Here is a 57671-nt window from a genome sequence, read left to right on the forward strand (position 1 = left end):
TTTTCGATCTAAGATCTCTTCAAAAGTTGATAAAAAACTCACTTGATTAGGGTTTTTATTGTGTGCTAACATTGTAAATAATTTGCAAGGTTTAGACTCTAAAGATACTAAATCTTGCAATATTTTTAAACAAAAAACACACAAAAATAAGTGTAATATATTGATTTATATTTAAATAAGTTGTTTTTAAGGGGCGACTAAATAGATTAGGTGGGAGAAAAGAAAAGCCCACTTCGTAGAAGTGAGCTTTATTAATTATTTGTTGATTGCTTCAAACTCCATTGTTAGTTTTTTTAGTTCTAATTCATGGGTTTTGATATTTGTTTGTAAGTCAAGTAATTCTTTTTTGAACTTTAGATCTTCAATAGGAGTAAGTTTACCAGAAGCCTTTTTTTGTACATATTTGCTATTTTTTGCATTGTATTTATCTTCAGCTTTTTGAAGTTTTAAGGTTTGTTTGCTAACTCTTTTTTGGCTTTTTATTATTTCTTTTTGTTTTTTTAATTCAGCTTTATGTTCCTTTTCTAGTTGTTTCTGTGCTCTTAATTCCTCTTTTTGTTGCTCTTTAGCTATTTTTCTTTCTTGTTCTAATCTTTTAGCAGCATCTTTCTCGTTTTGAAGTTTAATTTCTTCAAGTCTTAAGTTTTCTTCTACTACTTTTTGTTGGTCAATTAGAGACTCTAGTGTAGCTTGTTCTGTAGTGACTTCTTTTACATCAGTTGTTTTAATTTCTTGAGCATTAACCACAGATGTTGTTGCTACAAATAATGCAGCAGCACATAGCATTTTGTTCTTCATTGTTTTGTTTGTGTGAATTGTATTAAAAATTTGTTTCGTGAGTATATTTTACCATTCATTAATTCTGTTAGCATCAAGCTTAAGAAAGATAAATAATAGAACGGTAAATGCCATTAAACTAGAACCTCCATACGAAAAGAATGGTAGGGGTACACCTATGGTAGGAAATAGTCCAATAAGCATTGTAATATTAAAGGCAAAGTGGATGAATAGAAAGCAGATAACACAATAACCATAAACACGGTTAAATATTTTCTTCTGTCTTTCTGCTAAATGAATTAATCTGAAAAATAGGCAGACAAATAGAATGATTACAAAAGAGGCACCAGCAAACCCCCATTCTTCTCCTACAGTAGTGAAGATGTAGTCTGTATGTTGTTCTGGTACGAAACCTCCTTTAGTTTGTGTCCCTTCTAAGAACCCAGTTCCTGTCCAACCTCCTGATCCAATGGCTATTTTGGATTGATTTAAGTTATATCCTTCAGCTTGTAAGTTAACGTCTTCTCCTATTAATACATTGATTCTATCTTTTTGGTGCGGTTCTAATACTTCGTCATAAACATAATCTACAGAGAATACAAAGGTAGACATGATCACGACTAATATTATATATATAAGAGGGTTACGAGTTATCTTCTTATTTAAATAGAAGTGTAACGCTGTTATAGCAACAATAGTGGCTATGATAATACCTGGCTTTACTACTAAGGCAGATACGAATAGAACAATAGTAATAAACCCAGTCCATAAGTACCAACTAGGTAATCCTTCTCTATATAGAACGAATACAAGAGAAACGAATAGCATGGCACTACCCGTATCATGCTTCAAAATAAACAAAGTAGGTACGCCAATAATAACTAAAGCAATAATTTGTTCTTTAAATGAACTAAGGTGTGATTGACTATCTGATAAGAATTTAGCAAGTAGCAATGCTGTAGTTGTCTTTACAAATTCAGAAGGCTGTATACCAAAACCGGCTATTTGGTACCAGTTTGTTTGTCCTTTTACAGATTTACCAAATACAAATAAACCCAGTATGGATAGTAGTCCGATGATATAAAATACCATAGCGTACTTCTCATAAAATTTAGTATCTATAGATACAATCAATATAATAAGTGGAATACAAAAAATAATAAACATTAGTTGTCTACCATAGATTTGGCTTAAATCAAAAATAGATGTGGTTTCTGCAGGTAGAGAAGCCGAATAGATATTAATCCATCCTGCTATGACTAGAAGCATGTACAGAAGTATCGATATCCAATCTATATTTTTTTGAACACTAACGTTTTTCATTTTTGTTGTAGTCTAAAGCTATATATTAATTCTGTGTTTTTTTTTAGGTTTATCTGACTTGTCATAAAGATGAAGTACCTTGTCGTATTCACTTTTTAGGCTTCCTTCAAGCATTCTTTTTTCTAAGTCTGTTCTTACTATTTCAGGCAGAAGATACTTCTGTATCATTAAGCTGGTAATAGGTGCAGCCCATCTAGTCCCCCAATATCCATTTTCTATAAATACAGCAATAGCTATTTTGGGATCATCTTTTGGAGCGAAAGCAACAAAGACAGAGTGATCTGTTAGTTGGTAACGCTTGCCATTTATTCTTGTGAAATTTTCTACTGTTCCTGTTTTTCCTGCCATCTCTAAGCCTTCCACGCGAACAGAACGTCCTGTACCAATATTGAAAACATCATTCATTCCTTTTATCACTTGATCAAAGTGATGTGAATCTATCGTGGTAACGTGTTTAGTTGTAAACTTTTTATCGATATCGTGGTGTTCTATATTTTTAATGATATGAGGAGTATAGTAGTATCCTTTATTTGCTACAGCTGCCATTACGTTAGCTAGTTGCATAGGAGTCATAATAACTTCCCCTTGACCAATAGAGTTAGAAATAGTGGTTGTGCTTTTCCAGCCTCCGTTTGGATACCATCTGTTGTAATAGTCTGCATCAGGAATATGCCCTTTTCTTCCTTCAGGAAGATCGTATCCTAAGAATTGACCTAATCCAAAAGAATGTAAGTGTTCACTCCATTTATTGATTCCTTCAGCAGGAGTCTTATATTTCTCAATTACTCTTTTATAGGTATTAGCAAAGTAAGTATTACACGATTTTGCAATAGCAATGTTTAAGTTCCAATGACCAGAATCGTGACATCCCATCCATGCACCCTTACCATAATAGAATCCTCTGTTACAAGCAAAAGTAGTATGTTCATTAATTACTCCTTCTTGTAAACCTATTAATCCAGTAAGTATTTTGAATGGTGATCCTGGAGAGTATTCCCCGGATAGTACACGATTATACAATGGTTTGGCAAGTGAATCATTGTATAGTGAAGTGTAGTTCTTAGATCGCTCTCTTCCAACTAATAAAGCTGGATCATAACTAGGAGCATTAACTAATGCTAATATTTCACCTGTTTTAGGTTCGATCGCAACGATGCCCCCTCTTTTATTCTGCATTAATAGCTCTCCATAGGCTTGTAGCTCACTGTCTATTGTAAGTATGATATCATCACCTTTTACAGCTAAAGTGTCGTATATACCATTTTTAAATGAACCAATTTCTCTATTAAAACGGTCTCTTTGGATATATTTAACTCCTTTAGTCCCTCTAAGTGTTTCTTCATATTCTTGTTCAATACCTTGTATACCGATTAAATCTCCAGATTTATAATAAGAATTAGCCTTTATATTTTGCTCATTTACTTGACGTATATATCCAAAAATGTTTGCTCCTGCCGAAACTTGATAATCTCTTAGGGATCTTTTTTGAATATAAAATCCATTGAAATGTCTAATTTTTTCTTGAAAAGCAGCATATTCTGCTTTGCTTAATTGAGGTAAGAAAATAGAAGGTAGTCTAGGACTATATACTTTTGCTTTTTCTAATTTAGAAACGAATTGGTCATAGGTAACATCCAATAAACTACATAGAGCTAATGTGTCAATATTTTTGACTTCTCTAGGAACAACCATTATATCATAAGAAGGTTGATTCGCTATAAGTAATTTATTATTTCTGTCAAAGACATATCCTCTCTCAGGATATTCATAGACAATTTTTAACGCATTATTCTCTGACTTCTTAATATAAGTGTCATCTACTATTTGTAAAAAAAATAATCTAGCTAGTACAACAATAGTAACTACTATAATAATTAAAGGTAATAAAAGCTTTCTCATTTTTTCGACGGTTTAATCAGAAATAATATCAAAATACACGCTAGTAGCGTTGTTATAGTTGTCAGTACAGTCCTTAGAAGTATCTCCCAAATAAAATTAAATCTAAAGAATTCTAATCCAAAGAGAATAATGTGATGTATAACAACAGATATAGAAATATAACCAAAAACTTCTAGAGATTTAAAAATATCTTTAGTGATTTTTTTGATGATATTTAAATTGTGATATTGATAGCTGATCCCGAAGGAGAACTTTAGTACGGATGGTCTAGCAAAAGCTAGAATTAGACTAGCAGCTGCGTGCATTCCACCAGAGTTTTCAAACATATCTACGATAAGACCAAGAAAAAAGCTTGTTAAGTAAAAAACAGCTTTATTGTTGTCTGTAGGGTATAGAATGATAAAAAGGATATATGGAAATGGGTTTATAAAACCAAAAAGATCTATATTATTGAAAATAAGAATCTGTGCGATTAATAACGCAATAAAACGAGCAATATTTGAAAATGCAACACTATTCATTTTTTGTTTCAGCTTCTAGTTGGTTAATTTCTTCAATATCTTTATTCTTAATTACATATATATATCCAAGGTTTGTCATGTCATTAAACAAACGAACAGAAATAGTAAAATAATTTGAAGTTTCATTAGTATATGCTTTCTCGATTACACCAATAGGAATATTCTCAGGAAAGATCGTAGATATACCTCCTGTGACAATAGTATCTCCTTTGTAAATCTCAGCTAGCCTTGGTATATCAGATAAGTTAACATATCCAGTGTTTTTACCATCCCATTCTAGAGGGCCGAAGTGATTAGTACCCTTAATCTTAGCATTGATCTTAGACTTAACGTTTAAGATGCTTTGTACAGTAGAGTAGTTTTTAGATGTTTTTTCTATTACTCCAATCACTCCATTACTATTAATCACTCCCATATCTTTTTCGATACCTTGTTTAGAACCGCCTTTTATGGTAAGGTAGTTTTCTTTAGTATTGAAGGTGTTACGGATTACTTTAGCGACTATAATAGAATACTCTTGTCTTTCTTCAGGCATTAAATTTCTAATTTCTATAGAATCTTGTGCCGTAGTATTGTTAAAAGCGATGGACTTTAGGTGTGCATTTTCTAAAACTAGAGCGTCATTCTCTGTTTTTAGATGCATATACTCCTTAAAATTGTTTACATTTTCATAGACATAACCAGTCACACCATTCGCAGAGCTAATAAACGAACTTTGGTGAAAAGTATGCGTTTGTATTATTAGCCCGAATGATATGACTAAAAGCAGCAAAAACAGTAGCTTAGTACTGTTTTTTATAAAGAAATTGATTATCTGCTGCATAAGTTATTTTTATTTGATCAATACACTTTTGTATTTGTCAATGTTCTTGATTGCTAGGCCAGTACCTCTTACAACTGCTCTTAAAGGATCTTCTGCAATATAAACAGGAAGGTCAGTTTTTTGAGAGATACGCTTGTCTAAACCTCTAAGCATAGAACCTCCACCTGCTAAATAAATACCAGTGTTATAGATATCAGCAGCAAGTTCTGGTGGAGTTTGAGATAATGTTTCCATTACAGCATCCTCTACGCGTTGGATAGATTTGTCTAGTGCTTTAGCAATCTCTCTGTAAGATACAGTTACTTGTTTTGGTTTTCCAGTTAATAGGTCACGTCCTTGAACTAGCATATCTTCTGGAGGAGTCTCTAAATCTTCTGTAGCTGCTCCAATTTGAATTTTAATTTTTTCTGCAGTACTTTCTCCAACGAATAAGTTGTGTTGAGTACGCATGTAATAGATAATATCATTAGTGAATACATCACCTGCAATTTTTACAGATTTATCGCATACAATACCACCTAATGCAATTACAGCAATCTCAGTAGTACCACCTCCGATATCTACAATCATATTACCTTTAGGTTGCATAATATCTACTCCAATACCGATTGCAGCAGACATAGGCTCATGTATAAGGTAAACCTCTTTACCATTCACACGCTCACAAGATTCTTTTACAGCACGCATTTCTACTTCTGTGATTCCAGAAGGGATACATACAATCATGCGTAATGCAGGTGTAAACATTTTTTTTCTTAAAGCTGGAATGCTCTTGATAAAGAGGCTTATCATTTTTTCTGAAGCATCGAAATCAGCAATAACTCCGTCTTTTAATGGGCGAATTGTTTTGATATTACCATGCGTTTTTCCCTGCATCAAGCTTGCTTCTTTTCCAACAGCAATAATTTTACCCGTGGTCCTATCTCGGGCAACAATAGAAGGGTTGTCTACCACAACTTTTCCTCCATGGATGATTAGGGTATTCGCTGTTCCAAGGTCGATAGCGATATCCTCAGTCATAAAATCAAAAAATCCCATATAATTAAAAGGCTTTTATAGTTAATATTTTAATGCTTTACAAAAGTAGTAAATTAATGTTTAAAATGACGAATTCCTGTACAAACCATCGCGATATTATTTTCATCACAATAATTGATACTCAAATCGTCTTTTATAGACCCTCCTGGTTGGATTACAGCTGTAATTCCAGCGTTGTGAGCTATTTCTACACAGTCTGGGAATGGGAAGAATGCATCGCTTGCCATAACAGCACCTTTTAGCTCTATATTAAATGAATTAGCTTTTTCGATTGCTTGACGTAAAGCATCTACACGAGAGGTTTGTCCTGTACCAGAAGAGCACAGCTGACCATCTTTTACTAATACAATTGTATTTGACTTGGTGTGTTTACAGATTTTAGAAGCAAATAACAAATCTTCTATTTCCTTGTCAGAAGGAGATAATTTTGTAACGTTAGTTAATAGTTCTTTATTGTCTGTAATATTGTCTTTATCTTGAACTAAAATTCCGTTTAAACATGTACGTACTTGTTTTTTAGGTAATTCAGTTTCTTTTATTACTAAAATAATTCTGTTTTTCTTTTCTTTTAAAATCTCAATAGCAGCTTCGTCGTATGCAGGTGCGATTACAACCTCACAGAATAATTTGTTGATTTCTTCAGCAGTCGCTACATCAATAGTGTTATTTGCAATAAGAACCCCACCAAATGCAGAAGTAGGATCGCCAGCTAGCGCATCTAAGTAAGCAGCTTTCATTGTGCTTCTTTGTGCTACACCACATGCATTATTGTGTTTTAAAATTGCAAATGTAGGAGCTTCGTTTTTAAACTCATTGATCAAGTTTACAGCAGCATCTATATCCAGTAAGTTGTTGTAAGATAATTCTTTACCATTTAATTTGTCAAAAAGGGCATCAAAGTTTCCAAAGAAGTGACCTTTTTGATGAGGGTTTTCACCATATCTAAGTTCGTTGCCATCAGCTTGGCTAATTTTAAGAACTGTTTCGTCTGTATTGAAATAGTTAAAAATAGCTCCATCATAATGAGAAGAAACATGGAATGCTTTAGTAGCTAATAGTCTTCTGTTTTCTAAAGTAGTTGATCCATTATTTTCTTGAATCATCTTTAAGAATAACTCATATTCATTTACAGAAGGAACGATTACTGTGTCTTTAAAGTTTTTTGCAGCAGCTCTGATCAATGAAATACCACCGATGTCTATCTTTTCAATAATATCAGCTTCAGGAGCTCCAGAAGCTACTGTGTTTTCAAAAGGGTATAAATCCACAATCACTAGGTCGATTTGTGGGATTTCGTATTCTTTCATTTGAGCAATATCTCCTTCGTGATCTTGTCTATTAAGAATTCCTCCGAAAATCTTAGGGTGTAATGTTTTTACTCTTCCACCTAGAATAGATGGGTAAGAAGTAACGTCTTCTACCGGTACTACAGGTATATTTAACTCTTTGATGAAAGTTTCTGTACCACCAGTTGAATAGATAGTTACATTGTGCTTGTGTAACTCTTTTACGATTGGCTCTAATCCATTTTTATCAAAAACAGAAATCAGTGCTGATTGAATTTTTTTAGTTGTGCTCATGTTGTGTTTTTTGTCAATGCGCAAAAGTAACTATTGTCAATGTATTAATAAAGTTTAATGTAGAAGTTTTTTAGCTTTCTTTTTATTTTATTTCTAATAATGATTAATTTAGAAAAATATATCTCTGTTTTTTGTGTTGTTGACAAGATTCGGTGAAGGATGTTTTATCTATAAAGAAAAGTGATTAGCCTTATGAGAGTGTATTTAAGACTTTTGTCCACGAGTTTTGGTTTTGCGATTAATGCGTTGCGTATTAATAAGCTTCGTACTGCGCTTTCTTTTTTAGGTGTTACTATTGGTATTTTTTCTATTATAGCTGTTTTAGCAGCGGTAGATTCGATGGATAGAAATATTAAAAGTGAGTTGAGTGGTTTTGATCGAAATATGATTTATGTTTTTGATCGTGCTTTCGGACCAACAGATGTTCCTAAATGGAAGTATGAGCAATTTCCAAAGATGAAGTATGATGAATATGACTACCTTAAACGAAATCTAACTAATGTTGAGTATGCATCTTTTAACTATTTTACTAAATCTGAGCAAATGAAGTTCGGTGCGAATTATGCAGAAGTCATTATGAGACCTAGTTCATCTGATATGCAGTTTCTTGATAATGTTAAAGTGGTTAATGGACGTTTTTTTAATGAATCAGAAGCGACCAATGGTGTGCCGGTGGTGGTGATAGGGCATGAAGTAGCTAATACATTATTCCAAGACTTTGATCCTATAGGGCAAGAAGTACGTTTGTATGGAAAGCGTTTTGTAGTTATTGGAGTTATTGAAAAACAAGGATCTATTAGCGTAGGAGGAAGTCAAGATGAGAGCGTATATATGCCAGTGAATATAATGAGGCAGATGTTTGGTGATAATAGTCTAGCTTCTACAACCGTAATTATTCTCAAACCAAGTAAAGATATTAGCATTAATCAATTTGAAGATGAAATAGTGGCTAAGTTAAGACTATATAGGGGGCTAAAAGAAAGTGATGATAATAATTTCTTTGTTAATGTATTTGGGGGGATGCTAGACATGATAGAAAAAATTATAGGACAAATGAATGTTGTTGGGTGGATAATTAGTGGATTTTCTTTATTGGTAGGGGGTTTTGGTATAGCTAATATTATGTTCGTGTCTGTTAAAGAACGTACGCATCTTATTGGTATTCAAAAAGCTATTGGTGCGAAGAAAAATTTCATCTTATTTCAATTTTTATTTGAAGCAGTTATATTATCACTTATTGGAGGGCTAGTAGGTATTGTTATGGTGTGGGGTATTGGTTTATTAGTCACTGTCTTATTAGATTTTACTTTTGTATTGAGTTTATCTAATATCTTTATCGGGTTAGTTCTATCTGGTTTTATTGGAGTATTGTCAGGATATTTACCTGCAAGGTCAGCCGCTAAGTTAGACCCTGTAGAAGCTATTAGGATGGGAGGGTAGCAGTTAATAAAAGTAAAAAAAAAGGATACTAGTTATAATAAACACTAGTATCCTTTTTTATATAAGACCTGAGGTATTATTATCTCATAGGTCTATTTAAGATCAAATCTAAGTATTGATTTACATTCTTTTTCAGATCTTTTCTGTGTGTAATGAAATCAAGGAATCCATGTTCTAGTAAGAACTCAGAAGTTTGGAAACCTTCAGGTAAGTCTTTACCTGTTGTATCTTTTACAATACGTGGACCTGCGAAACCAATTAATGCACCTGGTTCAGCTATATTGATATCACCTAACATAGCGAAAGAAGCTGATATACCACCTGTTGTAGGATCTGTACATAGTGAAATGTATGGAATTTTAGCATCACTTAATTGAGCTAATTTAGCAGATGTTTTTGCCATTTGCATTAATGAAAAACCTGCCTCCATCATACGAGCTCCACCTGATTTTGAAATCATTAAGAACGGTATGTTGTTTTTTAATGAATAGTCTATTCCACGAGCGATTTTTTCTCCTACTACCGATCCCATAGAACCTCCAATAAAAGCAAAATCCATCGCAGCAACTACTAATTTTTCTCCTTTTGATTGACCAACAGCGACTTTAACAGCATCTTTTAATTGTGTTTTAGTCATTGCTTCTTTTAAACGATCTACATACTTTTTAGTATCTTCAAATTTCAAAATATCTTTTGAAGAAAGGCTTTTGGCTATTTCTTTGTAGTCGTTGTTGTCAAAAAGAATTTCAAAATATTCTTTACTACCAATACGAACGTGATATCCATCTTCTGGACTCACCCATAAATTTTGTTCTAACTGATCTTGATCAATTATCTTTCCAGTAGGAGATTTATACCACAATCCTTTTGGAATATCTTTTTTGTCTTCTGTTGGCGTCTGAATACCTTTTTCTTTCCTTTTAAACCAAGCCATAAAATGTTTCTTTTGTTTATACTAATTTGAAAGCAAGGGGGGAATTATAACGTATTTACGTTATTTAAATCTTCAAAAGCTTGTTCTAGTCTAGCGATTAAAGTTAATTCTCCTTGTCTAACCCATGCTCTTGGATCATAATACTTCTTATTAGGAATATCTGAACCTTCTGGGTTACCTATTTGAGTTTTTAAATAGTCTATTTTTGAAGACATATAGTCTCTAATTCCTTCTGTGTAGGCAAACTGAGTATCTGTATCGATATTCATTTTGATTACACCGTAGCTAATAGCTTCTCTGATTTCTTCTACAGAAGAACCTGATCCACCATGGAAAACGAAGTCTACAGGATTGTGTCCTAAGTTATGTTTCTTAGCCACATATTCTTGAGAATTTTTAAGAATGATAGGAGTAAGCTTTACGTTACCTGGTTTGTAAACACCGTGTACGTTTCCAAAAGAAGCAGCGATAGTAAATCTAGGACTTACTTTAGATAATTCTTCATAAGCGTAATCTACTTCATCAGGTTGAGTGTATAATCTAGACGAATCTACATCTGTATTATCTACCCCATCTTCTTCTCCACCAGTTATTCCTAATTCTATTTCTAATGTCATACCTAGTTTGTCCATGCGTTCTAAGTATTTTTTAGAAATCTCGATATTTTCTTTAATTGGTTCCTCTGATAAGTCAATCATATGTGAACTAAATAGAGGTTTACCATATTGTTTCATATGTTCTTCACCAGCTTCTAATAAACCATCTATCCAAGGTAATAGTTTTTTTGCACAGTGGTCTGTATGTAGAATAACAGCTACTCCATAAGCTTCTGCTAATGCATGTACGTGTTTTGCTCCTGCAACAGCTCCTATGATAGCTGATTTTTGATTATCATTTGACAACCCTTTACCTGCCATAAAAGATGCTCCTCCATTTGAAAACTGAATAATCACTGGAGAGTTTAATTTAGCAGCCGTCTCTAATACAGCATTGATAGTACTTGAACTAGTTACATTTACTGCTGGTAGTGCAAAACCTTTCTCTTTTGCATATCTAAAAATCTCTTGAACTTGGTCGCCAAAAGCAACTCCTGGTTTAATATTATGAGCCATAGTTGTGTGTTTAAATTTTGTACAAAAATACTAATTATTATTTGAATTAGAATGGATAATTAATTCCAACGTTTAAGACTGATTCTTTTAAGCTAAACTCCTTGAACCATTTTCGACCTTTATCTTGTGCAGGATTATATGTTTTGAATCCCATATCTAATCTGAATACAAAGAAACTAAAATCATACCTTAATCCTAGTCCCGATGCTACTGCCATATCTTTTAATGAAGAAATGCCGTTAAAGGTATAGGTATTATCTTTAATATCATCAAATACATTCCAAATATTTGAAGCATCTACGAAAAGGGCTCCATACCATTTTCCTCCAATATTAAAACGATATTCAGTACTGAAGAACAATTTCATATTTGCTTCGTTAAAATCATTGATTCCACCACTTCGTCCAGGACCTAAACGATATGACTGCCATCCTCTATTGTCATTTGATCCTCCTGAATAGTAACTTCTTGTGAATGGAATAGAGTTAGAGTTGCCATAAGGGATTGCTAGACCAGCAAAAGCTCGCATTGCGACAACACGTTTTTTACCTAAATCAAAGTACTTAACGAAGTCTACCTCGGTTTTTACATATTGAGAGAACTCCACATCCATTATTGTCTTTTTTCCTGTCGGACCAACTTTAGAACTAGTGTTCTGCATTAAAAGATTCATAAGGCCACCTGCAGACTCTACTTTTGCTTTTAGTGTATAAAAACTATTGTCTAACAGGTTAGTTCTAGTTGTATTTGTAAAGGTAAGATTGCTCGCTATAATTAAGTTGTTTTCAGATAAGCGTACTCGTCTTTCTTCTATACTTCTAATCTCTTGATGATCTTGAGCAGAGATACCTAGAGGATTATTTGTATCTAAAGCATCTTTTATAAATAGGTTACTCCCTCCCTCAGCTATTGTTAGATTACCATTTTGATCATAATAGTCTGGGTTGATGTTACTATAGTTTTTAGATAAATCATTTAATCTGGTATAAGACGATTTATAGACACTAAAGTAGTTACTAGGGTTTGTGTTTCTAATGTATTGAATGTTAGCTAAGTCTACACTGAAGCTATTTCTTCTAGACGGTAACCACGTATAGTTTATAATGGCTGTTAAACTGTTTTTATCTAGTCCAATATTTTTTTGTTTAGTATGGCCAAAACTCATAGAAGTAGTTGGTAGCATACTTTTAGGAATAAACCTTTCTGTTTTTATAGGAAATAATAATCGAGGAAAAGTTAATTTAATATCCCCTCCATATTCTGTTACATTGAAGAACACATCATTTGGATTACTCATTTGGCGAGAAGATCCTAATGATCCTTTTAAATTTATTTCTAATATTTCAGCTCCTTTAAAAACATTTCTAAATAATAAACCCATACTACCACCGATTCCGAAATCTTGAATATTAGAGTGAGTAACATCAAAGGAAGGGTTAAAAGTCATTTTTTTACGAGATGTCAAGTAGATATTACTGATCAATGATTGACCAGTAGTATCTCTTTTATCTTCTACATACTCAATAACTGGGTAGTTAAAAGTACGCAGATTACTAATAGAGCGAGATGTCAATACCCTTCTGAAATCACTAAAAGTACTACCTTTCGTAATAAAAATAGCATCTGTAAGTGCCTTCGGCTTATACTGAAGTTTTGTAGAGCTATAAATATTAAAATTGTTATAGTGGATACTATCTAAGACGTATTCTTTGTTTTTAGAACTATTATCTGTGAAGATATTTACATCACTAATAGTATATATTTTAAAAGGAACTTCTTTTAATGTATCACCAGATTTTATTGTTCTTGGGTCAATGATTAGCTCTATATTAGCTCTGTTTTTTTTATTGATGATAGTATCTACTTCATAGCGAATATTTAATTCTTGAAAGTAATATGCTCCATTATCTCTAAACTCTGTCGCTAATCTTTTTCGTTCTTCTTCGAAATTTTTAACGTCAAATACTGTATTGTTCTTGATTTTAGATTTTGAAAGAGACTTCAGATATAAATCTTCTAAGGCTTTCGTACTAATATTAGAGTTAATACTATCTATAATATAAGGTTCACCTGTAGTAATACTATAGGTGTTTTTTACTTTTTTTACTCCAGTAGTATCTAACTGAGTTGTGATTTTTGTGTCAAAAAAACCTTTGTTGAAGTAATAGTTTTTTAAACGAACTTTAGATTTATTTGTTCTCAGACTATCATATAAAGCAGGCGCTTCTCCTGTTTTTAATAGGAAGTTATTGATTCCAGATATAACAAAAGATTCTCCTAAACGGTCAACTTGTTTTTTAGAAAGAATCCCCTCCATTAGCTTTTCTTTACCAGGATGTTCTTTTAGCCATACTTGGTATAATGAATCAGCATTTGGTTTTGCAAGATTGTATAAGTACAGTCTTAACCTCATATTAGTCATAGGAAAAGTACTGTTCGGATGTTGGTATAGCTGAGCTATAACCTCTTCTTTAGATATTTTTTTACCATTTTCAAGAATGGTGTTCTCCATTAATAGAGCTCGATCATTTGGAACCTGCTCAGTGATAGAGCATGCAAAAAAACTTATGCTCATTAATAGAAATAGTAGTATTTTTGGTAAAAATCTGCTCAAAGTAGTATAGTCAATTTTCAGTCAAAAATACAGTTTTTTATGGTTACGAAAAACCAAATCAAATTAATTAAGAGTTTACATCAGAAAAAATATAGAAAAGAACACCAACTTTTTATTGCAGAAGGTGTTAAGGTGATTGGAGAATTAGTTAAATCTTCTCTGGTTTTAGAACATATATATTGCACAGAGGAGCTTCACTTTAATGTTCCACAGTCTAAGGTTTCTATTATTAGCAAAGAGGATTTAAAAAAAATGTCTGCTCTGAGTACTACTTCTAATTGTTTGGCTGTATTTCATTGTACGGAACAAGAACCTGTAGATTATAGTGATCTCATCGTTGCTTTAGATGATATTAGAGATCCCGGAAACTTAGGTACTATTATACGATTATGTGATTGGTTTGGTATTAAACATATTGTTTGTACTAACGAAACAGTAGATGTATATAACCCTAAGGTTGTACAAGCTACTATGGGGTCTATTGCACGTGTTAATCTTGTTTATGGAGATTTAGCTGAATTAATTCGAGAGGGAGGAGAGCTTCCGATTTATGGAACGTTTATGGATGGTGATAATATCTATCAGAAAACAGTAGAGAATAAAGGAATTATCATCATGGGAAATGAAGCTAATGGCATTAGCGCTACTATAGAAAGTTTAGTGACAGAGAGAATAGCTATTCCGCGTTATGGAAATCTACAACAGACAGAAAGTTTAAATGTTGCCATGGCAGCCTCTATTGTATTAAGTGAATTTAGAAGACATAATTTTTAATAGCATAAAAAAAGGGAACTTATTTAAGTTCCCTTTTTTATATCTGTTTTTAATGAAAGGTAAAGTTGACAAATATTCCTCTAGATTTCATAGATTCGATATTTCCAGTCCACGGACTTTGTGCATTTTTATCTCTGATTAATTCATCATTAATTCCGAATACCCCTCTAATAGAAGGCGAGAATTTAAAATATTCAAAATAAATATCTACTCCAACTCCGATTTCATAGTTAGCTGTAAGTTTCTCTACTCTCCAGACTCCTTCATAGTTATCACTATCTACTTTATTATTACTTCCTAAGTTTAAGTCTAAAGAAAAACCTCCTAAGACATAAGGACGTATATTTCCAGTTCTCAAAGCAGAGAATTTTAATAATAAAGGGAAGTGTAGGTATGTAGCACTAGTTGATTTTACAGAGGAGTTGTTTAGTTCATATTCTGAAGGCTCTAGATTATTGTGCTGTGTGGCATAATAATCATAGATAAGTGCTCTAGGAAATGATAGTTCTCTTTTAGCATACGTTAACCCTGGTTCAAAACGCAAGTCTAAATGTTCCATGATACGCAAATTCCCTACAAGACCTACATTGAAGCCCATAGATGACTTAACTTGAATTTCAGTATAGTCATTAGGATATTTTTCTTTTAGTGCTTGTAGTTTGTGATAATAGTCTGCGTTATAATCAAACTTGTAATTGTATGAATTAACTCCTAAGTAATAACCCCAATGTACACGTTGTTTGTCCCACTCTCTTTTGTTAAGCATGGGGTTTCTACCGAATATCCATTGCCCATAAGATTGTGAGCTAACGAATAGGATTAAAAAAAATACAATTAGTCTTTTCATATTATTTAGAAGATGAATATATCGTAGCAATTCCCATTGTTTGTGGAAGATGCTTTACATCTTTAAACCCAACTTTTCTTAAAATATTGTTTAAAGCTTCTCCAAAAGGGAAATTTTTTGCAGAGTCCGATAAATACTTATAGGCTTTTTGGTCTTTAGAGAACAATTTACCCATGAATGGCATCACATTCTGTGTATAGAAGAAATATCCTTGCTTAAACGGAAATTTAGTAGGAACAGAAGTTTCTAGAATAACGAAGATTCCTCCTGGTTTTAATACGCGAAGTATTTCTGATAATCCCTTTTCTAAGTCCTCGAAGTTTCGAATACCAAAACCTACTGTGATAGCATCAAAAGTGTTATCTTCAAATGGTAAATTTTCAGAGTCTCCCTGTACCATTTCTATTCTGTTATCTAGGTTTAGTGCTTTGATCTTTTGTTTACCTACTTCTAGCATTCCAGCTGATAAATCTAATCCAGTGATTTTAGCTGCCTCTGTTTTTGAAAGTAAAATAGCTAAATCTCCCGTACCAGTAGCAATGTCTAATATTGTATTTGGTTTTTGTTCAGATACTAATTTTAATACTTTGCGTCTCCATCCTTGATCAGTACCAAGAGAAATCATTCTATTTAAGTTATCATAATTGCCAGAAATAGTGTCAAACATTTGTTCGACTTGTTGTTTCTTGCCTAATTCAGATCCTTCGTATGGAGTAATATTTTTTGACATTGTATTTTATTTTTGACAAATATAATTATTAAAAGCTAAATGAGAAGTTTCGTTTTGTGTCAAAATGAAGAATAAATATTTTTTAAATAAGGAAGTAGATAAAGTCACGTTCAATTGTTTAAAAAAAGAAAACCTGAGCGTATGCTCAGGTTTGTCTGTATGAGATTAAATATACATGTGGTAGTATTCTCCACCTGCAAACTCTAATTGGTTTCCTTGTTTAAATCCTAGTCGAGAATAAAGTTTCATCGCATTAGGGTTTTCTAAATCTACAATTAGTCCTACTTGTTTATGACCTTGTGACTTAGCATAGTCTACAGCATGTTTCAGTAAGTGACTTCCTACTCCTTTACCTTGTACTTTTGGAGATACAGCTACAGTATCTAAGTAGTATTCTCCACCAGCAGTTTCTGGTTCAGGTATCATGTCATTATTATATTGTTGCTTCATTAGCTCTAGTACAGGCTCTCTTAACGTGATGAAATCATCTCCGTTATATCCAGTAATAGAACCTACGATATCCCCCTCTTCATCTATCGCTACGAAAGTGTTTTCATAACTATATAAGTTACCTGGTTTACGGAACATAATAGTTAGAAAGTTAATAGCTTCTTCTATGTCTTCTTTTTGAATAAATGTGAAGACAATATCTTCCATTGCTTGTAGCATTAATTCTGGAACTACGTCGTAATCTTCTCTTTTTGCAGGTCTAATTGTATAATGCATTTTTCTTAATTTGAATTAGTACAAAGGTAAGAAAGTTTAAGAGAACTCTAGATTATTACTGATGTGCTCTTCGTTCATTTATTTTATCCCATTCTTCAGATGCATTCTCTATACCTATTTTATTAGGTTCGAATATAGGATCTTTTCCCTCTTTGCGTTGTGTTACATAATCTTTTAATGCTTTTAGAGCAGGCTTTCTTAAAATAAATATAGCAATGATATTAATCCACGCCATAGCTCCCACACCGATGTCACCGATTCCCCATGCTATGCTTGGTTCACTAGTAGAGGCAAAGAATACAATGCTTAATATGATGATACGCATTCCCCATCTAAGAACTATGTTTTTCTTTTTACTTAAGTACTCAAAGTTGGATTCAGCGATGAATACGTAAGACATAGCAGTGGTAATAGCAAAGAATGTTAGTGCTATAGCGATGAATTGAGAAGCGAATACAGGAAAATGTGTAGCTACAGCTTTTACCGTATAAGCAGCTCCTGCTTCTACACCTGGCATATTTTCTACTATATAAGTTCCTGACTCATCTATCACATTATACGAATTCGTAAATAAGATCATTAAAGCCGTAGCTGTACATACGAATAGTGTATCTACATAAACAGAGAAAGCTTGTACTAATCCTTGTTTTACAGGGTGAGATGTCTCTGACGCAGCAGCAGCATGTGGTGCTGTACCTTGCCCTGCTTCATTAGAGTATATCCCTCTTTTTACTCCCCATGCGATAGCAGCACCGAAGACTCCACTAAATGCTGATTCTAGATTGAAGGCCGATTTGAATATTAAAGCAAAGATGTGTGGCACTTCTTGTATATTTAATCCTATAATAAATATAGCCATTATGATATATGCACTTGCCATAAAGGGTACAATAACCTGAGCTATTAATCCCATTTTTTTTGCTCCACCAAATACTGCAAATCCTAAGAATAAACAAATACCAATCCCACTAACCCAAGTAGGGATAGAGAATGCAGAATGCATACTTACAGCGATACTATTACTTTGGATACTCGGTAAGAATAGACCACAGCTGATTAAGGTTACGATAGAAAAGAAGAGAGCAAAAGCTTTGCTTTTCATTCCTTTTTCTATGTAGAAAGCCGGTCCTCCTACATATTGACCATTTTTATCTACTTTGTAAATCTGTGCTAATGTAGATTCTATAAAAGCAGATGCACTTCCTAAAAAAGCAATAGCCCACATCCAGAAGATAGCTCCAGGACCTCCTGCCGCGATAGCTGTAGCTACTCCTACAATATTTCCTACTCCTACACGCCCCGCGATAGCCATACTAAATGCTTGGAAGGGACTCACGCCTTTGTCAGAGGAACTTTCTGTAAAAAGTAATTTCACCATATGGCGAAAATATCTAATTTGTACAAAGCCTGTTGTAATTGTAAAATAAAGTCCTGCTAACAGACAGAGCGCGATAAAAATGTTAGACCAAATTAAGTCATTTAGTAATTTAATAGTTTCTTCCATTGTGTTGTGTGTGCTTATTGTTGTGTGTGTTTGTAGTACATCTTTTATTGTTAAGTAGAAATGTACTTGTTTTATATTTGTGAAAATTAAGAAAATTTTAAGTATTGAGTAGTGTTAAAATTGTCTTTTTTTAAATTTAAAATCATTCTTTGTAAAACTTACTATATTTATCAGCTTGTTTTGATGAAGTATTACTTTTTTGTATGTAAAAAATAGCGATAATTAAAGGAGGCATTTTTTAACTTTGAACAGACAAATAATTAGACGTAACATTAACTACAAATTGTATGGCACACACAGATTATATTCGTCGTTCAGATGGATTACCTTTAGAAGAGATTTTGTTGGCTCGTATCTCTATTGTCTTAGAGGTAATGGATAAAGTAACCTTACAGCATAAATGGGATTATGCTTATGCAGAAGGGAAGTGGACAGTAAAAGAATTGGTACAACACCTAATAGATTGTGAGCGTATATTTAGTTATCGTGCTTTACATATTGCTCGTCAAGATACTACTACTTTAAGTGGATTTGATGAGAACCTCTATGTAGATAATGCAAAAGGAGAGAATAAAGAGCCTCAAGACTTAATAGAAGAGTATGTAACACTGATGAAAAGTGTGTACTACCAGTTCAAAGGTTTTACAACAGAAGCGTTAGCTTTTAAAAATCAGATGGCTAATTATGTGCTCTCTGTAGAAGAGATAGGAAGGCTTAACTATGGACATACCTTACATCATCTAGAGATTTTATCAGATAGATATTTAGATAAAGAGTAGTTAAGGAGAGAGTAGATATAAAAGAAAATAGCCACTCTTATGAGTGGCTATTTTATATATGTTATTAGTAACGGATGCTGAATAAACCTTCAGCTTTGTTTTCTAATTTTTCAAAACGCTCAGTACATTCTTTGATTAATTGAACAGCAGCTGCTTTATCTCCAAAACCATCAGTAGTAACTGTTTTGTTTTCTAAGTCTTTATATACTTTGAAGAAGTGTTCTACTTCTTTTTTGAAGTGTTCGTTTACATCTTGAATATCGTTTAATTTATTCATGATTGGGTCAGATACAGGTACACATAAGATTTTTTCATCTTGTCCTTTATCATCAGCCATATAGAAAACACCTACAGGTTTTACCTCTACTACCATTCCTGGAAGAGATGGCTCAGTGAACATTACAAGTACGTCTAGAGGGTCTCCATCTAAAGCTAATGTTTCAGGAATAAATCCGTAATCAGCTGGATATCTCATGTTAGAATATAAAAGACGGTCAAAACGCAATCTTTTTAAATCAAAATCATACTCATATTTGTTTCTGCTGCCTGCTGGAATCTCAACAAATGCATCAAAAGTTTCGAATGTATTCATATTTTTTTATTTAAATCTTATTTCTAAAAATCGTGTGCAAAAGTACTCTAATTACTTGTTTATAACAAGTTTTAGATTAATTATTAGAAATAAATTCCGAAAGATCCTCTAATGGCAAACTTTCTAGCATCTGGCATATCTAGGTAATTCCCTCTCCAACTTAGATCCAGTCTAAAGATTTTAAATATATTACCTACACCGATATAATATTCATAATACACATCACTAGGAGCCTTGTATTGAAGTCCTGATGCATTTAAGTCTATATTCTCTTGTGACACCTTTCCGTATATTCCTCTAACTCCTACGATTTCACGTAAATTGAAATCTCTTAACCATGGAATACGTGAGAATAGACGACCACCAAAATTGTGCTCTAAATGCAATGATGCATATTGATCTGTAACAAATTCATAATAGTTTAAGTTAGCAAACGTATTTTCTATATTAAACCACGATTGGTTACCTGGTACAACACTTAATAGTCCTAAAGGTACTTCTCCGAATGTCTTTCCTGCTTCGAATGTAGGTGTCAGTGTACCAAAGCCTCCTAATAATAGAGGTTTTCTAGCATAGAATTGAACTTTTTTATACTCGAAGTCACTATCTATTACACCTTTGAACCCTTGTGTATATTTTAAGAACATACGTAGATATTTTTTATCTACATCCGTTCTATCTACACCGTATCCTATTGTTTTTCGTTTAGGTGTATACTCAGCAGTTAGGTTAAATTCAGACTGTTTTGTTTCGTTGGCGATGATATTATTCTCTTTATCCTCATAGTAGTCTAGGTTAAATAAGTCTGATGCCGCTCTTAGTGTTCTATAATTAAATGAAGTACTAAACTTTAAGTTCTTGACAGGTTCTATCTCTAGACCTACTGTAGAAAGATTAATTTTAGTCAACTTAGTATTATCTCCACTCGCAAATAAGGAGTTTGAAGCAAAGCTTCTTCCTAACACATCATTGGTCTCTGTAAGACTTACACCTATCTGTTCTATATCTCTACGGTTTCCTCCGAATAAGATTAATCTACTATCGTTGTGCAATAGTACTTTAGCACTTATACCGTATTTAAATTGGTTGTCTTTAAATCCGTATGCTCCATATCCTTCTAATCTCCATTTGTCATTTGGACCAAAGTAAGTTCTCCCTCCAGCGCGCAAACGAAGCCCTTCTATGTCGTTATAACCAAATGTAGAGAAGATAGGCCCGTAGTCAAATTTGTACTTATCGATATTGTAATAGTTACTCGCTATAGTAGACGATAGGTCAAATAGGAATTTAAACTTAGGAACTGTTTTTAACGTATCTAGCATCTTATAGATTCCTAGTTCGTCTTTACTTAATGATTCAAAGCGATAGCTTTTCCAGAAGTCTTCATCTCTTTTATAGATTCCTTCATCATATACATTCACATTCTTTTGATAGAATTCATCAGGATGCTCTATGTCAAATTTGTGATGTTTATAGATAGAAGTACGTTTACCATATACTCCTTTTGACTTTTCTCTTTTAGAAAGGGCAAAGTCAGACATAAAGTGATCTTTGGTCAATAAGAATACAGAGTCGTTTAGTACATCGAACTCTTGCTCTATATAGATTTCTTTTACCCAGTTAATATTCGCATCTCTACTCGCTTCCATATTGATCTTCTTGATCGCGAATGTAGAGTCGTTTACCCAGAAGTCTCCTTTGAATGTTAGTTCTCCTTTACGTCTAGGGTAGTACACGATATTAAAGCACCACTTATCATCTATATAAGCACTATCGGCTAGTACATAGTTATATACATTAATACCTGTACGAGATAATGGACTGACGAAGTCTTTATCGAATATCTTGATATAGTTGTTATAGATATTATACTCAGCGTATAAGTCTTTAACAAACTCGATGATATGTTGATTCGTATCAAAACCTGAGTTTTTGTTCCCTAAGGTTTTTTCTATTTTCTTACCATTTCTATTATCACCATATACCTGACCTATATTTTCATTGATAAAAATAGGTAGGTAAGTCTTACCAGTAATGCGGTTAGTATCTATCTGTTCGAAGATAAACTCCATACCTCTGAATAATTTTTTCTTTTGGTATGCGCTATCTATACTGTTCAAATCAAATTCTACTTTTTCGTATTTATCATACTCATACTGAGAGAACATGTATAAACCATTTTTGCGTTTACGCTCCCATATTTTACGTAGAATATCTAAGGCAGGGTTATTCTTCTTAGAAGTTTTACCAGCATAGATTTTAACTTCATCTAAGGTGTTGTCATCTTGTAGAATGACTTTTAGATCTAGATTCGTTTTTCCCTCTAGTGGAATTTCAAGTGTTTTATAACCAACGAAAGATACGACTAGGGTAGTATAGGTCTTAGCCGACTCTAAATAGAACTTACCAGATTCATTAGCAATAACCCCATCAGTAGAGTTTTTAAAGTAAACGCTAGCAAATGGTACCTCTAAGTTGTTTTCGTCAATTATTTTTCCACTTACTTTGGTTTGTCCCCAACTAAATACCGAAACGAGTAGAAATAGTAATAAAAACTTAACTTTATTTTTCATAGCAGAGTAGTATTCATAAAAAAAGACTCCATCTTAGCATAAGATGGAGCCTTTCAAATATACGTTAATTTTTTATTTATAAAGTACTTTTTTTACAGCTTTCACTACATCGTTAGCGTTAGGCAACCACTCTTGTAGTAATACTGGAGAATATGGAGCTGGTGTATCAGCAGTCGTGATTCTTTGGATAGGAGCATCTAAATGATCAAATGCTTGCTCTTGTACCATATAAGTAATTTCTGAAGAAATACTTCCGAATGGCCAAGCCTCCTCTAGAATTACTAGACGGTTTGTTTTCTTAACAGACTTAAGAATAGCCTCTTGATCTAATGGACGTACAGTACGTAAGTCAATAATCTCACAAGAGATACCTTCTTGAGCTAATTCGTCAGCAGCTTTGTAAGCTTCTTTGATGATTTTACCAAAAGAAACGATAGTTACATCAGTACCTTCTCTCTTAATATCAGCTACTCCTAATGGGATAGTGTATTCTCCTTCTGGCACTTCACCTTTATCACCATACATTTGCTCAGACTCCATGAAGATAACAGGGTCATTATCACGGATAGCCGCTTTTAATAATCCTTTACAGTCATATACGTTAGATGGTACTACTACTTTTAATCCAGGTACGTTAGCATACCAGTTTTCAAAAGCTTGTGAGTGAGTTGCACCTAATTGTCCTGCAGATGCAGTAGGTCCACGGAATACGATAGGAATATTAAATTGACCACCAGACATCTGACGCATCTTAGCAGCGTTATTTATAATTTGGTCGATTCCTACTAAAGAGAAGTTGAAAGTCATAAACTCAACGATAGGACGGTTACCATTCATTGCAGATCCAACTGCAATACCAGCAAATCCTAACTCAGCAATCGGAGCATCGATAACACGTTTTGGACCGAATTCGTCCAACATACCTTTAGAAGCTTTATAAGCACCGTTATATTCAGCTACTTCTTCACCTATTAAATATATTGATTCGTCGCGACGCATTTCTTCGCTCATCGCTTCACACACGGCCTCTCTAAATTGAATCGTTCTCATAATTTTCTATTTTGTGTAATTAATTTACGAAAGCAAAAATAGGAAAAAATATCTTTATCTTGAGTATCTGTTTTATTGTTTTATAGGTTTTAATCTTATGTAACCTCTTTTATTATATTTTTTATACCCTACTTTATTTCTGATTTACAATTCTTTAATATTATAGACCTTTAGCTGAAGGTGTTGTAGTATTTTAGCTTTTATAGTCTATAGCCGTATCGTAGAGATATTCTAATAATGATACTAATCGATTTAATAACAATTAGCTCTCTTATATAAGAGAGCTAATTGTTATTTTTGAGTCTGTAACCAGTCTTCGTATTTTAACCTAGTGATTATCTCGATGCGATCGTCTTTAAAGTATTTGTCGTATCTGTTTTCTGATTTATAAGCAAAGGTAAATCCACACTTAGATTGTGCACGTAGTGATTTTGTGTTTTCTTCATAGAATCCACACCACAGGTCTATCATTTTGAGGTCTACGAATGCGTGTTTGATTAATCTATTAAGCGCTTCTGGGATATAGCCTTTGCCCCAATGTGGTACACCTACCCAATAGGCTACTTCTGCTTCGTTTTCTGAAATATCGAAGTTGCTATTCTCACCGATTAATAAACCGATACACCCTATCGCTTCGTTGGTGTCTTTTAGAGCTACGGCGTATATCTCAGGGTGTGCAAATTCGTTGTTGATTACTGCTTTACTTTCTTCTACACTTTTGTGCGCAGGCCAACCTGCTGGAGGACCGACCTGTTCGTCTTTTGCATATAAATATAAACTCTCTGCGTCTGACTCTTCCCAAGGGCGTAAAATCAATCTTTCTGTTTCTAGTCTCATCTTCTTTTCATTTTGTGTACTCCTGTTTTTTGTTTGTAAGAGTACTTGTTATTATTCTGATGCAAAAGTAGGTGGATGACTAGAATCTGAGTGTATGATTATTTTAGAAGAAAATGTATTTTTAGAAACTAAATTTGTTTATTTGTATTGTATTATAGTTTTAATGTGTGTTTATGGAAAGTGTTTTGATGGATTTAAAAGACCGTATTACTTTTAGCTTTGGGGTTGATTATGGTATTAGTGATCAGGATACGTTGAATCCTTATCCTGTGACTATACCTTATTTGACTTTCTTTTTTGTAGAAATAGGTAATGCAGCGGTAAGTGTAGATTTTAAAGATTATGTACTGAGTCGAGGGAGCCTTATCATCGTAGGGGAAGATAATATAATTACTTTCAGAGAGGTGTCAGTAGATTTTAGAATGCACTGTTTTTTGATTCAACGTGATTTTGCTAGTGAGATCGCTTATGTACTACCAAACGAATTGTTTAGTTATTTACATTATTTTCCAGTACAGTACTTTACAGAAGAGTACGTAGTGATCTATAATCACTGGCATTCATCATCTCTTTATATTATGGAGTGTACCTCTCTTCATACCAGAAGAATGTTGTGTAATCAATTCCAGACCTTGTTTTTGAGCTTATCAGAACAGGTTAACTATGATGAATTAATTATTGAGAAACACTACAGTAGACAAGAAGAACTGTGTTGGAAGTTTTGGGATTTGATCACTCATCATGCTAAGGTACATAGAGATGTGGCGTTCTATGCAAACGAGCTGTTTATCACTCCTTATTACTTATCACAAATTACGCAGCAGTTTTTAAATTATAGTCCTAAAGAGCTTATTAATAGACAAGTAGTCTTAGAGATTAAACATTACCTCCGCAATACGGATTTGAACATTAGCCAAATAGCCGAGCAATTAAACTTTCAAGACCCTTCTTATATGGGGCGTTTCTTTAAGCGTGAGACAGGGATGAATCCTTTAGAGTTTAGGAGATAGACTTACTGTTTTCTAGTTTATATCTATATTATAGGATTGTAGTTAGATTATATAAAGCTGTCTTAGCCAAATACTGTAATTAGAATGTCTATGTTCTCTCTGCTTATTATTAGATTTTTCAAGAGGGATAGTTGCTAGTCTTTATATTATTAATTTTTTTTGTCTACATTTTTTTCTCTTAATCTTATCCTTTTAGAGCTTGTAGTGAAGCTGTTTTGTACTGTAGTAGTTGATTTTTTTATTTTTGATAGCCTTATACCCTCTTTTAAACTTATTTATAGTAAAAAAGAGAGGATATTTTTTTTCTTTATTTTTACTATATTTAATACCTAATTTGTTGATATTTAATTGTTTTTGGTTGTAAAGATTTTTAATGAGGTAGATATGCATTAGTTTTAAAGCTAATATACATAAGGCTTTGTGCCATCTTCTTCAACAGTTCGTCAAGACTTCTCCATGATTGCTCTAGTTTGAAGGTTGTTTGTTGAAGGAATCTTGAAGAAGTGTTGTAGCGGTGTTGAAGAAGTGGATTGAGCTATTAAATTGTTTAAAAGGGAGAATGTTCTTCTTAGATAACTATTATAAGGAAAACGATAATAGTATTATAAGCGTAGAATTAAATTTGAATATGCCTGTATTAATGGTAGAATTCTGTTTGAGGGTCAAGAGAGGAAGCTAAGGGATAAAATTATTATTTAACCAAATTCGTGTTAATTCTTTTGCTAAAAGAGTTGTTGTTTAAAGAGAAATAATAGGATAAGTACAGGGGTATATCTACCATAAATAAGAAAGAAAAAGTTTGTAATTCAATAGAATTAGAGGTTCTGAGGTATTAAAAATGGGTTGGTGTAGAAGTTTGTTAATTAGAATCTATTTAAATAAGGTTGATAATTTTATATGCATGCATAGTAAAATATCAAAAATAAATTCTTATTTTCGTTCGGTAAGTAAATGTGAAACACAAAAAACGATATAAAAATGAAAATATTAGTTTGCATCAGTCATGTGCCTGATACTACTTCAAAAATCAACTTCACGAATGGAGATACAGCATTTGATACAAACGGAGTACAGTTTGTAATCAATCCTAATGATGAGTATTCTTTAACTAGAGCTATTTGGTTCAAAGAGAAACAAGGAGCTACAGTTACTGTAGTGAATGTAGGAGGACCTGATACTGAGGCTACACTGCGCAAAGCATTAGCTATCGGAGCAGATGAGGCTATCCGTGTGAATGCTAATCCTACTGACGGAATGTTCGTAGCAAAACAATTAGCAGAAGTAGTAAAAAATGGAGGTTTTGACTTAGTATTAGCAGGTAAAGAATCTTTAGATTATAATGGTGGAATGGTACCAGGAATGCTAGCAGCATTCTTAGGATATGATTTCGTAAACTCATGTGAAGGGTTAGAGGTAGAAGGTACTTCTGTGAAAGCGATTCGTCAGATAGACGGTGGTAAAGAAACTATCTCTGGAAAATTACCACTTGTAATCGGTGGACAAAAAGGAATAGTAGATGAAAAAGACTTGCGCATACCTAATATGCGTGGTATTATGTCAGCTAGAACAAAAGCATTAGCTGTAGTAGAACCAGTAGGAGCAGAAGCAACTACTAAAGATGTGAAATTCGAAAAACCAGCTCCAAAATCAGCTTGTAAAATGATTTCACCTGATAACATTGATGAGTTAATCAACTTGTTACACAACGAGGCAAAAGTTATCTAATTTCATTTATTTGTAAACCTTTAAAAAGAAGAATTATGTCAGTTTTAATATATGCTGAATCAGCAGAAGGAAAATTTAAAAAAGTAGCATTAGAGTTAGCTTCTTATGCTAAGAAAGTAGCAGAGTCATTAGGAACAACTGTGACGGCTGTAACGATCAATGCTTCAGACGTAAGCGAATTAGGAAAATACGGTGTAGATAAAGTATTAAAAGTATCTAACGATAAGTTAGCTAACTTTAATGCTAAAGCTTATGCAGATGTAATCAAACAAGCAGCTGCTAAAGAAGGAGCTAAAGTAGTAGTGTTATCTTCTACAACAGATAGCTTATACGCTGCTCCATATGTAGCAGTAGCTCTAAACGCTGGATATGCTTCTAACGTGGTAGCTTTGCCAGAGAGTACTTCTCCTTTTGTAGTAAAAAGAAACTCTTTCTCTACTAAAGCATTTACGCATACAGAATTAACTACAGATGTAAAAGTATTAGCATTAGCTAAGAATTCTTACGGATTAGTAGAGGCTTCTGGAGCTGCAGCAGCTGAGGATTTTGCACCATCGTTAAACGATGCTGACTTCAGCCTAAAAGTAGAAGGAGTAGAAAAAGTATCAGGAAAAGTAACTATCGCTGATGCTGATGTAGTAGTATCAGGAGGTCGTGGATTAAAAGGACCAGAGAACTGGAAGATGATCGAAGACTTAGCAGACGTATTAGGTGGAGCATTAGCTTGTTCTAAGCCTGTATCTGACTTAGGGTGGAGATCGCATGAAGAGCACGTAGGACAAACAGGTAAGCCTGTAGCTGCGAACTTATATATCGCTGTAGGTATCTCTGGAGCTATCCAACATATCGCAGGGGTGAACTCTTCTAAAGTAAAAGTAGCTATTAATACAGATGCAGAAGCGCCTTTCTTTAAAGTAGCTGACTATGGTATCGTAGGGGATGCATTCCAAGTAGTACCTCAATTAGTAGAGAAATTAAAAGAATTTAAAGCAAAGAATGCATAAGCATTTTATAAGCTTTTAAATATATAAGGCAACTAAGACGAAGAATATTTATATCTTTGTTTTAGTTGCTTTTTTTGTATAAAAATAATTATGAGTTTAATAAAATTAACGGTAAGCGGAATCTCTTATAGTCATACACAGAATGGTGCGTATGCACTTATATTAGAAGAAGAGGTAGGAAGTAGAAAATTGCCTATCGTAATAGGAGCTTTTGAGGCTCAGTCTATTGCGATAGCGATAGAGGATGATATTAAACCACCTAGACCTCTGACTCATGATCTGTTTAAGACTCTAGCAGATCGATACAGTATCATAGTCAAAGAAGTTATTATTAACAGACTATTAGATGGAGTTTTTTACTCTAGCTTAGTTTGTGTAAGAGATGGTGTAGAGGAGACGATAGATGCGCGTACTTCGGATGCGATAGCATTAGCGATACGCTTTTATGCACCTATTTATACTTATAAAGATATCTTAGATAGAGCAGGTATTATTCTTAATGCTGAGGAGATAGAAGAGGAAGAGGAGACAGAAGACCAGAAAGTTCCTTATTCTGGAGAAGATATTGCTTCTCAGGTAGAACAGTTTTTAGAAGAGGAAGCGAAGGCTAATGATTACTCTAGCTATACTAAATCTGATTTAGAGAAAATGCTAGATGATGCTCTATCAAGTGAGGACTATGAAAGAGCTGCCTTGCTAAGAGATGAATTAAATAAAAGATAATAAACCTATATATAGACAACACAACAATGAAACAATACTTAGACTTAGTACAGCAAGTACTAGATAACGGAACACAAAAAGGAGATCGTACGGGGACAGGAACGAAGAGTATATTCGGTCATCAGATGCGATTTGATTTATCAGAAGGATTTCCTTTGGTTACAACTAAGAAAGTACACTTAAAGTCTATTGTATATGAGTTGTTATGGTTTTTAAACGGAGATACGAATATTAAGTATCTCAGCGAGAATGGCGTGCGTATATGGGATGAGTGGGCTGATGAGAACGGTGATCTAGGTCCTGTGTATGGATATCAATGGAGAAACTGGAATGGAGAAGGTATAGACCAGATAAAAGAGGTGATAGATACACTGAAGAATAATCCTAATAGTAGACGTATAATGGTGTCTGCATGGAATCCTAGTGTGATGCCTGATACTTCTGTCTCTTTTGCAGAGAACGTTGCTAATGGTAAGGCGGCATTACCTCCATGTCATTCATTCTTTCAGTTCTATGTAGCAGATGGTAAACTGTCTTGTCAGTTATATCAGCGCAGTGCAGATGTATTCTTAGGGGTGCCTTTTAATATTGCTTCTTATGCATTATTAACGATGATGGTGGCTCAGGTATGTGATCTAGAAGTGGGTGATTTTATCCATACATTCGGAGATGTACATATCTATAACAACCATATAGAGCAGGTAACACTACAGTTGAGTAGAGAGCCAAAACCATTGCCTCGCATGATAATAAATAAAGAAGTAAAAGATATATTTAATTTTAAATACGAAGATTTTACACTTGAAGGATATGATCCTCATCCTGCTATAAAAGGAAAAGTGTCTGTATAAACAGAATAATAAAAATATTGCTTATGAAAAGAGATGAATCTTACGAAATGTATGAATATGCACGCAAGCGATTAAAACAAAGAAAGATGTTATTCTTTCACTTTGTAGTATTTGTTTTAGGAAGTATTGCCATGTTTTGTTTTAACGGCTTAGTTCAAGACCAGACTACAGTTACGATTTGGTGGCCGTATGCTATCGGGATATGGGCATTGTTAGTATTCTTACACGCTGTGAATGTGTTAATCGTAGATCGCTTTATGGGGAAGCGATGGGAGGATAAGCAAGTAAGACGTTTAGTAGAGCTACAAGAACAACGTATCAAAGAATTAAGAGCAAAAGTAGAGAAGGATTTTCCATTAGTGGATACACAGAGAGATTTAGCACAAATCCAACAACCTACTCCTACTAGCTCACCAGAATTAGATAAAAAATAAATATATGCTGACACTGATCGCTGCAGCTGCAGAGAATAATGCTTTAGGTAAAGACAATGATTTGTTATGGCATTTGCCAGATGACTTTAAACACTTTAAGGATTTAACGTCTCACCATTTTATTATTATGGGAAGAAAGACGTTTGAATCTTTTCCAAAACCTTTGCCTAACCGTACGCATATTATCATTACCCGTCAAGAAGATTATGATGCGCCTGCGGCATGTATCGTAGTGAATAGTTTAGAAAAGGCTTTAGATTTAGTTACAGAGCAAGAGGAGACTTTTGTTATAGGAGGAGGAGAAATTTATAATTTAGCACTTCCTTTTGCAGATAAGATAGAGTTAACTCGTGTACATACAGTATTAGAGGCAGATGCTTTTTTTCCTGTTCTAGATCCTAAAGAGTGGAAATTAGTCAGAGAGGAATTTCATGATAAAGATGCGAAACATCAGTATCCTTTTACCTTTTTGACATATATCAAAAGTTAAAAAAGTAAGTTATGAAAAAGATGTTTTCTTGTTTAATTATCGCTTTAGTAGGAGTTTTGGGCTATGCTCAGGAGCCTTCTAAAACAATATCTCAAAAAAAAGAGAGTGTTGTGAATGATGAGCCAATCGCCATTATGGATACTTTACGTCTAAAGTTTCAGAATAATGAAAATGTAGGTAAGGATATGCAGTTTTTAGGTAAAGATATCTATGACAGTACTTATCTAAAAGATGGAGATGTTTTTCGAAAAAACACTAAATATAGCGGTACTTCTTATAAGAGTAAAAACTTCGATTCTCTTACGCTAATCGATATTACTAACCCACTAGAGTTGATGCTTTTTTATAAAGAAAAGAAAGCCTTTGTATTAGTCAATAGAGAATTAGCAGAACGCAATGTTATCGATTTAGGGGTTAAGTTTCCGACTATGGAGACAAGCTTTGCAGGGGTGAGTACTAAGCGTAATTATTGGTTAGTGAATGAGCGCAACAGATCAGTGAATTTGTACAACAGTGTTACTTATGAGCTACACCGCGTGTTTACTTTTCCAGAAGAAGCTAAGATTAAACAATATTTGACTCTGCCTCATCTGTTCTTTTGGGTAGATGAAGAGAACGTATTACATGGGAATGACCTAGTCGGTAAAGAGGTTGTTACGTATAATCTAGAGGATGGATATGATTTAATACAAATATTAGAGATAGATAAATTACTTTATTCTTATAAAGATAAATTATACTTTGTTGATTTAAAAGCAAATAAGACTTCTGTTCTAGATACAAAAGAAAAAAGCATTTCAGGCTTCTTTTATGGCAATCAAAAATTGAGTATTTTTGACGGACAGAAATTAAATAATTACTTTATAAAATTACCGTAATGCATATAGCTATTGCTGGAAATATAGGCGCAGGAAAGACTACGCTTACGAATTTATTAGCCAAACACTATGGGTGGGAACCTCATTATGAGGATGTAGTAGATAATCCTTATCTAGATGACTTCTACCACCAGATGGACAGATGGTCTTTTAACTTACAAGTGTATTTTTTAAATAGCCGTTTTCGTCAAGTTTTACAAATTAGACAAAGTGGTAAGACGATTATCCAGGATCGTACAATCTATGAAGACGCACATATCTTCGCGCCAAACTTACACGCAATGGGCTTAATGTCTAATCGTGATTTTCAGAACTACTCTTCTTTATTCGAATTGATGCAAGAGTTGGTAGGGGCTCCAGATTTGTTAATCTATTTGAGAAGCTCTGTACCTAACCTAGTAGGACAAATCCAAAAGAGAGGAAGAGATTATGAAAACTCTATTTCTATCGAGTATTTAAATAAATTAAATGAACGATATGAAGAGTGGATTAGAGGGTATGACAAAGGGAAGTTATTGATTATCGATGTAGATAATTTGGATTTCGTGGAAAACCCAGAAGATTTAGGAAACGTAATTAATAAAATAGATGCTGAGATAAACGGTCTGTTTTAGAGTTAATATAAAATAAAGGAAAGCCCTGATATCATTTGATATCAGGGCTTTTTTATAAAGGAATATTAGAGGTCTTTTTGATCGTCTGAATTACAAAAGAGCTTTTGATATTAGATATAATCTCCAGTTTAGAGATCTTGTGTACTACGAATTGTTGATAGGCTTGTACGTCGTCAACTAATAACTTTAAAAAGAAGTCATAGTCCCCTGCTATATAAGAAGCTTCTAATACTTCGTCTAAGCCCTTTACATATTTCTCAAATTCTTCGAATAGACTTTCTTGATGTCTGATCAGTATGACTTGACAGTATACGATTAGTTTTTTTCCTAATAGATCTGGGTTAAGTTGAGCAGTGTACCCTTGAATAATACCTGTTGCTTCAAGCTTTTTTATTCGTTCGTGTACTGGTGTGAGTGATAAGTTTACTTTCTCTGCTAGCTGTTTTGTCGATTGTTTTCCGTCTAATTGAAGTTCGATTAGTAATCTTTTATCAATTTCGTCTATATGTTGCATAGTTAATTTTTCTGTTTAATGAAGTTTAGGTTATATAAAAGTAATGCTTTTTTCTTTTAAGTGTGCCCATTGTAGATGTTTTTTCCTTAATTATAGATCTATTGTAGAAAAAATATTTATGTGTATATCTTTGCACTGTTATATCAGATAAAAAATAAGTAAATGAAGATTATACAAAAGATAGTAAAACCTATTTCTAAATCATGTTGTACGCCTGTTCTTGCTAAAAACTTCTCTATGTGTATGGGGGAGATGTGTGTGCTCTTATGTGAAGAAAAGCTTTATTAATTTTTTGTTTTAATAACAGAAAAGGAGGCTTTGGTAGAGCCTCCTTTTTTTGTATCGTTTTTTTAAGCAGCAAAAAAACGATAGGTAATGTGTGTGCTGCTAAAAATAATAAAATTTTTAGTATAAATGAAAAGTATTAAACTTCGGCTACTAATAAGTAGCTTGCTACTGCTGTGTAATCTGGCTTTAGCACAACAAGTAACTGTGACAGGTGTGGTAAGTGAGCAGGGGGGATTCTCTCTACCTGGAGTCTCAGTTATCGTTAAAAATTCTACGAAAGGAGTACAAACAGATTTAGATGGTAAGTATGCTATCGATGTAAATGAAGGTGATGTGCTTCAGTTCGAATATGTAGGATTTAAACCTCAGTCTATCACTGTGACTAAGCAGCGTGTAGTGAATATTAGCTTAGCAGAGGACGTGATAGGTTTAGACGATATCGTAATCGTGGCTTATGGTGCTCAAAAACAAAAAGCTGTAGTAGGTGCGATTAGTCAGATCAAGAGTGATGCTCTAGATAAGCAAGTGTCTACTTCTGTAGTATCTGCACTACAAGGTACAGTAGCAGGAGTGAATATCATAAACTCTAACTCTCAACCTGGAGAGAGCCCTACAATACGCATTCGTGGTATCGGTTCTATCAATGCATCAGCAGATCCATTAATTATATTAGATGGGGCTCCGTATTCAGGATACATCAGCTCAATAAGTGCAGACCAGATAGAAAGTATCAACGTGCTGAAAGATGCGTCTTCTACAGCCTTATATGGTTCTCGTGGAGCTAATGGAGTAATCTTGATTAAAACAAAAATGGGGAAGCTAAATAGCCAACCTGACGTGAATATCAAGTTGAGTTCAGGAGTAGCATTCGACGCTGTGAAAACACATAAGGTATTAGATACTCGTGGGTATACACAGTATCTGTGGGAAGCTAGAAAGAATAACTATCAGTATGTGTTAGGGCAAGATGAAGACACCGCGCGTAGAACGGCTTCAGATGGGTTAGTGAGTTACTTTGGTTATAACCCATTTGGAACAGATCAACCTGTGGATTATAATGGTAATTGGACAGTTAAAAACCCGTTGTTATGGGAGACAGACTGGAAAAAAGAGTTACAGAGAAACCAAGCATTTAGAAATGAATACAATTTTAATGTAGCAGGTGGAGGTGATCGTACGACATATTTCCTTTCAGGTAATTATTTAAACCAAGATGGAATGATCAAGACTTCTAACTTTGAACGTACGACAGTTCGTCTTAATATAGAAAGCCAAGTGACGGATTGGTTACAATTAGGAGCTAATACAGCATACTCTGCTTCTAATCAAAACTTCCCTACACAAAGCGGAACTAATCTTTATAGTCCAATGAATTGGATATATGCTATGCCTAGTGTCTATCCTGTTTACAAAAGAGATTTAAATGGGCAAAGAGTATATGATGCTGAAGGAAGTCTAATCTATGACTATGGTAATGCATCTAGTAAAGATATTAATAGTGTTCGCCCTATCATGAGTGGTGAGAATGCAGTAGGGATATTACAAAATAATAGTACTGTAAATAGACGATCTACAACTAGCTGGAATGGTTTTGCTAAGTTAGATTTGGCAGAGGGATTATATTTTAGAACCAATCTGTCTTATGAAAAGTATGACTATGACAATAAAGAGTACAACAACTCTCAGTATGGTCAGGCATCTAGTGTGAATGGTCGTGTACTTAGATTCAAGGATACGTCAGAGACATTGAATTTTATTAATGCATTGCACTACGATAAGACATTAGGAGAACACCATATAGCAGTAGATGGTATCTACGAGGCTTATAAGTTTAAGAAAGACTTTTTTAATGCTTCTACTACAGGATTCTTACCTGGTAACACAGAGATAGGGAGTGGTACATCATTAGAGGGGATTAATGGATATGATGTAGAGGATAGATTGACTAGTTATTTAGGTCGATTAAGTTATGACTACGCAAACAAGTACTTTATAGAAGGATCGTTTAGACGTGATGCAAGTACTCGTTTTGATAAATCTGTTCGAAAAGGGAACTTCTATTCGGTAGGAGGGTCTTGGATAGTGTCATCTGAGGATTTCTTAATAGACAATAATACTATTGATTTATTAAAACTACGAGTTTCTTATGGTGAGCTAGGGAATAATAATATCACAGGTAAGTACTTTCCTTACTTAAGATTATTTGATACAGGCTATAATCAGTTAGATAATCCGGGAGTTATATTAGGTGATTTAGCAGATCCATATTTGACATGGGAAAAAACAGCTTCGTTCAATGCGGGTATTGATTTTAGTTTGTTTAATAATAGAATAGAAGGATCTGTAGATTATTATAAAAAGCGTTCTATTGATTTATTGTTTGCTATTCCACAAGCTCCTTCTACAGGTAATTTAGAGATATTATCTAATGCTGGAACAATAGAAAACTATGGATTAGAGGTAAGTTTGACTTCTCATAATGTACGTTCTGGAGATTGGAAATGGGATACTTCACTTAACTTCTCTATTGATAGAAATAAGATTAAATCATTGACACAAGACAGTTTTATTAGTGGGTTAAATAGATGGGCAGAAGGTCGTTCTCTCTATGATTTCTATTTAAGAGATTGGGCAGGTGTAGATCCTAATGATGGATATGGAATGTGGTATAAGGATGTAGTAGATACAGATGGTCAAGTGACAGGAAGAGAAGCTACAAAGGACTATAATGAGGCAACGCGTTACTATAATAAATCTGCTCTACCAAAACTAGTAGGGGGATTTAATACAGCTTTATCTTATAAAAACTTTGATTTTAGTGCATTCTTTAATTTTAGTTTAGGAGGTTATATTTATGACAATGATTATTCAGGGTTAATGAATGGTATGTCTACAGGATATCAAAGTTCACCTGATATAGGTAATCGTTGGCAAAAACCTGGTGATATTACGGACACCCCTATACTTATTAATTCTACAAATAATTTTGCAGCAACATCTACTAGATTCTTATATAAGAATGATTATTTAAGATTAAAGGCTGTGACGCTAGGATATACATTACCTATCGAGAGTTTGGGTAAGTTTAAATTAAAACAAGCAAGAGTGTATGTACAAGGAGAGAACTTATTGACTTTCCAGTCACATAAAGGTATCGATCCGGAACAAGCAATAAACGGTGTGACTAACTATCGTGTGCCTTTATCAGCTACCTTATCAGTAGGTTTAAATATTAATTTTTAAAAGAGTAAATACGTGATAAAATCAATAATAAAAAGTATTGTAGTAATGTTATTCATTAGTGCAGTTACAGGTTGTTCATCAGATTTTTTAGATGATCCACAGCCAAAAGATAGTATATCTCCAGAAGTAGTATTTGGGAGTAAGGAGGGAGCTACTTCATTTTTGTCAGGAATATTGAGGTTACAAAGAATGTCATTAATTAATGATGAAGCATCAGGTCTACATAGTATTTTATTTGCTCGTAGTGTAAAAGGGGCAGATCTAATACAAAAACAGATTTGGTTTGGAGCTGATTATGACTATCAAGTGTATTTAAGTACAGGGACTAGATCTAAGTTCTCATGGCGATTGCCTTATAAGATCATAGACCAAGTAAATAATTTTATTCAAGGCGTAGAGGAGAGTACAAAGATTAGTAAAGAAGACAAAGATGAGTTATTAGGTCAGGCTCTAGCTCTTAGAGGTTATTATTATTTTCAATTAGCAATAGAGTTTGGAGAAGCTTATTTGGCAAATCAGCAAGGTGAGTTTCCACCTATTTATGTAAAATCGAGTACTACACCTAGTCCTTTTTCTACTAAGGAAGAGTTTTTTGGAAGAATAGTAAAAGACTTGGAAGAAGCTTCATCTAGACTAGGAGACACTAGATTAGATAAATCATATATCAATAAATCAGTAGCTCAAGCTTTTTTGGCACAAGTATATCAATACATGGGTAAATGGGATTTAGCGAAAAAAAACGCAAATGAAGCATATGGAGGAAATATACATAAAGTATTAAATGCAGAAGAATATAGTAAAGGCTTTGATAGCATGAGTGCAACTGAATGGTTGTGGGCATTGCCTCAGAGTGCTGATCAAACAGTGTATTACCGCTCTCATCCTCATGCGATGATGGATCACGTAGCGGTAGCTTATCACGGGACATTCATAAACGATCAGTTCGTAAAAAATTTTAGTTCTACAGATGTGCGAAACTTGTTTAGTAATTTTTATGAGAAGCCTAAAGGAGATTGGCAAGAGTATGTGACTTCTAAGTTTAAATTCACATTCGAAGCAGATTTACCCGTTATTAGATATCCTGAATTGGTATTAATAGAAGCTGAAGCAGAATATCATTTAGGAAATGAAGGAAAGTCAAAAGAGATCTTAGATGCAATTCGTTTAAATAGGGATACACAAGCTAAAGTTACAAGTGCTACTGGAACAGCGTTACTTGATGTAATTTTATTAGAAAGAAGAAAAGAATTATATGGAGAGTGCGGAGTAGAGTGGTTCGATGCTAAGCGATTATTAAGAGGGGTCACTCGTACAGGTAATCACAGAACTGTAATATCTCTTCCTGCACAGGATAAACGCTTTCAGTTAGTCATTCCTCAAGAAGAGTTAGATGCTCGTAATTAATTGAACATTTATTTTTAAAAAAAGTATCCATTTTAGAATGGTATTTGGTTGTTGTTTTTAGTTAGCGTAAGAGGTTGTCATTCGTGACAACCTCTTTTTTTAGGGTTGAGGTATAAAAAAACACCTCTACTAAGAGGTGTTTTTGCTTATTGTGTAATCTCTCTAAAGAGACTTTCTAGATTCTTGTTTTTCACTTGCATGGATAGTGTTTTCAGTCCATTCTCTTGAGCGAAGTCATATACAGTAGCTCTATAATCACCATCTATAGGGAATATTAATTCCCACTGTGTGTCATGAATGTGATTAGCACGGATAAGGTTAGGGATTCTATCTATAAACTGAACCTCTATTTTAAAGTCAAACTCAACAGCTATTATCTGTTCATTTTGATTCTCTAACATAGATGAAAGCATTTGATCTGCTACTATTTGTCCTTTTTTGATAATAATCACACGGTCACAAATAGCTTCTACTTCTTGCATAATATGTGTAGAAAGAAATACTGTCTTATCCTTACCAATGTTTTTAATTAACTCTCTAATCTCTACTAATTGATTAGGATCTAATCCTGTGGTAGGTTCATCTAAGATAAGTACTTCTGGATCGTGAAGAAGAGCAGTGGCTAATCCTACACGCTGTCTATATCCTTTCGATAATTCACCTATTCGCTTATGCGCTTCAGGGGTTAGACCTGTTAAGTTAATTACTTCGTCAATTCTACTTTTAGCTACTTTATAAATATCAGCATTGAACTGTAAATACTCTCGCACATACATTTCTAAATACAGTGGATTGTGCTCTGGTAAATAACCTATAGAACGCTGTACATTTCGCTGTTCTGTCTCTACGTTAAAGTCATTGACATAAGCAAGACCTTCATCACTGTGAATGTATGTCGTTAGAATCTTCATTAGTGTAGACTTACCTGCCCCATTAGGCCCTAGAAAGCCAGCTATTTGACCTTTTGGGATAGAGAAACTAATATTGTCTAAGGCTTTCTGTTCGCCATAAAACTTGCTTATATTTTTAACCTGTAGTGACATTATTTTGATTTATATGATAGTAACAAAAGTATATATTTAATGTGAAAATCCGAAAGAAACACTGAATACAATAATACCTATTACAATCAATGTGATAAATACATATAACCAATCTTTCTCTAAGAAAAACGATAAAAGTGATAGAAATATTCTAAGCACAGGAGTTAAAAATAAAAGTAATATACCCAAGAAGATAATAGACTCCCCATCTACCTGGGCTACACCTGATAAAATATTGTTTATAACGTTGATTATATTATCATCTTTCTCTATAAAATTAGTGAAGTTTACTTGTTCACTTCCTTTACTCGAAAAAAGTATAATACCTCCTATACCAGCCACAGATAGTGCAGTCCATACCCCATATCGCAGTACATTACCAATTATAGATTGTAAATCAGTATCTGAAAATTTAGTTGTTCCCATAATCTTATATATTACCCATTACACCATTGTAAATCATATTAATCGCTAAAGCTAAAATTAGAAAAGCAAAGAATACTTTTAGTTTTTTAGGGTTAGCTTTTAGAAGTACTTTGGCCCCTACCATTGCCCCAACTAATACACCTATTATTACAGGCATACATATAGAGGGTTCTATATATCCTTTTTGGATATAGATAACAGAGCTAGCAATAGCTGTTACTCCCATCATAAAATTGCTTGTTGTAGTAGATACTTTAAAAGGAATCTTCATAATAGAGTCCATAGCAATTACTTTAAAAGCACCTGAGCCAATACCTAAAAGCCCAGACATCATTCCTGCAATCCCCATCATACTAAAACCCCCAATGATATTCTTCATACCATATTTTACAGTGGTACCACTAGGGGTGGGATATGTACTTACTAGTTTTAAGTTATGAGCAAGTTTACTTGAGTTCTCAGGAGTAACCAAGTGATCTTCTTTTTTTCGAAGAGAATTGATAGAAGAAAAAGTAAGGGTTAATCCAAAAATAACTGCAAGGACAGAAGTATTCGCATTGGTAGAGATGATAGCTCCTATAACTGCTCCTGCAGTAGTAGCTATTTCTAGAAACATTCCTAATCTCATATTGGTAATTCCTTCTTTGACATAGGCTGAAGCTGATCCTGAAGAAGTTGCTATTACAGCAACTAAGGCAGTTCCAATAGCATAATGCATATCAACACCTAAGAATACAGATAACAAAGGAATGATTATTATACCGCCTCCTAGTCCTGATAAAGAGCCTATGAAGCCTGCTGCAAATGCTCCTAAGAACATGATCAGCGTGAAAGTTAATAAGGTCATTTTTTATATTATTTTGTTCTTAAGTGGTTAAAAGTAATTATTTATCAAATAAATATCGAATAAAAGGCCAACTTTATAAATTAAAATAATATATTAGAGTCTTTTTTTGACAGTTTTGGTGAGTACAAAACCGGAGCTGTAAAAACGTCATTATATGTAAATACAAATTAATAATTAACCAATGGAAAAACTAAACATTAACAAGGATTGGTTGTCTTTATTCCAAGGACAAAATCCTGCAATAATTGCAGGTCCTTGTAGTGCGGAAACGCCAGAGCAAGTCATGAGAATCGCTAAGTCACTGCCAAAAGAGGTTAAAGTCTATCGCGCTGGGATTTGGAAACCTCGTACTCGTCCAGGTGGATTTGAAGGAGTAGGTGCCATTGGATTGAAATGGTTACAACAAGTGAAAGCTGAGACAGGAATGTTATTAGCTACTGAGGTTGCAACCGCAGAACACGTACAATTGTGCTTAGAGCACGATATTGACATCTTATGGATTGGGGCACGTACTGCTGTTAATCCTTTTGCTGTTCAAGAAATTGCAGATGTACTTAGAGGTACAGATAAAGTTGTTTTGTTAAAGAATCCAGTGAATCCGGACTTGTCTTTATGGATGGGGGGAGTAGAGAGACTTGCAGAAGCAGGTATTACTAAATTAGGAGTTATTCACAGAGGCTTTAGTACTTATGAAAAAACAAAGTATCGCAATATCCCTGAGTGGCAAATCCCAATTGATCTAAAGTTACATCTACCTAATATTCCTATTTTCTGTGATCCATCACATATCACAGGAAACAGAGACAAAATATTAGGTGTATCTCAACAAGCATTAGACCTTAACTATGAAGGGTTAATGATAGAGACACATTGTGATCCTGATAATGCATGGAGTGATGCTGCTCAGCAGGTGACACCTGATCAATTAAGTGATATCATCTCTAAATTACAAGTGAGAAACGTAACGGATGAGACAGAAGAATTCTTACAACAGATACAAGCTCACCGTATCCAAATCGATGACATGGATAGTAAGCTTCTTGATTTATTGAGAAAGCGTATGGCTATCTCTGATGCAATTGGAACATTGAAGAAGGAGAAAAATGTAGCTGTATTCCAACAAGATCGCTGGTTAAAAATTCTTGAGAAAATGCAGGAAGAAGGGAAACACATCGGATTTACTGAAGAGTTTATCACTGCTATCTATACTGCTATTCACCAAGAGAGTATTCATAGACAAGATAAAATTATCAACAAATAGTAGTTGGTAATGTGAATTATAGAAGGGTTTTTACAGATGTAAAGGCCCTTTCTTTGTTTAAAACATGTTATAGTAGTGAATCAGGTTAACTAAGAATTGTCTTTAAACCTGTTTAAGGAACATTTTTTTTGAAGTATATTTGCCATATGAATGGTATAGTTTACAAATCAACAGGTAGTTGGTACTCAGTGAAAGGTGAAGACGGTGTGTTTTATGACTGTCGAATTAAAGGTAAGTTTAGGATTAAAGGTATTAAAAGTACTAATCCAATTGCTGTAGGTGACCATGTTCGCTTTGAACTAGAAACTACAAACGATGTTACTACGGGGGTTATTAATGATATAAAACCTCGTAAGAATTATATTGTTCGTAAGTCTGTAAACTTATCTAAGCAAGTACATATTCTTGCATCTAACATTGATACTCTATTCTTAATTGTAACCATAAATAATCCTGTTACAACTACAAGTTTTATTGACAGATTCTTAGTTACTGCAGAAGCTTATGGAATTAGGACAGTATTAGTGTTTAATAAAATAGATACTTATTCTGAGGATGCTTTAGACGAGCAGTTGTATATGCAGTATATTTATTCTCAGATTGGTTATGAGTGTTTAAGAGTATCTGCTGTCACAGGTAAGGGAATAGATGCCATTAAAGAAAGAATGATAGGTAAGGTATCTACATTTACAGGACATTCAGGAGTAGGAAAGTCTACTTTAATTAATGCTATAGAACCAGGACTACACTTAAAGACTGCTCAAATCTCAGAACAACATCAACAAGGACAGCATACTACTACATTTGCAGAGATGTTTGACTTATCATTCGATGCTAAGATTATTGATACCCCAGGTGTTAGAGGATTTGGTGTAGTAGATATGGAACCACAAGAAGTAGGTGACTATTTTCCTGAGTTTTTTGCTTTAAAGGACCAGTGTAAGTTTAATAATTGCTTGCATAGAGAAGAACCTTACTGTGCTGTAAAGGACGCATTGGATAGAGATGAATTAGCCTGGTCTAGATATAAGACATATATTCAGATTCTAGACGGAGAAGAAGAACATTATCGAACAGATATATATAAAGATGGAAAGAACCAAGACGAATAGTCTTGGTTTTTTTTATGTATTTAAAGTAGTAGTCAGATTAATTAAGAATCTTTTTGGTGTAAGTCCTCTTGCTATGTTGTATAATTGTGGTAAATTTTGACTTTATAATTACTACCACAAAAAATAAGATAATGAATAAAATAGCCTGTTTTTTATTTGTATTAATATGTTGTCTACAGTCACCTTCTTATGGACAAGATTTCTTAGGAAAAGTAAAGCCAGCTGAGTTAGCAGAGCTTAGTAATACTTCTTTTGCTAAGGATAAAGCAGTCATACTACAAGAAGAAGTTAGAGTAGACTTTGAATATTCTGATGAATATGGTTTTAGAGTGAATGAGACTGTATCACGTAAAATCAAATTATATGATGAGGTGGCTAAGGAAAAGTTGAAATTCCTTGTTCCTTATGCGCCTAAAGGGTATGCAAGAGAAGATGTGACTATAACAGTGTCTAATATTTATCGAATAGCTGATGGGAAGATAGTAAAACAGAAGTCTCCAAAACAAAATCTAATTGATGAAGACAAAGGTAATTGGAGAGAGAAAGGTGTATCTTATAATGAAGCTAAAACTGGAGATATTATAGAGTATTCATATACTAAATCGACTAACTATATAGATGAATTACCTGAGTGGTATATACAGAGTGACATGCCTAAAGAAAGCACAAGTTACACAGTAGTCGCACCTGAGTATTTTTTATATAGTATTGTCAAAAAAGGAGATATAAAGCTTATAGAACAAGAACAAAATAGAAGAGTATCTTTTCGTGGGGTGAATGGCTTTATGATTAAGTCTGAAATCAATGCTATAGAAAAAACATATAAAGCACAATTAGTACCTTCTTTTATTGTAGAGCCTTATCTTGATAATCCTGCAAACTATATTTCAACAGTGCGCTTTGATTTACAGCAAGTACAGTTCCCTGGTAATTCTGCGGAAAAAGTAATGCAAACAGAGAAAGAGTTTTATGCTGACCTACTTAAAAATAGAGGGTTTGGTAAAGAATTAAAACAAGATAAGTTTCTTAAAAAAGAAATTAACCTAGAGGATTATAAGGGGCTAAGTACAGAAGCTCAGATTTCAAAACTATTAAATGTAGTACAGAGTCGAGTAACGTGGAATCAAGAATATGGACTTTACGCACAGAACGGTATTAAAACTACTTTCTATAAAGGGACTGGAAATAGTGCTGATGTGAACTTACTATTGACAGCCATGTTAAGATATGTTGGTGTAAAAGCTAATCCAGTATTATTGAGTACTAGAAGTAATGGTGTGAAGGCCGCTTGGCAACGTAACTATTATAATCATATTATAACTGCTATAGAAGCTAATAATAGTATTTATTTAGTAGATGCCACGAATAAGAATACGACTCTTAATATCTTATCATTAGATGATCTAAATGGTACAGGTACTATATTATACGACACAGGAGCTATTCTTAAAGTGAATCTAATGCCTCAGTTTATTTCTAGTAAAGAAGTGAAGTATCAGATCACTCCTAACTCGAATGGAAGTATTTCAGGTCAGATTATAGAAAACTATAAAAACTATCACGCATTAGAGTTTAGAAATATGTATGATGGTAGTGAATGGAGATTTGGGAAGTGGTATGAGAGTCAGTATGTAGGGATGAATGTAAGTAGTACACGTGTGTATAATGGTGATAATAACGAGAAGGATGTAAGAGCAGTATTCTCGTTCAGTAAGCAGAATGGTGTATTATTTTTTAATGATAAGTATATTATTAATCCATTTCAGTTCTATCCATTGTATTCTAATCCATTTAAAAGTGAATATAGAAATAACCCTATTTACATAGGGTATCCAGAGTTAGACAATTATCTAATGGGGATAGTCATTCCAGAAGGGTATAAAGTAGGTACTCTACCTCAAAACTTTACTTTAAAAAGTGAACAGACAGGATTAGAAGTACAAACTAAGTTCGAGGTAAAAGACAATCAAGTACTGTGTAGTTTGATTTTTATTAAAGCTAAAGGAGTGATTGCTTCAAAAGACTATGACAGTGTGAGAGATGTGTATACTCAATTATTAGAACAGTTAAAAACACAAGTTACATTAGAGAAGAAATAAAAATAAGGCTACCTAAATCAGGTAGCCTTATTCAATTATTATTAGTAAAGAGAAAATAAAGTGGCGCAATAACCACTTGTTATTTTACTGAGGAGTGAGTATAAATACTCCGTAAGTAGAGGTATTAAATACAGATTTTGAAACCTCTTTAATGTCCTCAGGAGTGATGCTATTTAGTATTTCATCATAATTATTAAAGTCTTCAAATGAACCAAAGTTTAATTGAGTTTCTCTAAGCTTTTCTACCCATTGGAATGTACTTGTATCTGTTAGATGTAAGCGTTTATTATTCAGAATCGTTAATTTCATCTGTTCTAATTCTGTCTTTGAGATACTTTTTGTCTGTAGAGAGTTAATCACTTCTTTAGCTAAGCTCTCTAGTTTGTCTACATCAGTGAGAGAAGTAGAGAAGAATAAACTAACAGATGTTCTAGGCTCAGGGTAAACTTCTACATCTAGAGCTGAATAAGGAGAATATACTAATCCTTCTTTTTCCCTTGATAGTGTTAAGAACTGGTTGTTAAACATCTCTCTTACGATATGAGCCATCATGTTCTCTTTTAGAGTAGGTTTAATTGTTCCATTGAATACTATTGTCACATCAGGTCTTTCGATATCACTACTCGTTAGCATAGCTCGTGTGATTTCTTCTTTTGCGAATGCCTTAGATGAATTAGCCCTGTTTTTATCTACTTGCTTTGGAGTATTATTTAAAGCACCGAAGTAAGCGATCGCCTTCTTTTTGATATCATCTGTATCAAAATTCCCTGCGATGAGCACATATACTTCTTCTAGATTAGCAAATGATTGATTGTATAAAGTAAAGAAACTATCTAGATTAACTTTCTCCCAATCTTCTATCGTTGTGAGCTCTTCAGAGAATAAACTACCTCCTTTTTTATATTCTTCTATTTGATGTCCTATTTTGATAGCAGGATTATCTAGTAAAGCAGAAGGCTTAGAAGTAGTATCTATAGAGGAGATACTTTCCTCTATATATTCTTTAAAATCCTGTTGAGGTGTGATATAGTCATATAACTTTCTATAGGTCCATTCAAAAAGGTCTTTGCTATTCCCTTTTCGCGAAGAAGTATTGATAATACTAGCATCCTTATTTATACTCACGAGTGTAGATATTTCTCTATCAGATCCCGCTTGCATATACCCGTCATTAGTAAAGCCATGTATCCAAGAAGAGTCTATAAAATATCCAGCATCTTGATAATATTTTTGTTCAGATGTAGGTATTTGATTTAGCCCATTCCTTGTGAACAAAGTCATGATATAATTATTATCTGTTGCCTTTGTTGGTTTAATACCTATGCGTAGCCCATTCGCTAATGTTAGTTCTGTAAGGTTGATATCCGCATATAGCTGTTCTTTTACAGCTATATCAGTTGTTGTTTTTTGTATTGGAGGCATTGTTCTCCAATGGAAAGAACCACGTGGTCTTTCGTGCGTCTTCTCTTGTTTAGCAGATTTAAATACTAATGTTTTTGTACTTCCTTCCTTCCAATAGTTGTTTAGTTTATCAGCAGAGTCTATGGAGAACAAACTATCATTATAGGTAAGTAGATATAGGTTCTCTTGATCAGTAGCCCATGTTTTACTGTGTTTACTTTCTATATCCTTTGTGGTGATAGTAGGAAGTAATTCAGTTAGTAAAGCATGTCTATCCATAGAAGATAAGTGGTGGCTATTCACTACGACCTGATCAACATAAGCATTGGTGATATAAGTAATGTCTTCGTCTTCAGAAGGAACAGAATGGTTCAGTAGATGTTGCTTATAATGTTCAAGCTCTTTTTTGTGAATACCTTTTATAGACATAGTGTTTACTGTACTAGCTACTAAACTTATGCGGTTCTGTAATTCTTCTTCTGTCTTAGCCTGTATTTCTATGGCATTTTCATTTTTATTAGGTAGATACCATAGACTGTGAGCAGTAGCAGTGCTTTTGCTCATAGCCAGTTTCTTATTGATCCATTGTGTATAGATTTGTTCTATAAGTTGTTGTCTGTAATCTTCTTTAGAAGCTAAGAAAGGCGCTTCTGTAAAGCGAACTATTTCTAATTTATTAGAATTTATAGTCGCATTGCTCTGCTTTTCTAATAAGTTATTATAGACAGGGCTAAAAGTGTTTTTGCTTTGTTTTCTATCTAGATTCGACTGCCCTTTAAAAGATCCAAAGTATTTGTTTATTTGCTCTACAGCATCTTTAGTATACACATTACCGACAATGATTACAGTAGCTAGAGAAGGATTATACCATCGTTTATAGAATGCTCTAAGCTTTACAGGATCTAGATTTAGAATCTCTTTTTCAGTAGCGATAGGCAATCTATCTAAGTGAAGAGTACCTTCTAGTTTTTTGCGGTTAAATAAAGGCTCTGTCCCGAAGTCCTTAATTTCCTGGATGACGATTCTCTTTTCTTTCTCAATATCCTCTGTGTTAAGGTGTGCTTTGCCTAAGAAGTTCGCCAATATAGTAATCGCTAAATTTTGTTGACTTTGATCGAGCAGGGATAATTCATACACAGTACGCTCATAGGTAGTATAAGCATTGATATCTCGGCCAAAGCGATACCCTAAACGCTGTAATGTATCAATGGCTTGTCTACCTGGAAAGTCATCACTACCATTAAAAAGCATGTGTTCTAAGAAGTGTGCATATCCTTGTTCATCATCTCGTTCTTGTAATGATCCTACATTTAAGACCAGACGATATTCCGTCTTCTGTTGAGGTATAGGATGGATAATATAGTTTAGCCCATTGTCTAATGTACCATAAATTGCATTATCTGCTTTAGGCAATGGAGATAAAGTATCTTGCCCAACTGCAAACAGGGGGCAAAGTACTAAAGCAAAGAAATATAGTATTTGAGTACGTTTCATTATTTTAGTTTGTATTCAACAGTGAATAAGATGTAGTCATTTGCATGTTCATGCCCTATGATGAACTGAAAGTTAAGATGCGTATCTGTTAATGTAGCCGATGTCGTTCTGTAGTTACCTCCTTCTCCCATATCGTAATAATCTTCTTGTATATCCTGATTATTGAGATAGTATGACGGGTTTACAGTACCTCCCATTTCTGTGTTTTCTATAGCAAGGGGATTTCCTTCGTCTAAGAGTTTCTTAAGTCTATCCCATGCACTGTATTTAAACTGAAATGGTACAATCGTATAATCATCTCCCCATATATCTTGGAAGGTTTTAGTATATGATAGCTTTCTAGTCTTTAAATCTATGTATATATCGTCTAATTCTACTTCAAAAGTTTCCTTGCTGGTAGCACTTAGGTTGATCAAATTCATGATGTGTTGAGAGGCAGGTACTTGAGTCCAAAACTCGTTGTCATCTATCGTAAGCAACCGCTGTAGTTTATATAAATACCCTTCTATCCCCATAGGATTAGACACCATTTTTAATACTGGTTGTTCAGGTGTAGATTTATCGCTTAACGTGATAGTGGTAATTCCATTTATTTGGGAAGTTTCTGCTTGATACATAGTTTCGAGATTAGCACCTCCTGGAAAGTTGATTGTAGTATTCACTTTAATCTCTCCCATTAATGGATAAAGGTCTAATCCCTTTCGTTTATAACCATCGAGTAATTCTATTTGTTTATCTGTTAGTGCTTCTACCTTTTTGATAGGGGTGACTAATAGTTGTACCTCTTTATCTAAGGGGAGTTTGCTTGTATTGTTGATTAGTTTTATAGTGATTGTGGTTTCATCACTTAAAAGTTGTCTTGATGAACTCTTTATTTTTAGTTGTGCTTTTTTCTCTTTTGGAGCAAACTGTATAATAGGATTTTCAATGGTAAGAATATCTTTACCATCTATCGTATTGTTTTCTAATGCGAACTCCAGTGTAACGGCTTCTGTGATTGAATTAACCAAGAAGACATTGACAGTTACTTCATCTGTACTGTTATCTTGTAAGATGTGAGTCCCGTTTGGCTGTAAGACAATTCTGTTCTCTCCCGTATAGCCTTGTAGCTGATTGTCGTCTTGTGTACAGCTCAAGGTAAATAAACTCAAGAGTAGTCCCGTAAATATCGTTAAGTAGTGTTTCATTTTAGTAATCTTAAAGTTCTATTGACTGCCATCCATCATTTTGTACCAGGTTGTTATTAAGGCGAATTTCAGCAGTTGGTATAGGCCATGTCCAGCGAAAATCTGTAGCTTCTATGGTATTGGATTTTTTATTAGAATCAGATTCATATCTCGCGATACTGGTATTCCACCTTTTTAGGTCAAAGTAATTAGTTTTTTCACCTATGAATTCCTTTTGTTTTTCAGCTCTAAAGAGTAGTCTTAGTACTTGTTGAGAAGGAGAGTCTGTGATTGTTTCACTGTGTACAGAGGTTTTAAAATCATTGTAGAGTGTTATTGCTTGTGCTATTTTATTTTGCTCGATTAAGCTTTCTAACAATAGAAAGTAAGTTTCTGTATTTCTCGATAAGATGATGCGTTGTTCTTCTTTGTCATTATAGTTAGATTTGTATTTGCCCAATAGAGCTCTTGTACTTGAGGCTATACCTTGTGCTTTCATGTCATAAAAGAACTGAGATATTGTATATCTCATGTCACTTTCTTCAAACTTATTTAAGAAATGTATTTGCATAATATCACCATCGGTTGTTGTAGTTAGGTAATGATTGGGATTTTCTCTGAAATCGTAAGCCCAATACACTTGCCTTGTAGGCGAGTTATCTTTGTATTTCCAAAGCGAAGCATATGTCTCAGCAGTATTTGGAAGTGGAGCGGATTCGCTTAATAGCGCAGTGGCTAAAGCTTCTGCCTTGTCGTATTGTCCTTGGTATAACGCAATTTTGATCTCTAATTGTTTAGCGGCTTGAGTAGTGATAAAATATATTTTTTGCGCTGCATAACTATCCATTAAAGAGATACCTTCTTGTAACATCCTCTCTATATATTGAATAGATTCACTTTGTGTTAACCTTTTGTTGGATTCTATTTTTAGCTCATCTTTTCTTAACACTCCTGGAGCTTCTGGATTATATCGCGTGCTGTATAGCTGTAGTAAATCAAAGTAGATATACGCCTTAAGCACTAAGGCATTTCCTTTGATGTAATCCCAGTCAGCACCTTTGTCTCTAATGTGTGCTTCTGTATTTAAAAGTGCATTTAAGTGAACCATTGCGCTATAATAACTATCCCATTGACTATTGGCTAAGGTCTTTAGGGCTATCTCATTCCAAGTATAGTGTTGCTTAGCATTGCTATTATACTCTATGAGGTAAGTTGGCTGTAGGTCTTCGCTTAATAGTGTAAATGTACTTCCATTTACAGGTAGTTCCTTGTAAGCTTGAGCCAATACAGAGGTTGCTTTTTGGGTTGTATTGATGATGTCATCACCTGAAATTTCTTGTTCATTTTTTACATCTAAGGAACAAGAGCTGATTGACAGAACCGTCAAGGCTGATAGTATATATTTTATCATTAGAATGTGGCGTTAAGTGAAAAGGTTAAAATGGGTTGAACGACGTCTTTTAAGTTTCCTCTATCTTTTTCAAAGCGATAAGTGTATATGTTATCTGCCTGAATATTTACTTGTAGTGTTTTAAAATATTTATTGATAAAACTGTTGTTTCGAATACTATACCCTAATTGGATATAATTAAGTTTGATATAATCTGTCTTGTATATTTTTCTTGAACTGGGTTGTGTGTATAAGTTAAAGACACTGCTGGGCATATCTTTCATTGGATAAGTTTTGTTTTCATCTCCTATTTCAAACCACATATTGTCTAATTGACCAGCCAAAGCATTTTGATTTGAACTAGATAGATCGCGTACATATTGTTGGCTTTGTACTGCTTTTCCTCCTAATCCATAGTTAATATTTACAGCAAGAGACCAGTTTTTATATGACCAATAGTTATTAAAGAATCCTTGGTAAGGAGCAATGCTATTTCCATAGTCTCTATAATAAGCCTTTTGTAAAGGGACATTGTAAATGATGATATTGTTATTGCTGTCTACATATTCTGGCAGCCCTGTAATAGGGTGTATTCCATTGTCGTGAATACCGTAGATTATACCTAAAGGTTTGCCTACTTCGTACTCAGGCATTACTGCGGTAGGTGAATTATAGATTTTATCTGTTCCATATAGTTTTTTGACAGTATTCTTGTTGTATGATATGGAAGCAGCTGTATTCCATTTGAAGTCTGACAGGCGTACAATATCTCCACTTAGCAAGAACTCAACTCCCGCATTTTCTATTTCTCCTATATTTTTGGTATATGTCTGAAATCCATTACTTGAAGCTATAGGCGTAGCGAATATGGCCTCTTTAGTTAGGTTGCTATAAAAGGATGTTAATAAATTAAATCTTCCCACAAAACCTAAATCCATACTTATATTGGTACTGTATGTCTGTTGAGGTTTTAGACTCCTATTGGGTAATCCCATTAGTTGTAGAACACGGTATTCTCCATAAAAGCTATTGGTATTTGAATACGTTGTGTTTATCGCACTTGGTACGATTCCTGTCATACTTGCTGTATAACCTAATGAGGCCTTAAATTTAAGAGAGGTTAATACACCTTGTTTTTTAAAAAAGTCATATTCACTAGGTGTCCAACCTATACCTGTAGACCAGGCATCATTCCATCGCTTATTACTTGGGAGAATAGAAGATCCATCTCTTTTAATACTGGCATAAAAATCATATGTATTCAGATAGTTATATCCTAAGGCTAACCCGAAACCGAGCTGAGCATTTTTAATTTTATTACCGCTGGCTTTTGGTGCATAAGTACCAGTCAAGCCATTGTTAATACCAGAAAGACTATTGACGTCGTCTGATATTCCATATCCACTTGCTTGTAGATCTTTAATTTGTGTTGTGTAATAATCCATGTTTACTCCAACAAATAAGTTGTGATCTCCAAATTGCTTTTGATAGTTGGCGCGGATATTAGAAGAGAAGTCAAATATCTTGTTATCACTTTCACTGATATACCCTTGTGCGTTTAGAGGTATTTGTTTTTGACTATAGGCCGTAGATAGAATGCGTTGGTTTTTTTCTGCGATGCTGTAATCACCACCTAATACACCCGATATATTCAGCTCTGGCAAGATATCCCAGTGCATGACCACAGAGGAACTAAAGCGTTTAGTCGTTGTCTTCTGTTTGTATTGGTTGATCAAATCTTGATAGCTGAGATTAGAATTTTGACTAAATAATTTTTTTGAATCTTTAGATTCGTATGGGTTGAGTGTAAATGCTAATGAGGTGGGATCATTACTCATACCGTTTTCTGTATTCGCCGTAGACAGACCAAAACTATTGTTTAAAGACAACCTAAAGTTATGTGCTAACATATAATCTAAATTGGCACGTGCAGTTAGTTGATTGATATCATTACCTGGAATGCGACCTCCTTGTTTACTGTAGTTCAGGGAGTAGAAATACGTACTTTTTTCTGTTCCTCCGCGTACTCCTAAGTTATAAGCTTGAAAGATATTGGGTTTGATTAACTCTTTAAACCAGTCTGTGTTGATTTGTTTTAAGGAATCCAATGTTTTAGCTCCACGTGCTAATTCTTGTTGCAGATTTGGGCTATTAGCATATAGACTGTTGATGTATTTAGCAGAATTGATATAACCAGGAGAACCAGCTTTTTGGATGCGTTCTTCGAAAGCGAGTTTTTCTTCTGTTCCCATCATACGCGCAGGGCGTTCACCTCTAAAAGTAATTCCTTGTTTCATCGAGAAGCTCACTACTGGTTTGCCTTCGAAGCCTCTCTTCGAAGTTAATTCTATGACTCCATTAGCCGCTTTGATTCCATATAGAGCAGTAGCAGGTGCGTCTTTTAGTACCTTGATAGTACTAAAGTCGTTAGGGTTAAGCGTCATAAAGGTTTCTGTTGAGATAATAATACCATCCATAACAAATAGTGGTTCATTAGCACTACCTGTATAAGAAAAGGAAGAATTACCTCTAAGGCGTATCTCTGGCTTTTGACCTAATTCTCCCGAAAAATTGACTGTCAAGCCTGGTACTTGACCTTGTAATAGCTTTGCCATGTCTAACTCAGAGCGTTGGCTTAGTTGTGTCATGTCTACTGTGATTACAGAACCTGTACTATTACGAATGTCGATATCATTGATATTAGTAGATTTTCGGATGATCAGTTCATCTAATTGTTTTGTAGTTGGTAATAAATAGATTGTTTGATTTCCCTTTTTTAATTTCATTTCTAGATTTTCATAGCCTTCATGGCTGATGATGACTGAGGAGTGATATAGTTCAGGAATCTGGAACTCTCCTTTTTCATTAGTGAAGAAGGTATCTCCTGAGACTAGTACAGTGATTATAGCTGTATCTAATCCTTTTTTAGTTTCTAGATCTAAAATTTTACCTGTGAATACAGGCTCTTGTGCATAGACTCCAATTGCACAAAATAAACTGATTACGAGAGTAGTAATAGTTCGTAGTGGAGTAAGTAGCATAATGGTGTGTTATAATTAAGACTAATTCTAAATTAAAGTGCAAAAGTAAGGAGTTTTTTTACTTTTCAAAACGAACAATGACTTTATTTAGATTAGTTATGTATTAAAAAACTACAATACGTGAGTTTTTTACAAAGTAAGCTTAGTTGTATTATAGGTTTTTTGTTTGTTTATTTTATTGGTTATTAGGCGTTTGTTTTGTTTTTGTGTTTGGCTTTATTGCTTTTTATGTGTTGTTTGTTATTTAGAATTACTTCTTATAATATAAAAATAGTTGAGCAGAGGATGAAGTCTAAATATGATGTGATTATTTAGAATACAGCTCTTGAGTAGCTCAAGAATTCGTAGTGGTATGTTAGGTATATGTGAATGATAGAAGCTATTTGAGTATATAGTGAGTCCGTTATTTTAGCTAAAAAAACGGATTCACTACGGACTCATAACGGACTCACTACGGACTTAGGTTGTCTCGTCCTACTATAACTGTACAGCTATAGTTAATAATCCTACTTAATACTGTACAGATTTTTATTAATCCTTTTATTACTGTACAGTTTTTTTAGGACGGGTCAATCAGCACAAATTCGATAGAAATGAACACGGTGTTTAATTGTTAATTTAATGTTTTATGTGTTTTTAATTTTGTTAAAATATAATTTTATTTGTTTTAATTTTGCTATTTTTGATTTAAAGATGCCTATTGTGTTTAGGTGGTGTGTTGTGTTTAAAATTAGAATATATGGGAATGATTAGCTGCTCTAAACATGGATTAAGTGGTATCATATCTTGTATGAGGCAAGACTTAGTAGATAAAATACAATTAGGGGAAGAGGTGCTATCTACAAGTCAGTACAAGATAAAAGTAGTGATGCATATCGATATAGAGGATAAACTAGAATTTAGTTATGTCTTAAGTCTAGAGACAAAGGATAGATTAAAATTAGCAGATAGATATGAGATTAGTAAAGACGAAGATTTAACTTCTTTAGATCTTCTTTATAAGTCATTAGGAGTTATCTGTGTAAGCTGCTTTGCGGAGTATCAGTATAAAGACGCTTTTAAAGGTTTTTTAATAGGAGCAGAGGTTTTATAATGTACGAATGTGTTTAAAGTAGAGACACAATACCTTGTGTGTCACCCAAACTATGTCACCTCATACATATTATGGACAGTTGAGACAACACTAGTATAGAGGTTATTGTATGTGTTTTCATACAGCGGGAAGAGATGTAATATCTTGTGTGTTTCCTCTAATAGATGTCACGGATTACGGCATCCGCGACAACGTGAAGTGAGGCTGTAGGTGAACTGTACAGATGTATTTGTTTGATTTAGAGAATATCTTATTTTTTAAGCTTTTTGTATTCTCTAATTAAACCTTTAAGTTCTCGATTAGATGTTACATCAACGTCTTTATCAGATAAGAAATGTCTGAATGTGAAATGGCTTCTATAGTTCTTTGACACTATTTCTTGATCAAGAATAAATAAGTCATTTCTCAATTGTTGCTTTTCAGTTTCGATATTTTCTAAGTCAATAAACTTTTCTTTATAATCTCTTCTAAAAGTAGATGTACTAAAAGGAATAGAATTAAGAATCTGCATTTGTTTTTTAGACTTTAAGTCTAAAGTAGAGATAATCTTGATAGCGAGTGCATCTATTTCTATTTTAGTTAAAGAGTCTATTTTCTCAGGTAAGTAAGATTTTATTTTTTTAATCGGCTTTACTTTGCTTGACTGTTTAGCTACAGTTTTTTTTGAAGTTGATAAAGGAGCATAACCAGTTCCAAAGCATTTATCACAAAAAGGATCTAAACCTTCACAAGAGCAAATTTCTGTTCTCATATTTTTGAATTACATTTTAATTTAAGGAGGCTTGATAGTAGCCTTGTTATTTTATACTACTGATTTATTATAACGAAGTAAGTCATGTAGGTCGTAAAATAACTGCGCAAAGATAATTGAATTTTTATAGCCTTAGTGAGGTTAAACCTAAAATCGCATTAGCCACATACTACAGAGTCACTCTACTTCATAGCTCCTTCATTATTTCTAAAACCATACTATTGCATGTTTGTATCACTAAGTAAGATATATTCTGTATAATTACTTTTTGTTTATATGTCTATCGCATATTTTGGATTAAAACTAGAATGACTAGCAATAGGCTATAACTAAAACAAAAAAGACTGCTTATTAGGCAGTCTTTTGATATTATAATGATATTCTTATTTCTTCGTATTGATGGTGTTTTTATAGATTTTACCACCTTTCATGATTAAGATAAAGTTCTTCTCAGGATTAGCAATAAGAGATAAATCTTTTAGAGGATCTCCATCTACAAGTAGTAAGTCTGCATAAGCATTTTCTTCTACTACACCTAGTTTGCCAGGGTATGGACTACGCAATCCTGACAGCTGAAGTAACTCTCCGTTATCTTGAGTGACCATTTTTAGGATTTCAGCATTAGTAAACCATTTTTGTAAACGCAGGATGTATTCGTTTTGTTCTTTATTAAGTTCAGGCTCAAATAAGAAGTCAGTACCCCAAGCCAGTTTGACACCTAATTGTTTAGCTAATGGCCATACTCTGTCTTGACCTTCTAATACAGGTTTGCGTTTTTCTTTGCGTTGGGCATCCATATTATCATTGTTGTCCATTAGGTTCTGTAAGCTTAGCCATATACCTTTGTCTTTCATGATTTTCAAAGTTTCTTCATCTAGCATTTGTCCATGTTCGATAGACTTCACACCAGCTTCGATAGCGCGCTGTACTGCTCTAGGAGTATAAGCGTGTACCATAACATAAGTACCCCAATCTTCAGCAGCATCTACAGCTGCCTTGATTTCGTCAAAAGTGTATTGTGTCACATCGATAGGGTCATAAGCAGAAGAAGTACCTCCACCTGCCATTACTTTGATCTGACTTGCTCCGAAGCGTAGGTTTTCTCTAGTAGCAGTAAGTACTTCATCACGTCCATCTGCTATAAAAGTAGCTCCCATTTCTTCTGCACGAGAAGGCTTTCCAAAGAAGCGTCTTGAACGCTCATTAGGAGTTCTAAAGTCTCCATGTCCTGCAGTCTGACTGATCGTAGCTCCTGAAGGCCAAATACGAGGACCTGCAGCCTTGTCTGCATCAATAGCTACTTTTAATGGGAATATAGGTCCACCTGCATCTCTCACACTTGTAAAACCACGCATTAGCATACTGTGTGCTCCAGTAGCCACCTCTTTCATTAAGCTTTCAGGAGTTGCATTAGGAGACATCATTTGTTCCATAGTCAAAGCTCCGAATACCATGTGTACGTGTACATCAATTAATCCAGGCATAAGTGTTTTTCCATTGCCATTGATTTTAGTTACATCTTTGCCTTTAACAGAAATAGAAGAAGGGCTGATTTTCTCTATTTTTTGATCAGAGACTAAGACATTCATTGGCGCAGTAAGGGCTGCAGTCTTGTGGTCTAAGATTCTTACATTCTCAATAAGAACTTGTTTGGTCTGCGCAAATGTGATAGTTGTACTAACAACAAAAAGTGCTATTATGGATTTTAATTTCATAAAATAAGGAAAATTAGAAGATTGTTCTGTATAAAATTATATAGCATCTAAGTTATTATAAAAGTAGCTTTCTGCCTAATAAAATTTAAAAGAGTAATTGATTCTACTCTATTGTTAGAAATTAATCTAATGAAATGAAGGTAGAACTTTAGAAAGTTTTTAAGTTTGTAAGTAATAGGATAAAAAAGAACAAAGAGATGAAAGTAGTAATCCAGCGTGTGACAAAGGCTTCTGTGACTGTAGAGGGTAGTGTGATTGGTAATATAAGACAAGGGCTTTTAGTTTTAGTAGGAGTAGAGGATATTGATACAAAACTAGATATAGAATGGTTGTCAGGTAAGATAGTGAATTTGCGTATTTTCGAAGATGAGAATGGAGTGATGAATAAGTCTGTAAAAGAAGTAGATGGTGAGATATTATTAGTAAGTCAGTTTACACTGCACGCTTCTACTAAAAAAGGAAATAGACCTTCCTATATTAGGGCGTCTAAGCCAGACTTCGCTATACCTATGTATGAGAAGTTTATAGATAAGTTAGAAAATGATTTAGGTAAGCGTATACAAACAGGTAGATTCGGAGCGGATATGAAAGTGGAATTGCTAAATGATGGACCTGTAACCATCGTAATAGATAGTCAAAATAAAGAATAATGAATAGTTTAGTAAAGTTTAGTTTATTCACGGTTATCTATGTGATGATGACGTGGTTCTTAACAGATGAGGTAGGTTGTGCTTTTTCTGGTGATGAGCAGTGTTTAATTAGTTTTGTGGTAAAGTATATTATCTTTATCGCACTGATGTTCGTTTATGACAAATGGGTAAAAGGAAGAATTTTTAAAACAAAAAATAAGTAATTATGAATATTCAAGATGCACAGTTAGCAGTTGATAATTGGATTAAGGAACACGGTGTTCGTTATTTTAACGAATTAACAAATATGGCTCAGCTTACGGAAGAAGTAGGAGAGGTAGCTCGTATCATCGCTAGAAGATATGGAGAACAATCTGAAAAAGAGAGTGATAAAAATAAAGATTTGGGCGAGGAGCTAGCGGATGTTGTATTCGTAGTGATGTGTTTAGCAAATCAGACTGGTGTGAATCTACAAGAGGCATTTGATAAAAAAATGGACTTGAAAACAAAGAGAGATCATGACCGTCACCACAATAATGAAAAATTAAAATA

The 57671-nt window shown here is 33.9% G+C and carries 50 protein-coding genes (1 of these 50 running past the window's edge); 22 read left to right on the plus strand and 28 right to left on the minus strand.

Going from position 1 to position 57671, the window contains the following annotated elements:
• Positions 1-255 precede the first annotated feature (255 nt).
• The 7 genes from HX049_RS09120 to purH are packed head-to-tail and all read right to left on the minus strand — an operon-like array spanning position 256 to position 7961.
• The gene (locus HX049_RS09120; protein WP_286415511.1) at positions 256-798 is read right to left on the minus strand and encodes a hypothetical protein; all 543 of its coding nucleotides are present in this window, start codon (positions 796-798) and stop codon (positions 256-258) included.
• Positions 799-846: 48 nt separating this feature from the next.
• Positions 847-2100, minus strand: a complete 1254-nt coding sequence (rodA, locus tag HX049_RS09125; protein WP_286415512.1) for a rod shape-determining protein RodA — start codon at positions 2098-2100, stop codon at positions 847-849.
• Positions 2101-2118: 18 nt separating this feature from the next.
• Complete coding sequence (gene mrdA / locus HX049_RS09130) at positions 2119-3999, minus strand: penicillin-binding protein 2 (RefSeq protein ID WP_286415513.1); 1881 nt, start codon at positions 3997-3999, stop codon at positions 2119-2121.
• The gene (locus tag HX049_RS09135) at positions 3996-4520 is read right to left on the minus strand and encodes a rod shape-determining protein MreD (RefSeq protein ID WP_286415514.1); all 525 of its coding nucleotides are present in this window, start codon (positions 4518-4520) and stop codon (positions 3996-3998) included. Before HX049_RS09135 ends, mrdA begins: the two co-directional genes overlap by 4 nt.
• Positions 4513-5343 carry a rod shape-determining protein MreC gene (mreC, locus tag HX049_RS09140; RefSeq protein ID WP_286415515.1) on the minus strand — a complete coding sequence of 277 codons (831 nt, stop codon included), beginning with the start codon at positions 5341-5343 and terminating at the stop codon, positions 4513-4515. The genes HX049_RS09135 and mreC overlap by 8 nt, the downstream gene beginning before the upstream one ends.
• Before the next feature lie 9 nt (positions 5344-5352).
• Positions 5353-6381 (minus strand): rod shape-determining protein, encoded by a 1029-nt coding sequence (locus HX049_RS09145; protein WP_006257267.1) that lies wholly within the window; start codon positions 6379-6381, stop codon positions 5353-5355.
• Between the two features lie 53 nt (positions 6382-6434).
• Entirely contained in the window at positions 6435-7961 is a 1527-nt protein-coding gene (gene purH, locus HX049_RS09150) for a bifunctional phosphoribosylaminoimidazolecarboxamide formyltransferase/IMP cyclohydrolase (protein ID WP_286415516.1), read from the minus strand.
• 192 nt (positions 7962-8153) lie between these two features.
• Here purH and HX049_RS09155 point away from each other — a divergent pair, with 192 nt between their 5' ends.
• Positions 8154-9401, plus strand: coding sequence for an ABC transporter permease (locus HX049_RS09155; RefSeq protein ID WP_286415517.1), 1248 nt, complete (start codon positions 8154-8156; stop codon positions 9399-9401).
• Positions 9402-9480: 79 nt separating this feature from the next.
• Here the strand turns inward: HX049_RS09155 and accD are convergent, their stop codons facing one another.
• Genes accD through HX049_RS09170 form a run of 3 tightly spaced genes read right to left on the minus strand, consistent with a single transcriptional unit; the run spans position 9481 to position 14022 of the window.
• Positions 9481-10335, minus strand: coding sequence for an acetyl-CoA carboxylase, carboxyltransferase subunit beta (gene accD / locus HX049_RS09160; RefSeq protein WP_286415518.1), 855 nt, complete (start codon positions 10333-10335; stop codon positions 9481-9483).
• A gap of 44 nt (positions 10336-10379) precedes the next feature.
• On the minus strand, positions 10380-11447 hold the full coding sequence (gene fbaA, locus HX049_RS09165; protein ID WP_286415519.1) for a class II fructose-bisphosphate aldolase: 1068 nt from the start codon (positions 11445-11447) through the stop codon (positions 10380-10382).
• Positions 11448-11493: 46 nt separating this feature from the next.
• The gene (locus HX049_RS09170) at positions 11494-14022 is read right to left on the minus strand and encodes a BamA/TamA family outer membrane protein (RefSeq protein ID WP_286415520.1); all 2529 of its coding nucleotides are present in this window, start codon (positions 14020-14022) and stop codon (positions 11494-11496) included.
• A 78-nt stretch (positions 14023-14100) separates the two neighbouring features.
• Here HX049_RS09170 and HX049_RS09175 point away from each other — a divergent pair, with 78 nt between their 5' ends.
• Positions 14101-14835, plus strand: a complete 735-nt coding sequence (locus tag HX049_RS09175) for a TrmH family RNA methyltransferase (RefSeq protein WP_286415521.1) — start codon at positions 14101-14103, stop codon at positions 14833-14835.
• A gap of 49 nt (positions 14836-14884) precedes the next feature.
• Here HX049_RS09175 and HX049_RS09180 read toward each other — a convergent pair whose 3' ends face one another.
• The 4 genes from HX049_RS09180 to HX049_RS09195 form a co-directional block, all read right to left on the minus strand.
• Complete coding sequence (locus HX049_RS09180; RefSeq protein WP_286415522.1) at positions 14885-15682, minus strand: porin family protein; 798 nt, start codon at positions 15680-15682, stop codon at positions 14885-14887.
• Position 15683: 1 nt separating this feature from the next.
• A complete protein-coding gene (gene ubiE, locus HX049_RS09185; RefSeq protein WP_286415523.1) occupies positions 15684-16412 on the minus strand; it encodes a bifunctional demethylmenaquinone methyltransferase/2-methoxy-6-polyprenyl-1,4-benzoquinol methylase UbiE in 729 nt (242 codons plus the stop codon).
• A 165-nt stretch (positions 16413-16577) separates the two neighbouring features.
• Positions 16578-17138: a GNAT family N-acetyltransferase gene (locus tag HX049_RS09190; protein ID WP_286415524.1), complete on the minus strand. Its 561-nt coding sequence runs from the start codon at positions 17136-17138 to the stop codon at positions 16578-16580.
• A 55-nt stretch (positions 17139-17193) separates the two neighbouring features.
• Positions 17194-18642: an alanine/glycine:cation symporter family protein gene (locus HX049_RS09195; RefSeq protein ID WP_286415525.1), complete on the minus strand. Its 1449-nt coding sequence runs from the start codon at positions 18640-18642 to the stop codon at positions 17194-17196.
• Positions 18643-18929: 287 nt separating this feature from the next.
• On the opposite strand from HX049_RS09195, the gene HX049_RS09200 reads away from it, so the two are divergent.
• Positions 18930-19421 (plus strand): DinB family protein, encoded by a 492-nt coding sequence (locus tag HX049_RS09200; protein ID WP_286415526.1) that lies wholly within the window; start codon positions 18930-18932, stop codon positions 19419-19421.
• 64 nt (positions 19422-19485) lie between these two features.
• Here the strand turns inward: HX049_RS09200 and HX049_RS09205 are convergent, their stop codons facing one another.
• The 4 genes from HX049_RS09205 to HX049_RS09220 all read right to left on the minus strand — a co-directional run bounded on the left by HX049_RS09205 (position 19486) and on the right by HX049_RS09220 (position 24473).
• Positions 19486-20013: an inorganic diphosphatase gene (locus tag HX049_RS09205; RefSeq protein WP_006257253.1), complete on the minus strand. Its 528-nt coding sequence runs from the start codon at positions 20011-20013 to the stop codon at positions 19486-19488.
• An 83-nt stretch (positions 20014-20096) separates the two neighbouring features.
• Complete coding sequence (locus tag HX049_RS09210; protein ID WP_286415527.1) at positions 20097-22586, minus strand: DUF5686 and carboxypeptidase-like regulatory domain-containing protein; 2490 nt, start codon at positions 22584-22586, stop codon at positions 20097-20099.
• A gap of 72 nt (positions 22587-22658) precedes the next feature.
• Complete coding sequence (locus tag HX049_RS09215) at positions 22659-23636, minus strand: pyruvate dehydrogenase complex E1 component subunit beta (RefSeq protein ID WP_006257250.1); 978 nt, start codon at positions 23634-23636, stop codon at positions 22659-22661.
• Positions 23637-23927: 291 nt separating this feature from the next.
• A complete protein-coding gene (locus HX049_RS09220) occupies positions 23928-24473 on the minus strand; it encodes a GNAT family N-acetyltransferase (RefSeq protein ID WP_286415528.1) in 546 nt (181 codons plus the stop codon).
• Positions 24474-24646: 173 nt separating this feature from the next.
• On the opposite strand from HX049_RS09220, the gene HX049_RS09225 reads away from it, so the two are divergent.
• From HX049_RS09225 to HX049_RS09265, 9 genes are all read left to right on the plus strand, one after another.
• Entirely contained in the window at positions 24647-25483 is an 837-nt protein-coding gene (locus HX049_RS09225) for an AraC family transcriptional regulator (protein WP_286415529.1), read from the plus strand.
• A 978-nt stretch (positions 25484-26461) separates the two neighbouring features.
• Positions 26462-27208, plus strand: a complete 747-nt coding sequence (locus HX049_RS09230) for an electron transfer flavoprotein subunit beta/FixA family protein (RefSeq protein WP_286415530.1) — start codon at positions 26462-26464, stop codon at positions 27206-27208.
• Positions 27209-27243: 35 nt separating this feature from the next.
• Complete coding sequence (locus HX049_RS09235) at positions 27244-28212, plus strand: electron transfer flavoprotein subunit alpha/FixB family protein (RefSeq protein WP_286415531.1); 969 nt, start codon at positions 27244-27246, stop codon at positions 28210-28212.
• Between the two features lie 90 nt (positions 28213-28302).
• Positions 28303-28935 carry a bifunctional nuclease family protein gene (locus HX049_RS09240; protein ID WP_286415532.1) on the plus strand — a complete coding sequence of 211 codons (633 nt, stop codon included), beginning with the start codon at positions 28303-28305 and terminating at the stop codon, positions 28933-28935.
• 26 nt (positions 28936-28961) lie between these two features.
• On the plus strand, positions 28962-29786 hold the full coding sequence (locus tag HX049_RS09245; protein WP_286415533.1) for a thymidylate synthase: 825 nt from the start codon (positions 28962-28964) through the stop codon (positions 29784-29786).
• 23 nt (positions 29787-29809) lie between these two features.
• Positions 29810-30220, plus strand: a complete 411-nt coding sequence (locus HX049_RS09250; RefSeq protein ID WP_041889059.1) for a 2TM domain-containing protein — start codon at positions 29810-29812, stop codon at positions 30218-30220.
• 4 nt (positions 30221-30224) lie between these two features.
• Positions 30225-30710, plus strand: a complete 486-nt coding sequence (locus HX049_RS09255) for a dihydrofolate reductase (RefSeq protein WP_286415534.1) — start codon at positions 30225-30227, stop codon at positions 30708-30710.
• Positions 30711-30721: 11 nt separating this feature from the next.
• Positions 30722-31588, plus strand: coding sequence for a hypothetical protein (locus tag HX049_RS09260; protein ID WP_286415535.1), 867 nt, complete (start codon positions 30722-30724; stop codon positions 31586-31588).
• On the plus strand, positions 31588-32202 hold the full coding sequence (locus HX049_RS09265; RefSeq protein ID WP_041889066.1) for a deoxynucleoside kinase: 615 nt from the start codon (positions 31588-31590) through the stop codon (positions 32200-32202). The genes HX049_RS09260 and HX049_RS09265 overlap by 1 nt, the downstream gene beginning before the upstream one ends.
• A gap of 52 nt (positions 32203-32254) precedes the next feature.
• On the opposite strand, the gene HX049_RS09270 is transcribed toward HX049_RS09265, so the two are convergent.
• Positions 32255-32716 carry an Lrp/AsnC family transcriptional regulator gene (locus HX049_RS09270; protein ID WP_006260563.1) on the minus strand — a complete coding sequence of 154 codons (462 nt, stop codon included), beginning with the start codon at positions 32714-32716 and terminating at the stop codon, positions 32255-32257.
• Between the two features lie 162 nt (positions 32717-32878).
• Between HX049_RS09270 and HX049_RS09275 the strand changes: the two genes are divergently transcribed.
• The 3 genes from HX049_RS09275 (at position 32879) to HX049_RS09285 (ending at position 37651) form a co-directional block, all read left to right on the plus strand.
• A complete protein-coding gene (locus HX049_RS09275) occupies positions 32879-33004 on the plus strand; it encodes a hypothetical protein (RefSeq protein ID WP_286415536.1) in 126 nt (41 codons plus the stop codon).
• Between the two features lie 126 nt (positions 33005-33130).
• Positions 33131-36247 (plus strand): SusC/RagA family TonB-linked outer membrane protein, encoded by a 3117-nt coding sequence (locus HX049_RS09280; RefSeq protein ID WP_286415537.1) that lies wholly within the window; start codon positions 33131-33133, stop codon positions 36245-36247.
• A 45-nt stretch (positions 36248-36292) separates the two neighbouring features.
• Positions 36293-37651, plus strand: a complete 1359-nt coding sequence (locus tag HX049_RS09285) for a RagB/SusD family nutrient uptake outer membrane protein (protein ID WP_286415538.1) — start codon at positions 36293-36295, stop codon at positions 37649-37651.
• Between the two features lie 146 nt (positions 37652-37797).
• Here HX049_RS09285 and gldA read toward each other — a convergent pair whose 3' ends face one another.
• From gldA to HX049_RS09300, 3 genes are read right to left on the minus strand one after another with little or no spacing between them, the layout of a single operon-like run.
• Entirely contained in the window at positions 37798-38694 is an 897-nt protein-coding gene (gene gldA / locus HX049_RS09290; protein ID WP_286415539.1) for a gliding motility-associated ABC transporter ATP-binding subunit GldA, read from the minus strand.
• 36 nt (positions 38695-38730) lie between these two features.
• The gene (locus HX049_RS09295; protein ID WP_041889082.1) at positions 38731-39120 is read right to left on the minus strand and encodes a DUF1634 domain-containing protein; all 390 of its coding nucleotides are present in this window, start codon (positions 39118-39120) and stop codon (positions 38731-38733) included.
• Between the two features lie 4 nt (positions 39121-39124).
• Positions 39125-39967 carry a sulfite exporter TauE/SafE family protein gene (locus tag HX049_RS09300; protein ID WP_286415540.1) on the minus strand — a complete coding sequence of 281 codons (843 nt, stop codon included), beginning with the start codon at positions 39965-39967 and terminating at the stop codon, positions 39125-39127.
• A gap of 181 nt (positions 39968-40148) precedes the next feature.
• Between HX049_RS09300 and HX049_RS09305 the strand changes: the two genes are divergently transcribed.
• The 3 genes from HX049_RS09305 to HX049_RS09315 all read left to right on the plus strand — a co-directional run bounded on the left by HX049_RS09305 (position 40149) and on the right by HX049_RS09315 (position 44439).
• Positions 40149-41228 (plus strand): chorismate mutase, encoded by a 1080-nt coding sequence (locus tag HX049_RS09305; protein ID WP_286415541.1) that lies wholly within the window; start codon positions 40149-40151, stop codon positions 41226-41228.
• 146 nt (positions 41229-41374) lie between these two features.
• Complete coding sequence (gene rsgA / locus HX049_RS09310) at positions 41375-42340, plus strand: ribosome small subunit-dependent GTPase A (protein WP_286415542.1); 966 nt, start codon at positions 41375-41377, stop codon at positions 42338-42340.
• 131 nt (positions 42341-42471) lie between these two features.
• Positions 42472-44439 carry a DUF3857 domain-containing protein gene (locus HX049_RS09315; protein ID WP_286415543.1) on the plus strand — a complete coding sequence of 656 codons (1968 nt, stop codon included), beginning with the start codon at positions 42472-42474 and terminating at the stop codon, positions 44437-44439.
• An 84-nt stretch (positions 44440-44523) separates the two neighbouring features.
• Here the strand turns inward: HX049_RS09315 and HX049_RS09320 are convergent, their stop codons facing one another.
• Genes HX049_RS09320 through HX049_RS09335 form a run of 4 tightly spaced genes read right to left on the minus strand, consistent with a single transcriptional unit; the run spans position 44524 to position 52931 of the window.
• Complete coding sequence (locus HX049_RS09320; RefSeq protein WP_286415544.1) at positions 44524-47334, minus strand: M16 family metallopeptidase; 2811 nt, start codon at positions 47332-47334, stop codon at positions 44524-44526.
• Complete coding sequence (locus HX049_RS09325) at positions 47334-48521, minus strand: DUF4929 family protein (protein WP_286415545.1); 1188 nt, start codon at positions 48519-48521, stop codon at positions 47334-47336. Before HX049_RS09325 ends, HX049_RS09320 begins: the two co-directional genes overlap by 1 nt.
• Positions 48522-48531: 10 nt before the next feature.
• Positions 48532-49911, minus strand: a complete 1380-nt coding sequence (locus HX049_RS09330) for a RagB/SusD family nutrient uptake outer membrane protein (protein WP_286415546.1) — start codon at positions 49909-49911, stop codon at positions 48532-48534.
• On the minus strand, positions 49911-52931 hold the full coding sequence (locus tag HX049_RS09335) for a SusC/RagA family TonB-linked outer membrane protein (RefSeq protein ID WP_286415547.1): 3021 nt from the start codon (positions 52929-52931) through the stop codon (positions 49911-49913). Before HX049_RS09335 ends, HX049_RS09330 begins: the two co-directional genes overlap by 1 nt.
• Before the next feature lie 739 nt (positions 52932-53670).
• Between HX049_RS09335 and HX049_RS09340 the strand changes: the two genes are divergently transcribed.
• Complete coding sequence (locus HX049_RS09340) at positions 53671-54024, plus strand: hypothetical protein (RefSeq protein ID WP_286415548.1); 354 nt, start codon at positions 53671-53673, stop codon at positions 54022-54024.
• Positions 54025-54274: 250 nt separating this feature from the next.
• Here the strand turns inward: HX049_RS09340 and HX049_RS09345 are convergent, their stop codons facing one another.
• Both HX049_RS09345 and HX049_RS09350 read right to left on the minus strand, forming a co-directional pair.
• Positions 54275-54775, minus strand: coding sequence for a hypothetical protein (locus tag HX049_RS09345; protein ID WP_286415549.1), 501 nt, complete (start codon positions 54773-54775; stop codon positions 54275-54277).
• Between the two features lie 383 nt (positions 54776-55158).
• Entirely contained in the window at positions 55159-56490 is a 1332-nt protein-coding gene (locus tag HX049_RS09350; protein ID WP_286415551.1) for a metal-dependent hydrolase family protein, read from the minus strand.
• A 197-nt stretch (positions 56491-56687) separates the two neighbouring features.
• On the opposite strand from HX049_RS09350, the gene dtd reads away from it, so the two are divergent.
• The 3 genes in view from dtd to HX049_RS09365 are tightly spaced (at most 2 nt apart) and all read left to right on the plus strand, a layout consistent with a single transcriptional unit that may run on beyond the window.
• Positions 56688-57140: a D-aminoacyl-tRNA deacylase gene (gene dtd, locus HX049_RS09355; RefSeq protein WP_286415552.1), complete on the plus strand. Its 453-nt coding sequence runs from the start codon at positions 56688-56690 to the stop codon at positions 57138-57140.
• Positions 57140-57343: a hypothetical protein gene (locus HX049_RS09360; RefSeq protein WP_006257220.1), complete on the plus strand. Its 204-nt coding sequence runs from the start codon at positions 57140-57142 to the stop codon at positions 57341-57343. The genes dtd and HX049_RS09360 overlap by 1 nt, the downstream gene beginning before the upstream one ends.
• 2 nt (positions 57344-57345) lie before the next feature.
• On the plus strand, positions 57346-57671 hold the 5' portion of the coding sequence (locus tag HX049_RS09365) for a nucleotide pyrophosphohydrolase (RefSeq protein ID WP_006257219.1). Its footprint extends 1 nt past the window's final position; 326 of the gene's 327 nt are visible here — the first part of the coding sequence; the start codon lies at positions 57346-57348; its stop codon straddles the right edge of the window (only 2 of its three bases are visible, at positions 57670-57671).

The sequence above is a fragment of the Myroides odoratimimus genome (assembly GCF_030326305.1).
Classification (GTDB): domain Bacteria; phylum Bacteroidota; class Bacteroidia; order Flavobacteriales; family Flavobacteriaceae; genus Flavobacterium; species Flavobacterium odoratimimum_A.

Bases quoted from the DNA above. Each gene is read 5' to 3' on its own strand.
- HX049_RS09120 (WP_286415511.1), bottom strand. From the start codon at position 798: ATGAAGAACAAAATGCTATGTGCTGCTGCATTATTTGTAGCAACAACA.
- rodA (WP_286415512.1), bottom strand. From the start codon at position 2,100: ATGAAAAACGTTAGTGTTCAAAAAAATATAGATTGGATATCGATACTT.
- mrdA (WP_286415513.1), bottom strand. From the start codon at position 3,999: ATGAGAAAGCTTTTATTACCTTTAATTATTATAGTAGTTACTATTGTT.
- HX049_RS09135 (WP_286415514.1), bottom strand. From the start codon at position 4,520: ATGAATAGTGTTGCATTTTCAAATATTGCTCGTTTTATTGCGTTATTA.
- mreC (WP_286415515.1), bottom strand. From the start codon at position 5,343: ATGCAGCAGATAATCAATTTCTTTATAAAAAACAGTACTAAGCTACTG.
- HX049_RS09145 (WP_006257267.1), bottom strand. From the start codon at position 6,381: ATGGGATTTTTTGATTTTATGACTGAGGATATCGCTATCGACCTTGGA.
- purH (WP_286415516.1), bottom strand. From the start codon at position 7,961: ATGAGCACAACTAAAAAAATTCAATCAGCACTGATTTCTGTTTTTGAT.
- HX049_RS09155 (WP_286415517.1), top strand. From the start codon at position 8,154: ATGAGAGTGTATTTAAGACTTTTGTCCACGAGTTTTGGTTTTGCGATT.
- accD (WP_286415518.1), bottom strand. From the start codon at position 10,335: ATGGCTTGGTTTAAAAGGAAAGAAAAAGGTATTCAGACGCCAACAGAA.
- fbaA (WP_286415519.1), bottom strand. From the start codon at position 11,447: ATGGCTCATAATATTAAACCAGGAGTTGCTTTTGGCGACCAAGTTCAA.
- HX049_RS09170 (WP_286415520.1), bottom strand. From the start codon at position 14,022: ATGAGCATAAGTTTTTTTGCATGCTCTATCACTGAGCAGGTTCCAAAT.
- HX049_RS09175 (WP_286415521.1), top strand. From the start codon at position 14,101: ATGGTTACGAAAAACCAAATCAAATTAATTAAGAGTTTACATCAGAAA.
- HX049_RS09180 (WP_286415522.1), bottom strand. From the start codon at position 15,682: ATGAAAAGACTAATTGTATTTTTTTTAATCCTATTCGTTAGCTCACAA.
- ubiE (WP_286415523.1), bottom strand. From the start codon at position 16,412: ATGTCAAAAAATATTACTCCATACGAAGGATCTGAATTAGGCAAGAAA.
- HX049_RS09190 (WP_286415524.1), bottom strand. From the start codon at position 17,138: ATGCATTATACAATTAGACCTGCAAAAAGAGAAGATTACGACGTAGTT.
- HX049_RS09195 (WP_286415525.1), bottom strand. From the start codon at position 18,642: ATGGAAGAAACTATTAAATTACTAAATGACTTAATTTGGTCTAACATT.
- HX049_RS09200 (WP_286415526.1), top strand. From the start codon at position 18,930: ATGGCACACACAGATTATATTCGTCGTTCAGATGGATTACCTTTAGAA.
- HX049_RS09205 (WP_006257253.1), bottom strand. From the start codon at position 20,013: ATGAATACATTCGAAACTTTTGATGCATTTGTTGAGATTCCAGCAGGC.
- HX049_RS09210 (WP_286415527.1), bottom strand. From the start codon at position 22,586: ATGAAAAATAAAGTTAAGTTTTTATTACTATTTCTACTCGTTTCGGTA.
- HX049_RS09215 (WP_006257250.1), bottom strand. From the start codon at position 23,636: ATGAGAACGATTCAATTTAGAGAGGCCGTGTGTGAAGCGATGAGCGAA.
- HX049_RS09220 (WP_286415528.1), bottom strand. From the start codon at position 24,473: ATGAGACTAGAAACAGAAAGATTGATTTTACGCCCTTGGGAAGAGTCA.
- HX049_RS09225 (WP_286415529.1), top strand. From the start codon at position 24,647: ATGGAAAGTGTTTTGATGGATTTAAAAGACCGTATTACTTTTAGCTTT.
- HX049_RS09230 (WP_286415530.1), top strand. From the start codon at position 26,462: ATGAAAATATTAGTTTGCATCAGTCATGTGCCTGATACTACTTCAAAA.
- HX049_RS09235 (WP_286415531.1), top strand. From the start codon at position 27,244: ATGTCAGTTTTAATATATGCTGAATCAGCAGAAGGAAAATTTAAAAAA.
- HX049_RS09240 (WP_286415532.1), top strand. From the start codon at position 28,303: ATGAGTTTAATAAAATTAACGGTAAGCGGAATCTCTTATAGTCATACA.
- HX049_RS09245 (WP_286415533.1), top strand. From the start codon at position 28,962: ATGAAACAATACTTAGACTTAGTACAGCAAGTACTAGATAACGGAACA.
- HX049_RS09250 (WP_041889059.1), top strand. From the start codon at position 29,810: ATGAAAAGAGATGAATCTTACGAAATGTATGAATATGCACGCAAGCGA.
- HX049_RS09255 (WP_286415534.1), top strand. From the start codon at position 30,225: ATGCTGACACTGATCGCTGCAGCTGCAGAGAATAATGCTTTAGGTAAA.
- HX049_RS09260 (WP_286415535.1), top strand. From the start codon at position 30,722: ATGAAAAAGATGTTTTCTTGTTTAATTATCGCTTTAGTAGGAGTTTTG.
- HX049_RS09265 (WP_041889066.1), top strand. From the start codon at position 31,588: ATGCATATAGCTATTGCTGGAAATATAGGCGCAGGAAAGACTACGCTT.
- HX049_RS09270 (WP_006260563.1), bottom strand. From the start codon at position 32,716: ATGCAACATATAGACGAAATTGATAAAAGATTACTAATCGAACTTCAA.
- HX049_RS09275 (WP_286415536.1), top strand. From the start codon at position 32,879: ATGAAGATTATACAAAAGATAGTAAAACCTATTTCTAAATCATGTTGT.
- HX049_RS09280 (WP_286415537.1), top strand. From the start codon at position 33,131: ATGAAAAGTATTAAACTTCGGCTACTAATAAGTAGCTTGCTACTGCTG.
- HX049_RS09285 (WP_286415538.1), top strand. From the start codon at position 36,293: ATGTTATTCATTAGTGCAGTTACAGGTTGTTCATCAGATTTTTTAGAT.
- gldA (WP_286415539.1), bottom strand. From the start codon at position 38,694: ATGTCACTACAGGTTAAAAATATAAGCAAGTTTTATGGCGAACAGAAA.
- HX049_RS09295 (WP_041889082.1), bottom strand. From the start codon at position 39,120: ATGGGAACAACTAAATTTTCAGATACTGATTTACAATCTATAATTGGT.
- HX049_RS09300 (WP_286415540.1), bottom strand. From the start codon at position 39,967: ATGACCTTATTAACTTTCACGCTGATCATGTTCTTAGGAGCATTTGCA.
- HX049_RS09305 (WP_286415541.1), top strand. From the start codon at position 40,149: ATGGAAAAACTAAACATTAACAAGGATTGGTTGTCTTTATTCCAAGGA.
- rsgA (WP_286415542.1), top strand. From the start codon at position 41,375: ATGAATGGTATAGTTTACAAATCAACAGGTAGTTGGTACTCAGTGAAA.
- HX049_RS09315 (WP_286415543.1), top strand. From the start codon at position 42,472: ATGAATAAAATAGCCTGTTTTTTATTTGTATTAATATGTTGTCTACAG.
- HX049_RS09320 (WP_286415544.1), bottom strand. From the start codon at position 47,334: ATGAAACGTACTCAAATACTATATTTCTTTGCTTTAGTACTTTGCCCC.
- HX049_RS09325 (WP_286415545.1), bottom strand. From the start codon at position 48,521: ATGAAACACTACTTAACGATATTTACGGGACTACTCTTGAGTTTATTT.
- HX049_RS09330 (WP_286415546.1), bottom strand. From the start codon at position 49,911: ATGATAAAATATATACTATCAGCCTTGACGGTTCTGTCAATCAGCTCT.
- HX049_RS09335 (WP_286415547.1), bottom strand. From the start codon at position 52,931: ATGCTACTTACTCCACTACGAACTATTACTACTCTCGTAATCAGTTTA.
- HX049_RS09340 (WP_286415548.1), top strand. From the start codon at position 53,671: ATGGGAATGATTAGCTGCTCTAAACATGGATTAAGTGGTATCATATCT.
- HX049_RS09345 (WP_286415549.1), bottom strand. From the start codon at position 54,775: ATGAGAACAGAAATTTGCTCTTGTGAAGGTTTAGATCCTTTTTGTGAT.
- HX049_RS09350 (WP_286415551.1), bottom strand. From the start codon at position 56,490: ATGAAATTAAAATCCATAATAGCACTTTTTGTTGTTAGTACAACTATC.
- dtd (WP_286415552.1), top strand. From the start codon at position 56,688: ATGAAAGTAGTAATCCAGCGTGTGACAAAGGCTTCTGTGACTGTAGAG.
- HX049_RS09360 (WP_006257220.1), top strand. From the start codon at position 57,140: ATGAATAGTTTAGTAAAGTTTAGTTTATTCACGGTTATCTATGTGATG.